The 57671-nt window shown below is 56.7% G+C and carries 51 protein-coding genes (1 of these 51 running past the window's edge); 27 read left to right on the forward strand and 24 right to left on the reverse strand.

Features of this window, described 5'->3' with window-relative positions; genetic code table 11:
• The first annotated feature begins 967 nt into the window (after window positions 1–967).
• A complete protein-coding gene (gene erm, locus AC1EJZ_RS06425; RefSeq protein WP_016456425.1) occupies window positions 968–1822 on the forward strand; it encodes a 23S ribosomal RNA methyltransferase Erm in 855 nt (284 codons plus the stop codon).
• A gap of 70 nt (window positions 1823–1892) precedes the next feature.
• Here erm and AC1EJZ_RS06430 read toward each other — a convergent pair whose 3' ends face one another.
• Window positions 1893–2363 (reverse strand): type IIL restriction-modification enzyme MmeI, encoded by a 471-nt coding sequence (locus AC1EJZ_RS06430; RefSeq protein ID WP_425304311.1) that lies wholly within the window; start codon window positions 2361–2363, stop codon window positions 1893–1895.
• A gap of 371 nt (window positions 2364–2734) precedes the next feature.
• Between AC1EJZ_RS06430 and AC1EJZ_RS06435 the strand changes: the two genes are divergently transcribed.
• Both AC1EJZ_RS06435 and AC1EJZ_RS06440 read left to right on the forward strand, forming a co-directional pair.
• On the forward strand, window positions 2735–3709 hold the full coding sequence (locus tag AC1EJZ_RS06435; protein ID WP_034662607.1) for an NAD-dependent epimerase/dehydratase family protein: 975 nt from the start codon (window positions 2735–2737) through the stop codon (window positions 3707–3709).
• A gap of 297 nt (window positions 3710–4006) precedes the next feature.
• Window positions 4007–4702, forward strand: a complete 696-nt coding sequence (locus tag AC1EJZ_RS06440; protein ID WP_058237072.1) for an adenylate/guanylate cyclase domain-containing protein — start codon at window positions 4007–4009, stop codon at window positions 4700–4702.
• A gap of 9 nt (window positions 4703–4711) precedes the next feature.
• Here AC1EJZ_RS06440 and AC1EJZ_RS06445 read toward each other — a convergent pair whose 3' ends face one another.
• The 5 genes from AC1EJZ_RS06445 to AC1EJZ_RS06465 all read right to left on the reverse strand — a co-directional run bounded on the left by AC1EJZ_RS06445 (window position 4712) and on the right by AC1EJZ_RS06465 (window position 7205).
• Window positions 4712–5443 carry an adenylate/guanylate cyclase domain-containing protein gene (locus AC1EJZ_RS06445; protein WP_058237071.1) on the reverse strand — a complete coding sequence of 244 codons (732 nt, stop codon included), beginning with the start codon at window positions 5441–5443 and terminating at the stop codon, window positions 4712–4714.
• A gap of 7 nt (window positions 5444–5450) precedes the next feature.
• Entirely contained in the window at window positions 5451–6047 is a 597-nt protein-coding gene (locus tag AC1EJZ_RS06450) for a Pycsar system effector family protein (protein ID WP_480294295.1), read from the reverse strand.
• 215 nt (window positions 6048–6262) lie between these two features.
• On the reverse strand, window positions 6263–6613 hold the full coding sequence (locus tag AC1EJZ_RS06455) for a VOC family protein (protein WP_480294296.1): 351 nt from the start codon (window positions 6611–6613) through the stop codon (window positions 6263–6265).
• 101 nt (window positions 6614–6714) lie between these two features.
• Window positions 6715–6957: a hypothetical protein gene (locus AC1EJZ_RS06460; RefSeq protein WP_480294298.1), complete on the reverse strand. Its 243-nt coding sequence runs from the start codon at window positions 6955–6957 to the stop codon at window positions 6715–6717.
• Window positions 6958–6959: 2 nt separating this feature from the next.
• A complete protein-coding gene (locus AC1EJZ_RS06465; protein WP_269965593.1) occupies window positions 6960–7205 on the reverse strand; it encodes a ribbon-helix-helix domain-containing protein in 246 nt (81 codons plus the stop codon).
• 272 nt (window positions 7206–7477) lie between these two features.
• Between AC1EJZ_RS06465 and AC1EJZ_RS06470 the strand changes: the two genes are divergently transcribed.
• The gene (locus AC1EJZ_RS06470; RefSeq protein ID WP_480294300.1) at window positions 7478–7792 is read left to right on the forward strand and encodes a hypothetical protein; all 315 of its coding nucleotides are present in this window, start codon (window positions 7478–7480) and stop codon (window positions 7790–7792) included.
• An 87-nt stretch (window positions 7793–7879) separates the two neighbouring features.
• Here the strand turns inward: AC1EJZ_RS06470 and AC1EJZ_RS06475 are convergent, their stop codons facing one another.
• Both AC1EJZ_RS06475 and merA read right to left on the reverse strand, forming a co-directional pair.
• Complete coding sequence (locus tag AC1EJZ_RS06475) at window positions 7880–8239, reverse strand: hypothetical protein (protein WP_480294302.1); 360 nt, start codon at window positions 8237–8239, stop codon at window positions 7880–7882.
• Window positions 8227–9648, reverse strand: a complete 1422-nt coding sequence (merA, locus tag AC1EJZ_RS06480) for a mercury(II) reductase (protein ID WP_480294304.1) — start codon at window positions 9646–9648, stop codon at window positions 8227–8229. Before merA ends, AC1EJZ_RS06475 begins: the two co-directional genes overlap by 13 nt.
• Before the next feature lie 98 nt (window positions 9649–9746).
• On the opposite strand from merA, the gene AC1EJZ_RS06485 reads away from it, so the two are divergent.
• Window positions 9747–10136, forward strand: coding sequence for a heavy metal-responsive transcriptional regulator (locus tag AC1EJZ_RS06485; protein WP_005290994.1), 390 nt, complete (start codon window positions 9747–9749; stop codon window positions 10134–10136).
• A 43-nt stretch (window positions 10137–10179) separates the two neighbouring features.
• On the opposite strand, the gene AC1EJZ_RS06490 is transcribed toward AC1EJZ_RS06485, so the two are convergent.
• On the reverse strand, window positions 10180–10308 hold the full coding sequence (locus AC1EJZ_RS06490; RefSeq protein ID WP_005293248.1) for a monooxygenase: 129 nt from the start codon (window positions 10306–10308) through the stop codon (window positions 10180–10182).
• Window positions 10309–10652: 344 nt separating this feature from the next.
• Between AC1EJZ_RS06490 and AC1EJZ_RS06495 the strand changes: the two genes are divergently transcribed.
• Complete coding sequence (locus AC1EJZ_RS06495) at window positions 10653–11558, forward strand: DUF3825 domain-containing protein (RefSeq protein WP_480294307.1); 906 nt, start codon at window positions 10653–10655, stop codon at window positions 11556–11558.
• Between the two features lie 163 nt (window positions 11559–11721).
• On the opposite strand, the gene AC1EJZ_RS06500 is transcribed toward AC1EJZ_RS06495, so the two are convergent.
• Window positions 11722–12636, reverse strand: a complete 915-nt coding sequence (locus AC1EJZ_RS06500) for a D-hexose-6-phosphate mutarotase (protein ID WP_058237068.1) — start codon at window positions 12634–12636, stop codon at window positions 11722–11724.
• A gap of 348 nt (window positions 12637–12984) precedes the next feature.
• Between AC1EJZ_RS06500 and AC1EJZ_RS06505 the strand changes: the two genes are divergently transcribed.
• Both AC1EJZ_RS06505 and typA read left to right on the forward strand, forming a co-directional pair.
• Complete coding sequence (locus AC1EJZ_RS06505; RefSeq protein ID WP_480294308.1) at window positions 12985–14550, forward strand: hypothetical protein; 1566 nt, start codon at window positions 12985–12987, stop codon at window positions 14548–14550.
• Window positions 14551–14889: 339 nt separating this feature from the next.
• Complete coding sequence (gene typA / locus AC1EJZ_RS06510; protein WP_480294309.1) at window positions 14890–16809, forward strand: translational GTPase TypA; 1920 nt, start codon at window positions 14890–14892, stop codon at window positions 16807–16809.
• A gap of 79 nt (window positions 16810–16888) precedes the next feature.
• Here typA and AC1EJZ_RS06515 read toward each other — a convergent pair whose 3' ends face one another.
• Window positions 16889–17074, reverse strand: a complete 186-nt coding sequence (locus AC1EJZ_RS06515) for a putative acetyltransferase (protein ID WP_058237840.1) — start codon at window positions 17072–17074, stop codon at window positions 16889–16891.
• Between the two features lie 306 nt (window positions 17075–17380).
• Between AC1EJZ_RS06515 and fdxA the strand changes: the two genes are divergently transcribed.
• The 3 genes from fdxA (at window position 17381) to AC1EJZ_RS06530 (ending at window position 20483) form a co-directional block, all read left to right on the forward strand.
• Complete coding sequence (gene fdxA / locus AC1EJZ_RS06520; protein WP_070726287.1) at window positions 17381–17719, forward strand: ferredoxin; 339 nt, start codon at window positions 17381–17383, stop codon at window positions 17717–17719.
• A 90-nt stretch (window positions 17720–17809) separates the two neighbouring features.
• On the forward strand, window positions 17810–18988 hold the full coding sequence (gene dapC, locus AC1EJZ_RS06525) for a succinyldiaminopimelate transaminase (protein ID WP_480294311.1): 1179 nt from the start codon (window positions 17810–17812) through the stop codon (window positions 18986–18988).
• A gap of 136 nt (window positions 18989–19124) precedes the next feature.
• The gene (locus tag AC1EJZ_RS06530) at window positions 19125–20483 is read left to right on the forward strand and encodes a citrate synthase (protein WP_480294312.1); all 1359 of its coding nucleotides are present in this window, start codon (window positions 19125–19127) and stop codon (window positions 20481–20483) included.
• A 612-nt stretch (window positions 20484–21095) separates the two neighbouring features.
• On the opposite strand, the gene dapD is transcribed toward AC1EJZ_RS06530, so the two are convergent.
• A complete protein-coding gene (gene dapD / locus AC1EJZ_RS06535) occupies window positions 21096–22118 on the reverse strand; it encodes a 2,3,4,5-tetrahydropyridine-2,6-dicarboxylate N-succinyltransferase (RefSeq protein WP_257525482.1) in 1023 nt (340 codons plus the stop codon).
• A 199-nt stretch (window positions 22119–22317) separates the two neighbouring features.
• Window positions 22318–23151: a Maf family protein gene (locus AC1EJZ_RS06540; RefSeq protein WP_480294313.1), complete on the reverse strand. Its 834-nt coding sequence runs from the start codon at window positions 23149–23151 to the stop codon at window positions 22318–22320.
• 268 nt (window positions 23152–23419) lie between these two features.
• Here AC1EJZ_RS06540 and AC1EJZ_RS06545 point away from each other — a divergent pair, with 268 nt between their 5' ends.
• The 6 genes from AC1EJZ_RS06545 (at window position 23420) to galE (ending at window position 30462) form a co-directional block, all read left to right on the forward strand.
• Window positions 23420–24676, forward strand: a complete 1257-nt coding sequence (locus AC1EJZ_RS06545) for an adenylate/guanylate cyclase domain-containing protein (RefSeq protein ID WP_480294315.1) — start codon at window positions 23420–23422, stop codon at window positions 24674–24676.
• Window positions 24677–24911: 235 nt separating this feature from the next.
• Window positions 24912–25592: a response regulator transcription factor gene (locus AC1EJZ_RS06550; RefSeq protein WP_058237062.1), complete on the forward strand. Its 681-nt coding sequence runs from the start codon at window positions 24912–24914 to the stop codon at window positions 25590–25592.
• A gap of 223 nt (window positions 25593–25815) precedes the next feature.
• Entirely contained in the window at window positions 25816–27141 is a 1326-nt protein-coding gene (locus tag AC1EJZ_RS06555) for a HAMP domain-containing sensor histidine kinase (RefSeq protein ID WP_480294317.1), read from the forward strand.
• A 196-nt stretch (window positions 27142–27337) separates the two neighbouring features.
• Window positions 27338–28537, forward strand: a complete 1200-nt coding sequence (locus tag AC1EJZ_RS06560) for a 5-(carboxyamino)imidazole ribonucleotide synthase (protein WP_074026257.1) — start codon at window positions 27338–27340, stop codon at window positions 28535–28537.
• 186 nt (window positions 28538–28723) lie between these two features.
• Complete coding sequence (gene purE, locus AC1EJZ_RS06565; RefSeq protein ID WP_058237060.1) at window positions 28724–29305, forward strand: 5-(carboxyamino)imidazole ribonucleotide mutase; 582 nt, start codon at window positions 28724–28726, stop codon at window positions 29303–29305.
• Window positions 29306–29466: 161 nt separating this feature from the next.
• Window positions 29467–30462: a UDP-glucose 4-epimerase GalE gene (gene galE / locus AC1EJZ_RS06570; RefSeq protein WP_092648732.1), complete on the forward strand. Its 996-nt coding sequence runs from the start codon at window positions 29467–29469 to the stop codon at window positions 30460–30462.
• Window positions 30463–30648: 186 nt separating this feature from the next.
• Here galE and AC1EJZ_RS06575 read toward each other — a convergent pair whose 3' ends face one another.
• From AC1EJZ_RS06575 to AC1EJZ_RS06590, 4 genes are all read right to left on the reverse strand, one after another.
• The gene (locus AC1EJZ_RS06575; protein WP_480294318.1) at window positions 30649–32271 is read right to left on the reverse strand and encodes an LCP family protein; all 1623 of its coding nucleotides are present in this window, start codon (window positions 32269–32271) and stop codon (window positions 30649–30651) included.
• Window positions 32272–32533: 262 nt separating this feature from the next.
• Window positions 32534–33718 carry an LCP family protein gene (locus AC1EJZ_RS06580; RefSeq protein ID WP_480294319.1) on the reverse strand — a complete coding sequence of 395 codons (1185 nt, stop codon included), beginning with the start codon at window positions 33716–33718 and terminating at the stop codon, window positions 32534–32536.
• 288 nt (window positions 33719–34006) lie between these two features.
• On the reverse strand, window positions 34007–34498 hold the full coding sequence (locus AC1EJZ_RS06585; protein WP_257525480.1) for a DUF2304 domain-containing protein: 492 nt from the start codon (window positions 34496–34498) through the stop codon (window positions 34007–34009).
• A 5-nt stretch (window positions 34499–34503) separates the two neighbouring features.
• Window positions 34504–35178 carry a glycosyltransferase family 2 protein gene (locus tag AC1EJZ_RS06590; protein WP_058237057.1) on the reverse strand — a complete coding sequence of 225 codons (675 nt, stop codon included), beginning with the start codon at window positions 35176–35178 and terminating at the stop codon, window positions 34504–34506.
• Between the two features lie 124 nt (window positions 35179–35302).
• Between AC1EJZ_RS06590 and AC1EJZ_RS06595 the strand changes: the two genes are divergently transcribed.
• The 3 genes from AC1EJZ_RS06595 to AC1EJZ_RS06605 are packed head-to-tail and all read left to right on the forward strand — an operon-like array spanning window position 35303 to window position 38123.
• Complete coding sequence (locus AC1EJZ_RS06595; RefSeq protein WP_480294321.1) at window positions 35303–35965, forward strand: acyltransferase; 663 nt, start codon at window positions 35303–35305, stop codon at window positions 35963–35965.
• Window positions 35965–37086, forward strand: a complete 1122-nt coding sequence (locus AC1EJZ_RS06600; protein WP_058237055.1) for a DegT/DnrJ/EryC1/StrS family aminotransferase — start codon at window positions 35965–35967, stop codon at window positions 37084–37086. The genes AC1EJZ_RS06595 and AC1EJZ_RS06600 overlap by 1 nt, the downstream gene beginning before the upstream one ends.
• Window positions 37087–37091: 5 nt before the next feature.
• Window positions 37092–38123, forward strand: a complete 1032-nt coding sequence (locus tag AC1EJZ_RS06605; protein ID WP_058237054.1) for a Gfo/Idh/MocA family protein — start codon at window positions 37092–37094, stop codon at window positions 38121–38123.
• 83 nt (window positions 38124–38206) lie between these two features.
• Here the strand turns inward: AC1EJZ_RS06605 and AC1EJZ_RS06610 are convergent, their stop codons facing one another.
• Window positions 38207–40408, reverse strand: coding sequence for an acyltransferase family protein (locus AC1EJZ_RS06610; protein WP_480294322.1), 2202 nt, complete (start codon window positions 40406–40408; stop codon window positions 38207–38209).
• Between the two features lie 132 nt (window positions 40409–40540).
• Between AC1EJZ_RS06610 and AC1EJZ_RS06615 the strand changes: the two genes are divergently transcribed.
• Together AC1EJZ_RS06615 and AC1EJZ_RS06620 are read left to right on the forward strand one after the other, a co-directional pair.
• Complete coding sequence (locus AC1EJZ_RS06615) at window positions 40541–43096, forward strand: FG-GAP-like repeat-containing protein (protein ID WP_480294323.1); 2556 nt, start codon at window positions 40541–40543, stop codon at window positions 43094–43096.
• A 140-nt stretch (window positions 43097–43236) separates the two neighbouring features.
• The gene (locus AC1EJZ_RS06620; RefSeq protein ID WP_480294325.1) at window positions 43237–44478 is read left to right on the forward strand and encodes a hypothetical protein; all 1242 of its coding nucleotides are present in this window, start codon (window positions 43237–43239) and stop codon (window positions 44476–44478) included.
• Window positions 44479–44522: 44 nt separating this feature from the next.
• Here the strand turns inward: AC1EJZ_RS06620 and AC1EJZ_RS06625 are convergent, their stop codons facing one another.
• Both AC1EJZ_RS06625 and AC1EJZ_RS06630 read right to left on the reverse strand, forming a co-directional pair.
• Window positions 44523–45608 carry an acyltransferase family protein gene (locus AC1EJZ_RS06625; RefSeq protein WP_480294326.1) on the reverse strand — a complete coding sequence of 362 codons (1086 nt, stop codon included), beginning with the start codon at window positions 45606–45608 and terminating at the stop codon, window positions 44523–44525.
• A 36-nt stretch (window positions 45609–45644) separates the two neighbouring features.
• Window positions 45645–47165 (reverse strand): asparagine synthase-related protein, encoded by a 1521-nt coding sequence (locus AC1EJZ_RS06630; protein WP_480294327.1) that lies wholly within the window; start codon window positions 47163–47165, stop codon window positions 45645–45647.
• 254 nt (window positions 47166–47419) lie between these two features.
• Between AC1EJZ_RS06630 and AC1EJZ_RS06635 the strand changes: the two genes are divergently transcribed.
• Window positions 47420–48892, forward strand: coding sequence for a hypothetical protein (locus tag AC1EJZ_RS06635; protein ID WP_480294328.1), 1473 nt, complete (start codon window positions 47420–47422; stop codon window positions 48890–48892).
• Between the two features lie 161 nt (window positions 48893–49053).
• Complete coding sequence (locus tag AC1EJZ_RS06640) at window positions 49054–50271, forward strand: lipopolysaccharide biosynthesis protein (RefSeq protein ID WP_480294329.1); 1218 nt, start codon at window positions 49054–49056, stop codon at window positions 50269–50271.
• 2 nt (window positions 50272–50273) lie between these two features.
• On the opposite strand, the gene AC1EJZ_RS06645 is transcribed toward AC1EJZ_RS06640, so the two are convergent.
• Window positions 50274–51407, reverse strand: a complete 1134-nt coding sequence (locus tag AC1EJZ_RS06645; protein ID WP_480294330.1) for a glycosyltransferase — start codon at window positions 51405–51407, stop codon at window positions 50274–50276.
• A gap of 165 nt (window positions 51408–51572) precedes the next feature.
• On the opposite strand from AC1EJZ_RS06645, the gene AC1EJZ_RS06650 reads away from it, so the two are divergent.
• Together AC1EJZ_RS06650 and AC1EJZ_RS06655 are read left to right on the forward strand one after the other, a co-directional pair.
• The gene (locus tag AC1EJZ_RS06650; RefSeq protein WP_480294331.1) at window positions 51573–52667 is read left to right on the forward strand and encodes a glycosyltransferase family protein; all 1095 of its coding nucleotides are present in this window, start codon (window positions 51573–51575) and stop codon (window positions 52665–52667) included.
• Window positions 52664–53923: a hypothetical protein gene (locus AC1EJZ_RS06655; protein ID WP_480294332.1), complete on the forward strand. Its 1260-nt coding sequence runs from the start codon at window positions 52664–52666 to the stop codon at window positions 53921–53923. Before AC1EJZ_RS06650 ends, AC1EJZ_RS06655 begins: the two co-directional genes overlap by 4 nt.
• A 25-nt stretch (window positions 53924–53948) precedes the next feature.
• Here the strand turns inward: AC1EJZ_RS06655 and AC1EJZ_RS06660 are convergent, their stop codons facing one another.
• Genes AC1EJZ_RS06660 through wecB form a run of 3 tightly spaced genes read right to left on the reverse strand, consistent with a single transcriptional unit; the run spans window position 53949 to window position 57403 of the window.
• Window positions 53949–55097: a glycosyltransferase gene (locus AC1EJZ_RS06660; RefSeq protein WP_480294333.1), complete on the reverse strand. Its 1149-nt coding sequence runs from the start codon at window positions 55095–55097 to the stop codon at window positions 53949–53951.
• Window positions 55098–55154: 57 nt separating this feature from the next.
• Complete coding sequence (locus tag AC1EJZ_RS06665; RefSeq protein WP_480294335.1) at window positions 55155–56309, reverse strand: glycosyltransferase family 4 protein; 1155 nt, start codon at window positions 56307–56309, stop codon at window positions 55155–55157.
• The gene (wecB, locus tag AC1EJZ_RS06670; RefSeq protein ID WP_480294336.1) at window positions 56306–57403 is read right to left on the reverse strand and encodes a non-hydrolyzing UDP-N-acetylglucosamine 2-epimerase; all 1098 of its coding nucleotides are present in this window, start codon (window positions 57401–57403) and stop codon (window positions 56306–56308) included. Before wecB ends, AC1EJZ_RS06665 begins: the two co-directional genes overlap by 4 nt.
• 98 nt (window positions 57404–57501) lie before the next feature.
• Here wecB and AC1EJZ_RS06675 point away from each other — a divergent pair, with 98 nt between their 5' ends.
• On the forward strand, window positions 57502–57671 hold the start of the coding sequence (locus AC1EJZ_RS06675) for a nucleotide sugar dehydrogenase (RefSeq protein WP_058237042.1). It continues 1120 nt past the right edge of the window; 170 of the gene's 1290 nt are visible here — the first part of the coding sequence; the start codon lies at window positions 57502–57504; its stop codon lies off the right edge, out of view.

Raw genomic sequence — 57671 nt, forward strand, 5'->3', positions numbered from 1 at the left:
TCGTAGTTTTGACCTCGTTTCGTAATTTGCCGATCAAAATACGAAAAAATTACGAAACGCTCTACCTGCGGTTTCGTGATTTCCGCAAACGAAAAGAACAAAACTACGAAACACGCGATAACGCTGTGACCTGCATAGACACGTCACATTTCGGCGGTGTTTCGTAATTTTGCGGTATTTCGACCCAAACCTTTTAAGAGAGAGACACAGACACGCATTGCAGGCACATGTCTACGACACAGAGCGTCCTCGTTGAGGGCACGCTGCAGGGGTTGCAGCTATGTGACACGGGACACAATCGCAATCAAGGTGTCTCTTCTTATTTAGATTTTCTTCAAAAAGTGGAAAAATTACGAAACGAAAACCATTTACGCTGCTCAACGTATGTTTTTGTGTTTCGTAGTTTTGTTCCTTTCGTTTACGAGATTACGAAATGACCCGCAAATACCTACCGTGACCTGCGGTGATGTGTTTCGTATTTTTCTGCGTAATTTCACGTCGCCCGAAGCAGACACCCTGCCGTGTGCTTGCTGCAGGGCTGCGGCCGTCCCTCCATGTGGAGCGTCAGTGTCGATGCTGTAACTTAAACGTACATACATTTGTGGCGCTCTCGTTACGTGTCTGTGCATTGCCGAGCTCTTTACTGTTGTGTGTGGGCGCGCAGCCGTAGTGTCCGTGCCACTCCGAGTAGGGCGCGTCGTACCCCAAACCCATGTTCAATTAAATTCCAATCCAGAGAGGTCTTGCACTGTTGCGGTGCGGTTGTCTTCTTTCTCACCGTATTGGACCCTGCGAAATTAATTGGATACGATAGGCCCATGTTGATTTCAGGTTCCGTTTTCATGCGGCCGCTCACCAGCCGCTAAGGCGGTTTTCTCCCTCCCGCAGGTTAGAAACCGCTCCGGTCCTTTAGCCGGGCGGCCATTTGCCATGCCCGGCTCCGTTTCAACTCCACGGAGCACACCTGATGTCTACATACGGATACGGCCGTCACGAACATGGCCAAAATTTTCTCACAGACCACAAGATCATCAACTCCATCGTCGATCTTGTAAAACAAACCTCCGGCCCCATCATTGAGATCGGGCCAGGAAGCGGTGCCCTCACTCACCCGATATCCCACTTGGGGAGGGCAATAACGGCAGTTGAGGTAGACGCAAAACTAGCTGCCAAACTCACAAAAAAGACCGCCTCGGCGTCGGTCGAAGTGGTCCATGATGATTTCCTCAACTTCCCGTTACCCGCCACTCCCTGCGTCATTGTGGGAAACATTCCCTTTCACCTCACCACTGCCATTCTTCGAAAGTTGTTGCATGCGCCGGCATGGACTGCCGCTGTACTCCTCATGCAGTGGGAAGTCGCTCGCCGCCGGGCCGGGGTAGGTGCAAGCACGATGATGACAGCTCAGTGGTCCCCATGGTTCACGTTTCACCTTGGTTCCCGAGTACCAAGGTCTGCTTTCCGGCCACAGCCAAACGTTGACGGGGGGATCTTAGTGATCCGCCGGGTGGGTGACCCGAAGATCCCGATAGAGCAACGCAAAGCCTTTCAGGCGATGGTGCACACCGTTTTCACCGCCCGGGGACGCGGGATAGGGGAAATTCTCCGAAGGGCAGGGTTGTTTTCATCACGTTCAGAGACACAATCATGGTTGCGCTCGCGAGGAATCGACCCCGCAACCCTACCTCCCAGATTGCACACCAGCGACTGGATCGATCTCTTCCAGGTGACTGGTTCCTCTTCACCGCGCCATCGGCCCATTTCACAATCGGGAAGTAGTCAACGCCCTCCTCAACGGAAAAATCGAGGCCGGCGGCGGTAATCCCCCCACCACCAAAACCGAAATCCACCAGTAGTAGTGAACGACCCATGTTCGTCTACCGTGAGCCGCGTTATGGCAGTGACGTGTTCTCGTCGGGCACAGTCATAGTTCCCGGCGTTGCCAGCGACAGGGTTCTACACCCAGCAGCGGGACCGATCAAAATCACCCGCACGGGGAACGACCCTGCTGGTGGTTTCGATTTTGATGAAAGCGAGGAGACATAGCCCCTCGCCAACTCCCCGTAGCTGGCGAACAGTAGCTCCTGGCGCTGGCGCTCGTTGGTGAGTTTGCGTGCCACATCGAAAGCCTTATCGACTTCCCGGTCCAAGTTGTTGTGAGCCTTGAGCAGAATTGGGTCCATCGATAACGGGTTGTAGTGCTCCGCGAGTGACCGCTGGGGGTGCCGCTCGCGTGCCCGCAGCACCAACTGTCCAGCGTCGATGATTCGCTGCTGCGCCTTCTCATCTAGTTCACACAGAGCTGGTCCGCAGTTGTAGCTCCCGATGTACTCCGAAAAACGGAAAAAATAAATAGTGGGGATACATCAACCTTCCACTTTCCATTCTTCCGGCTCAGAGTATTGAGGGGTCTGGGACCGGGTCCGTAAACCCTTTATGTTTTTCGCGCACAGCGGTTTTTAGCGACGCACCCTATAGGTTTTCCGCAGAACCTATATGTGTTTCTGTGCACCCCCATATGTTGTCTGTTTCTAGCGGTATTTCGTTGTACTTTGCGCATCGAATAGTTATTTATCGACGACACTCCGTCGAGTTTAAGTTCAATGTGTAGGTTAGCCGAATAAGAAGCTCTGGCAGATGGTGGGGCAATCCTGCTCTGACATCTTAATCTAGCTTGGGTGCGCTGGGATTAGGACTGGTCACGTGTGAGAAGTTTTCGTGTACAACTAGTGACATGAACTTTTTATTGCTCGGTGGTACCGGTTTCCTTGGAGGACACATTGCGGCTGCAGCAGTCGACCGAGGCCATCAAGTTACTTGCCTTGCACGAGGTAACGGGAAGGCTCCCAACGGAGCTGAGTTTGTGAGTGCGGACCGTGACCGTGACGGTGCGTACGATGAGGTTGCGGGGAAAACTTGGGATACCATTGTGGATCTGACGAGTCAGCCGAAGCATGCGCGGGATGCGGCGGCGAAACTCCAGGCCAAGCATCGTATATTTGTGTCTTCGAGCAGCGTATATGAGGATCAGGGAAGTATTTCTTCCGAGTCTGATTCCGTAGTCACTCCGCTTGAAATTGACTACATGGAGGACATGGGGCAGTACCCAGCCGCAAAGTCTGCTTGCGAAACGATTTATCGCAGCACAAATCGGTCGGTAATGGTAGTTCGACCCGGTCTGATCGCTGGCTACGGCGACGAAACAGGGCGCAGTGGTTACTATCCGTGGCGCTTCGCGCATCCCACGGGTGAGAACGTGATCGTCCCAGACCCGGCGTTTCCCGTCGCTATGATTGATGTGAAAGACCTTGCAGGCTGGATAGTTGAGTCTGCAGAAGTTGGGACTTTCGGAACCTTTAATGCTACGGGGTTTGCTACTTCCTTGTCCGATGTGTTCAAGATTTCGCGTGAGTTAACCGCATCGGAGGCTACGGAGCGACCTTGCTCTGATGAACTGCTTCTCGCTAATGATGTAACCCCGTGGATGGGCCCAAAATCGTTGCCGTTGTGGGTACCAGGTGAACAGTTTCGCAACATCGCGCTACTCGATTGCACCGCAGCCTACGAAGCGGGCCTGCAGATTCGCCCGTTGAAAGAGACATTGGCGGATGCGCTGCGATTTGAAGAAGAACAGCAGGGTGAAAGACTCGCTGGGCTCAGCGATGAAGAGGAAGTCGTGCTTCGCCAGCGGTTAGAAGGTGGCATTTAGTTTCGGCAGGAACAGTTTTAGTTGCAGTCGGGACCGTACTGAGTTGGTTTTCGTTCCGCGACTGACTGTGAGAATGAGTCCGAATCTGACTCGAGGGGAACTTCGGCGATGCTAGCTCTTCATGACGGGGAGCGATGTAGCGTTCTTTCGCCTCTCCGTGGAGTTCCGTTTCGTCATATAACCTCTGGCGTATGTGAAGGGTCGCGAGCAGACCTATCGCAGCAACCCTTTTGACACCGCGCAATGGCTAAGCTGAATGAGCAAACAGTTAGAGTGAGCGTGGGGAGGAGCCTCGGCATGAGTCTGAAAGATGAACTGGAGGAGTACGTCCAGAAGACCGTCGACGAGCAGTGGGAACGTCGCGCAGGCCAGAAGGTGCCCGACGCCGATGACCTTCCGCTGAAGAATCTTGCTGTCGAGCTCGACGCAACTGTCCTCTACGCGGATCTTGCGTCGTCGACGAAGATGGTCAAGGGGTACAAGGACTGGTTCGCTGCGGAGGTCTACAAGAGCTATCTCTACTGTGCAGCAAAGATCATTCGAGCGCGGGGTGGTATCGTCACGGCCTTCGATGGGGACCGCGTCATGGGTGTGTTCATCGGGGACTCGAAGAACACCGCCGCCGCGAAGTGTGGGCTCCAGATCAATTGGGCTTCGAAGAATATCGTGGCAGCGAAGATCGCTGAGAAGTACCCGAAGAGCACCTTCGTGCTAGAGCAGCGAGTCGGCATCGATACCTCGAAGCTTTTCGTCGCCCGAACAGGCATCCGAGGCAGCAATGACTTAGTGTGGGTTGGGAACGCAGCAAACAAAGCGGCGAAGCTGGCCACGCTCGATCCTCGCTATCCGACCTACATCACTGCCGATGTCTACAGCAGTCTGAATGAGACCTTGAAGCTAGGGGGTAACCCGAAGCGGAACATGTGGACTGACCTGGGGACCTCCGACATGGGCTATCGGATCTACGGGTCGGGGTTCTGGTGGCCGGTCTGACGGGGGATGTCAACTGAGGGAGCTGATCCACTCTTCCATCTGCGGGATGATGGGATTTCCCTGGTACACGGTTCCGATGCCGGACGTCCACTGCGGCCGGAGTAGGCCTTGATTGTGATCGTTCAAGTTCGAGTAGAAGACATCCCCGACGACAACCGGGCTCGATCCCCAACCGCGCCCCGCCAGGTGCGCTAGGTGGGCTGCCCTGTTGACGACGTCGCCCATGTACACGACGTCGTTGATCGTGCTGCTGCTGTACCCTGCCTTGATCATGAGGACCCTCCCGTATTCCACGCCTATGCCGATGCGGAGCTGGGTGATCCCTGCCTTCTCGTAGTGGTGGTTGAGGAGCTCCAAGAGGGTATTGGCCTGCGCTGCGGTAGCGAACACATCGTCGATGTGGTTGACCTGCGTCGTCTTGTAGGAGGCCCACACGCAGTCGCCGACGATATTCACCTCGCGCACATAGGGGTCCGAATTCAGGACTGCGACCATTTCCGAGATAAACGACCGGTAGATCTTCGCAAGAACGGGCCTCTTGTGCTTCGACGTCAGGCCGGACGAGTCTCGGATGTCAATAAAGATCGCCGAGCACATGCCGTAGAAGCCGTTGGAGAACGTGAGCTTGTTTCGGTCAGGAAGCCCGTCTACCTCCTCATACGCTCCTGCCGGCTGGTCCAAGATCGCTTGGATCCGGGCCGAGCTGGCCCTCCAGTCATACGGTCTGTAGTTTCCGTCCATTTGCGTCCTAACTGTTCGTGATGCCGACAACGAGGGCCAGGACTGCGATAGCGGCTCCTGCAGCGAGAGCACACCGGATGGCCCACTTTGCGGCGGATGCTTTTACCGTGGCAATCCGAGCATTGACATGTATCTGGTCAGCGAGATCTTTCGTCAGCTCAGCAGGGTCAGAGGTCAGTACATGGAGCACTTCGCTGTACTCATGTCTCTTGCCCCTGAAATTTCGATCGATGCTTCCAAAAAACAGCCTGTTGATCGCGTCCTGATCTGCATCCTTATCCTTGACTCTCGGTGTCAGTGTCCATCCGCACCAAGCGCCGGTAATAAAAAGAAACAAGCAGGCCATCCCAACGAGAGTGTCGAACAGTGCAGTCCGGGAAGTAAAGTCCTTTGCGAGGTTGTACGTCATTGTTGCCATCACCCCGGTGAAGGCAAGTGTCACGCTGGCCTTCGCATCTGAGTGGCGAATCCACTCGTTCACCAAAGCGAGAGTCTTCCATGCGTGATCTGGGTTAGGCTCGGGTGAGCTGACGCGCGTGGTCGCGTCGTGCGGATGGCCCTCGGTGGTCCGTCGTCCACCGCGCCGAGACGGCATTCGAAACATAGCTCTAGAGTACTAAGATTTACATAGATACTTCAGGAACGTCCGTTACACGCGAGTCTCAAATGGGGACCACGAGCTGGCAGTCACGGGTAGAGCTTGAAGACGGTTTACGCTCCTGCCCCGGTGCTGCCGGGGCGACTGCGGCGGACGCACCACCTACCGATCCAGAGGTTACCCTGTTCTGAAACGTGGTGGAGTTCAAGTTCAATGTGTAGCTAGGCTTCGGGGTTGCCCACGCAGAACTCGTTGCCTTCCGGATCCTGCATGACGGTCCATACCAATCCCGGCGCCTCGTGGGTACCGAGTTCGGTTGCGCCTAGCCCCTTCAGCCGTTCCACCAGGGCTTCGCGGTCAGCCCCGTAGCCGTCGATATGCATGCGGTTCTTCCCGGGTGTGGGATCCTGTACACGCTGAAATCCCAGCGCCGGAGTGGAATCAACCATGACGAAGTCCCCGTAATCTGCGGCGATTTCGCAGCCAGTTGCGGCGGACCAGAACTCGGCGAGCTTTGAGGGATCGTGGCAGTCGAAGGTGATCTGCCGGATCGTGAGATTGACATTACTCATGGCCCCCATTGTGAGGATGGGATCCGACAAGTGCAATGCCCTGGCGAGCGCATGATTGCTGCATCCGCGAAGATCACCGGGTTTTTTGAAGCTATTCGTGACTAGTCGAGCAGGCTGTGATATTGCTTGCGCGCCTTCATCGAGTGGATGATCGTTTCGGTGCCGTCGTCCCAGATGAGAATGACGAGCTCGAGCAGTCTCATTGAGCCGTCGAACCCCAAGCGTAATTCCCGTTGAGGGTGCTCTTCGTCGAGTGGGGCCTTAAAAACACAACCTGATGTCGCGGCAGTAACTGAGTCCTCAGGCTTGATGCCGTGTTTCGTGGCGCTACGGCGTACGTCCATGTCTAGATGGCGTTCTTTAAAGCTTCGCGGATTGCCTGAGACCGTGACCATCCGTTGGCAGCTGCATACTTATCGAGGCTCGAGATCTCACGAGGGGAGAGTCGAATAGAGATAACCTTCGCAGCATCTTCACCACGAGGTTTCCTGCCTCGACGACGAAGAGTCTCCACGTCGTAGCCGTTCTCAGCTTCGGCTACCCATGCGTCGATTTGCTCTTCGCTGACTGGTTGCCCGTTGATAGTTTTCATGGCCGTAATCGTAATACGGAAATGGTTCTATCGGCTAGGGTGAGGTTACTTCCGTTCGACACTTTGTCGAGTTCAAATTTAACGTGTAGTGCTTAACCTCTGCGATGAACTCTTTGATCCCGGGACGTGATGAGGACTGGGGCTATTGTGCTCCCCCGAACGCTACGGCCCGGGGACACGAGGCTGTGTCGCAGGTGCAAGCGAGAGGACCAGGAGCGAAACACAGACCGCTGAGTCGACGCAGTCACGGTAAAGACGGAGCCGTCTAGGCGGTGCTCGAGGTTGCGCGAGATACGGTGACGCTGGGCGTCGGTAAGCGATGCGCATTCGGCGACATCGATGGAAAGCTGGACTTTGCCGTCCGTCGTGTTGACGCCCTGGCCGCCTGGAGTCGACGATTTCGCGAAACGCTCCGCGAGATCGGCGGCGATGACCGCACCGTCGGGGATCCCCGGGCCGGGTGCTATGGTCAGGTCGTTCATGCCGCCCAGCCTAGGTGCCCACAACCCTTTCTCGTCTCGGCGGAAGCGGAGACCGCGTCGCGACGGCCGGGATCCAGCCTCAGTATTATCCTCGTCACCGGTTGATTCGAACGCTTTTTGCTCCTCCTTCTCCCGTCGGGCTTCGATTTCAGCGGCCTCCGCAGGTGGCAGTGATCGCTGGATCCGCTCGAATTACCGGTTCCGATCAGCGGTCGAAAGATTTTCGCAGCAGCCGGACCTGCGGCGCCGGTGCCGCCGCCGTAGCCTGACGAGCATCCCCGCCATGACGGCCATCACGACGGCGGTCCCGGCACCGATGATCCAGGGATTACCGAGGAGCCCACCGACGCCTGCAAGTGCTCCGCCCGCCGCGATGAACGGCAGGCCGCAGCAGAGCAGCGACGGAAGCGCGCAGCATGCCAGCAAGAGCAGCCCGGTCACTGCAGCGACGACGGGACCGGCGCGCCATTCGTCGCGGTCCTGATCGGCGCTCATCGTCTGCTTCAGGATGAGATCTCCCCGATTGCCTGTGTTGCCGTTCATGCGCAGCACGACAGCAGCGACGGGTCGGTGGTGAAGGCCTTCGCGGCGATCCGGATGCCCTCGGCCATGGTCAGGTAGGGGGCCCAGGCGTTGGCGACCTCGGCGACGGTCCTGCCGAGCACGTGGACGCCTGCGGCGGCGAGCTCCCCGGCGTCCTTGGCGACGGCGGTCAGGCCGAGGATCTCGTTCGTCTCGGCTTTCACGACGATCTTGATGAACCCGCGGGTGTCGCGGTTCACCAAGGCGCGGGGCACGTGGTGCAGGGGCAGGACGCGGCAGTCGCAGCGGATCCCCGCGGCGAGGACGTCCTTCTCGGTCATCCCGACCGCGCCGATCGCGGGCCCGGTGAACGTCACCCGCGGCAGGCGGGCGTAGTCGACGGACCGGTCGGCGTCGGCGAACGCGTTCTCGGCGACGAGGGTGCCGTGGTGGGCGGCGACGTAGACGAACTCGGGGTGCCCGGTCACGTCGCCCGCGGCCCAGACCCGCGGGTTCGAGGACTGCAGCCGGTCGGAGACGACCACCTCACCGGAGTCTCCGGTATTCACCCCGACCGCATCGAGGTTCAGGCCATCGGTGACGGGACGGCGTCCGAGGGCGACCAGGACCTGGTCGGCGCGGAACTCCTGCGAGCCGCTGGACAAGGCGGCGGTCACGACGGCCTCGCCTCCCGTGCCGCGGGAGACCCGGGTGGGCACTGCGCGGCTGACGACGCGGATGCCCCCGTCGGCGAACACCTCCTGGAGCGCCTTCGACACCTCCGGCTCCTCCTTCGAGGCGAGCCGGGACCGCACGAGCAGCGTGACCTGCGAGCCGAGGCGGGCGAACAGCTGCGCCTGCTCCAGGGCGACGTAGCCGCCGCCGAGCACCAGCAGCGACTCGGGGACCTCCGTCAGCTCCATCGCCGTGGTCGAGGTCAGGTATCCGGTCTCCTTCAGGCCGTCGATCGGCGGTGCCCACGGGCGAGAACCAGTCGCGACCAGGTAGTGGTGGGCCTCGATGGTCTCGACGCTTCCGTCGGATCCGGCAACATCGAGAACCGGCGCATCAGGGGTGCCCACGAACGAGGCGTCGCCGCGGAGGACCTGCCAGCCGTAGGAGTCGGCGACGTCGGCGTACTTCTCGCCGCGCAGCGACTCCACCAACGCTTGCTTCCCAGCGATCAGCGCGGGCATGTCGACGGGATCCGCCGTCGTCGCGATCCCGGGGAACCGGGTTGCGGCGTCGACCGCGACGTGCCGCGCGCCGGCCGCGGCAATGAGCGCCTTCGACGGGACGCAGCCCGTGTTCACGCAGGTGCCGCCGAGCGTCCCGCGCTCGATCATCACCACCGACTTCCCGAGCGTGCTGGCGCGGATCGCAGCGGCGAACGCGCCGCCTCCCGATCCGATGATGGCGAGATCGTACTTCGTAGGCATCGCTACTCCTGTCAACTCTTGGCTTTCTGCTCTGTCTCAGCCATACTGGACCTTCCAGTGCAGGGGAAGGTCAAGCGCGGCCACGGAGGGAGACAGCAATGTGGATCGGAGAACTCGCCGAGAGGGCGGGCACTACCGCGAAGACCCTTCGCTTCTACGAGGAACAGGGCCTTCTGCCCCCGACCGAGCGCACGCCGTCCGGATACCGCGACTACGCGCCCGAGACGGTCGCTCGGATCGACTTCATCCACCGCGGCCAGGCCGCGGGTCTCACTCTCGCCCAGATCCGCCAGATCCTCGACATCCGCGACGGCGGCCATGCACCCTGCGAGCACGTGCGCGACCTGCTTGACGTGCGCCTCGCTGAGATCGAGCAGCAGATCGCGCAGCTCTCCGTGCTGCGCGACACTATCGCGGACCTTAGCCAGGACGCCGCGCACCCGGATCCTGAAACGTGCAGCACCGATCAAGTGTGTAGGTACTTGTAGACGGCGGGAGTCAATGACTCAAACGCTACAACCCCGATATGCGCTAGCGCATGTCGATGCCGCCGGTGCCCACCTCGATGATTTTGGTGGTGGCCGCGATAGCACACAGCAGCGGCATCGGGGCGGAGGCCTGCAGCGCGAAGTGGTGGACTCGGAAGGACGCGTTGTTCACGCCGATTTCGTCCGCAGCCTGGGTGATCTCCAGACGAGTCTTGGCGATCTTTTCCGCAGATGGCCCGCACTAGCTGCCGAAGGCGTAATGCCCGAAGCTTAAGAAGCCGAACGCTTTCATTGGATAACACTCCTTTTGATGGTGTTAACGAGAGGGGGTAACTTTGCAACGACATACCGTCGAATTCCGGTTCAACGTGTGAATAGAGTGGTCTCTGCGCACGTCGGATTCTCACCGAGAGAGAGGCGTGGCAATCGCCAGCTTGGGCGCGAGCCAGCCGCACAGTTGGGTGCGAGCGCGCGTCGGCACAGGCGCTGAGTAAGAGATCAGGAGTGACGCACTATATGCGAGGACAGGAAAACCTCGAACCTGCTGAGGAGGCTTACGTGACGAATGGAAATCCGGATCGGCTCCGTGAGTTTGCTTTCTTCCCGTTTCGTGTGAAATATGAGCGCGGCGCTGCGCCTCGTTACAGTCCGCTCTTGGCGTGGAACCAGACACTGAACGAGCTTGCCGCGCTTGCCGAGGACGAAGACTGGGGCGAGGCGACCCGGTCACTCGACCATCCGATCCTCAACAACTATGTCAACTACACGTACAAGCGCCTCGTCACCGAAGACAAGATCGATGTGAGCGCTGATGGGCAATACGCTGCATTTAATACTGGACTGCTGACTGCACTTTCAGAGGAGCTCTTTGCGCTTTTTGAGAGGAACCACTTCCGCAACGATGACGCGCAAGATTGGTTTTTCAAGGGATGGGTTACCGAGTCCAACAGAGATCTTCTGGCTAATTTTGACCCCTTGCCGCAGATGGCACAGTACGTGAGAACAGCTGGCGACCTCGTATACGACTGCAGCTGCGAACTCAAATTGGCTTACAGTCACATCCTGGGCGATAACATTGACCGCTTTCCACTGGATTTGCAGGCGAACCCGGTCCGCGCGCGACAGGCGCTTGATTCTGCGGTGAACTGGGCGCTGCGCAAGACTCGCCGCAACTATAAAGTGGTCGTGCCTCAGTGGTATCCGGCCGCGCCTGAAGATACGGCACAGTTCCTGATGCCGTTGGATCTTGACAGTGATGGTCGAGCAGATCTGGCGCTGGTAGTGTCCAAGGCTAATGAGCGCATATACCGCGGACACACCGTGTTGACATTGGAGATGGCGTACTCGAATGCCCGCCTCGTCGCTCGTCCTGACTCCGAGTGGCTTCTACCCAGCGCGGGAGAACCTGACGAGGTCGAATGAGGCGGTGGGGCAGCGCTGTTCAGTGGGGCTCAGCGGCGGTATTGGGGAGTGAGGATCTAGGGCACTTCGGAGAGTGAGGTTTAGGTGACACTGGTGAGCAAGGATCTGGTGCGACCTCGCGAGTGAGGCGCTGTGCCATAGCTCCTCGGTGAGGGATCGCTGCTCACTCCATCGAGTCAACGTAAATCGAGACAGTCATGGTGTGAGACTGGTCGGGTTCGAGTTCGATCGCTTCGTCTGCAACGTTGCCGGACTCGACACAAACAAACTCTTGCCATGCGCGCGATTCAAGATCATCAAATTGGCCAACCGTGTCTGACCAGGGGTTCCACACGATCGTGTTGGCCGAGCCGGACTTTTCAATCGAGACGATCCGCCGGAAACGGGGATCGCGGATCTGCACGTTCGCATCAGAGTGATAGATCCGGTCCGTGTACCGTACGAACGTCACCTCACCAATTTGCTTGCGCGAGTGGTCGCGTGCAAGCGACTTGTCGTCGTAGAAAGCGCCGTCGAGGCCCTCAATCGTGACGTCTTTGATGTCGCCAACCGCCACATAGGTGTGGAAAGCTTCCTGAAAGGTAAACGGTCGAGTGTCTGTGTTCGTCACAGTCAACCTCATCATCAGGGAATCGGCTACGTCGATCGAAAGGTTCGCCTCGAAACTGAAAGGAAAATAGCCGTCGGCGCCTGGCTGGACTGGCTGGTCCGACTGGCTGGAATTCTGTGAAGGAGAATGAGCCAGGGCGAATTCGGCATACGTGGAGTCGCTTTCCCCGCGCGCAATGTCCTTGTCGGCAGGATCTGGGCTGATCTGAGTCCACATAGCGGTGCGCGCGAAACCGTGTTTGGGAGCTTCAGGATCACTCAGATGAGCTCCGAACCACGGCAAACATATTGGGACCCCTCCTCGTGGCGTACGGACACCATCGTGTGCTGCCAGCGGAGACATCCAGATCACGGGTGTATCAGAGTCAACCGTCCACTCGAGCACCTGAGCGCCGAACGGGGAGATCGACGCCCGCGAGGATGAACCTTCCAGGTTAAGGGGAGTGGGAAGTGCTGATGAATCCGTCATGGTTTAAGAGTAGAGCGAAACAGGCTTTCATGGGCGCATTCGCCATGCGGGCTGCACAAGAAGGAATAACATCATTCGGGCTGTGCGCCATTCGGTGGGGCATTGGCGAGGGAGGCTGATGCGCTGTTGTCTTCACCGTGAACTACAGGAGCCCGAAGCGGTGCGAGGGAGGGGGCGGAGTTGGTGAATCAGTAATTCTGGGGAGGTGCCGCGTGCGTGGATGAGCAGTATCCACAGGCATGTGGCTGGCTATGGTCTTATCCACACTACTTTCACCCGTGGGGGCCACGTCCACAACTCGGTGACGGCCACTGCCAGGTGGCCGCGTCGTACTGCACAGTGGCTGCCATGACCACTAGGAAGGGCGTAAACAGCGAGCCAGAACTCCGTCGCAATGGCACAGTCACGATCCCCACGGAGTCGAAAGAGGCGCGTGGCGATACCCACGGCGAGAACTCGGGCTCATCTGCTACGAGGCCCATTCGCGAGGGGATCCGAACCTTGACGCACTGCGAGCGCTTTGCTGCCTCGCGTGGTTCACCAGTTTTGCGTTTCCGCTCGCGCACCCTCGAGCAGTGGCAGACAGACCTTAAAGAACTCGGCGGAGTGACGCAGCCTCCCTCGGTCATGTGTGCCGATCGTGAAATGGTTGGCTCGCGCGTCGTGACATCGACATATGAACTGCGGCGGGCTGGAGTGGAAACCTCACAAATTGAGAGCGCGTGCCGCTCTGGACACATTGTTCACCTGGCGCGCGGATGGTATGTATCGCGCCGGCTATTCGACGGCGAAATGATGCATGCGGTCGCGGCGATTTTGCCTGATGATGCTGTTTTTGCCGGTGAAACCGCCGCTTTAATGTATGGGGTTAGTGTGCGGGATAGCCATGAGGCTGATGACGCCTTTCGGATCTGTGTGCTTCGCCCGGCCGGCAGTCGCGCAGTACGCCGACCTGGTGTTGCATGCAGAGTTATGGAAGTTGATGAATGCGAAATCGTGAGCATGGAGGGCATGCGCGTCACGAGCGCTTTGCGCACAGTGTGCGATGTTGCGATGGGGGCGACGATTGACCTCGCGACAGCGTGGATTGAAGGCTTTTTGCGCCAGGGACTCGTAACAGTGGACGAGCTGGTAGAGGCCGCGCAGGCGAGGGCTGGCAGGCGAGGTGTACGGATTTTACGTGCTGCGATTAACAATGCCGACATCAGATCCGAATCAGTTCAGGAAACTGCCCTTCGTCTGCGTTTACGTGAAGCAGGCCTTCCCCGTCCAATTCTTCAAATCCCTGTGCGTGTCAGCGCCACACAGCAAGGCCGAATCGCGAAAAGTAGGAGCATGAGTGAGGCGCGGGACTCGGTGACGGACAGCGAAGAGTCCCTCGTTTGCCCGCAGAACAGCACCAACTTGCGTGGAGGGCATGTCAGCGATAAAGGCTCGTTCCGAATCGATCTGGGATGGTGCCTGCCTGCACAAGATGGTGGGCGCTCGAAGCTGCAAATATGCAGCCTCGGACGGTCGAGGGCGGACTCGACAGGGGTGCGGAGCGAGGGCGCGCACCATGTGCCCGGAGGGGCTACTGGTGAGATCTCAAGCGGGTTAAAAAACGCAGCGGTGAAGATAGGTGTCGAATATTTTGGCGAGGAGTTCCATCCGGAAACTGGTCCACAAGCCGAACATGACCGCTGGCGGATCCAGGTTCTTGAAGAGGCTGGGTGGACTATCCTCGTGGTTCGTCGTAAAGATCTTCGCGGCGAGACGCCGTATCTCGAAAGAAGGATTGCCCAGCTGTTAGGCCATTCGGCTTCCATTCCCATGCGGCGCTCGTGGAAGAAGGCGCTTTTTGATCGGCGTCGAAATGCGTGGACGCGGGACGAGTCGGTGAGCCATAGCTGGCAAGTGGCGGCGGTGTGCTGACCCTAGACCGAGAGGCGGCCGAAACGTCGCGATGCTGACCAAGCCGCTTCGACCTTAGGGGATGAGAACAAGTACACGATGAGACGTCGTGATCGATAAGAGCCGCAGTTCCAGGATGAAACGGAACACATTGCGTGTCGTAAAGTGTTCGATTTCGCATGCTCGTCTCTATCGGAGACGCCGATGAGTGATTAATCTGGTATTTCGTGTGCACAGCTGCGTGAAGAGGAATCGACCCCTACACTCAACTGGCAACCCCAGACGTTTATTGCCGAGTGGTCGCTTGCACGGGTCCACTCGGCGCATTTTCTTCGATCGTCGCCATAAAGGAGGCAGGCAATGCCTGTGCGTCAGGACATTCGTAACGTCGCTATCGTCGCCCACGTGGATCACGGGAAGACCACGCTTGTCGACGCAATGCTCTGGCAATCAGGAGCCTTCTCCGAACATGATTCGGTGGAAAAGACCGGCGAACGCGTCATGGACTCGGGTGATCTTGAGCGTGAAAAAGGCATCACGATCCTCGCCAAGAACACCGCTGTGCACTACCGCGGGCCCGCTGCGCAAAAACTCGGTCTGACCGAAGGCGTGACCATCAACGTCATCGACACCCCAGGTCACGCCGACTTTGGCGGCGAGGTTGAACGCGGGCTGTCCATGGTCGACGGCGTCGTCCTCCTCGTCGATGCCTCTGAAGGTCCGCTGCCGCAAACACGCTTCGTCCTGCGCAAAGCCCTCGAAGCTCAACTGCGGGTCGTCATTGTTGTCAACAAAGTAGACCGCCCCGATTCGCGCATTGAAGAGGTCGTCTCGGAAACCACTGACCTTCTGTTGTCCTTGGCTGAAGACCTCATGAACGAAGGCGTGGAAGCGGATGTTGATGCATTGCTGGACGTGCCCGTGATTTACGCATCAGCTAAAGCAGGCGTCTCCTCATTGACGAATCCCGGCGACGGCAAGCTTCCGGAAGAAGACCTCGAGCCACTCTTTGAAACCGTCTTGCAACGTATTCCCGGTCCCAGTTACGACGAGGGGGCTCCTCTACAAGCCCATGTCACCAACCTCGATGCCTCTCCTTTCCTAGGGCGTCTGGCGTTGCTGCGCATGCACAACGGCACCCTGAAAAAGGGACAGAACGTCGGGCTCGCCCGTCATGACGGCACCATCAAGTCTGTTCGCGTCACGGAGCTACTACGCACAGAAGGTTTGGAGCGCGTGCCTGCTGAAGAGGCTGGCCCCGGCGAGATCGTTGCAATTGCCGGCGTCGACGATATTACGATCGGTGAGTCGCTGGTCGACCTCGACGATCCTCGTCCACTTCCCTTGATCAAGGTGGATGACCCCGCGATTTCCATGACCGTGGGAATCAACACCTCGCCGCTGGCTGGGCGTGTCAAGGGTGCGAAAGTGACTGCTCGCCAGGTTAAGGACCGTCTCGATCGTGAACTGGTGGGTAACGTGTCGTTGCGGGTTTTGCCGACTTCTCGACCCGATGCGTGGGAAGTTCAGGGACGAGGCGAGCTTGCGCTCGCAATCCTCGTCGAACAGATGAGGCGTGAAGGGTTTGAGCTTACTGTCGGTAAACCACAGGTTGTGACCAAGGAAATTGACGGTAAAGTTCACGAGCCGATGGAGCAGATGACCATCGACATTCCTGAGGAGTATCTGGGCGCGGTGACCCAGCTGATGGCTCAGCGTAAAGGCCGCATGAACTCGATGGCTAATCACGGGAGTGGTTGGATCCGCCTCCAGTTCACGATCCCTGCCCGCGGGCTGATTGGCTTCCGTGCGCGTTTCTTGACTGAAACTCGTGGAACGGGAATCGCCTCGTCAATTTCGGAGGGATACGCTCCGTGGCAGGGGACGATTGAGCAGCGGCTGACCGGCTCCTTGGTTGCTGACCGTGCAGGGCAGGCAACGCCTTACGCGATGACCAACCTGCAGGAGCGCGCATCGTTCATTATTGAGCCGGGGTCAGAGGTTTATGAAGGTCAGGTTGTAGGGGAGAATCCCCGTAACGAGGATATGGACGTCAATATCACGCGTGAGAAGAAGCAGACGAATACGCGTTCGGCCACCGCTGATGTGTATGAAACGTTGACTCCGTCGCGAAAACTGACGCTGGAAGAGTCGCTTGAGTTCGCGTCTAATGATGAATGCGTTGAGGTCACGCCTGAGGCGATTCGTATTCGTAAGGTCGTGTTGGATTCGCAGGAGCGTTTTAAGATCGCAGCGCGTCAACGTCGTAAAGATAAGTAGTCTAGGTTTTTTCGCCGAGTAGACGCGTGCAAGCGACCACTCGGCGAAATTTCAGGGATGGTTGCCTTTTCGTGCCCTGCTACCAGCGCGCAGGAGGGACGACTTTTCCGGTCACCATCGTGTCCGCTTCGACACGAACGATTCCCCGCCGCGCCTCGATAGTAACGTGGTCGGGCGCAACTTCCAGTAAAGTCCCCAGAGCATCGCGAAAGCCTTCGCCTTCGCGATACCTCACCACGACCCGAGTGCCAACTGCCCATCTCATCCAAGGAAGCTCAGGCGGTTGTTTAGGAAAGCCGTGTTGAGCCCTATTGGCAGGTTGTGACGTGTTTTCTGAGTACATGAGCTTTCTTTGATTGATTGGGCGCCACTGCGACTAAGTGGCGTCTTTACAGGAGAAATCGCTGAGAGTCCACGCGCAAATGGTGGTCGCAGCCTGAATGCTGTCGCATATGAGTGATAATAGTGGCACTAATATAGTCAACGCGTCGAGCTGTGCGATGAGCCGGCAGTCCCGTGGGATATGTGATGGCCTCGAGTGCACGTCGCGTTGAGAAGAGGGAGGGATCTCATGACGTATGTCATCGCGCAACCTTGCGTGGACGTCAAAGACCGTGCTTGCGTGGATGAATGCCCTGTGGACTGCATTTACGAGGGGAAACGATCGCTGTACATTCATCCTGATGAATGTGTTGATTGCGGGGCATGCGAACCTGTGTGCCCGACCGAGGCCATTTTTTACGAGGATGACCTTCCGGAAGAATGGTCGGATTATTACCGCGCGAATGTCGACTTCTTCAAAGATCTCGGCTCGCCAGGCGGCGCGCAGCGTGTCGGAGCACAAGAATTCGACGATGAGATGATTCAGGGTCTTCCGCCTCAAAACGAGGAGTACCTGTCCCAAAACTGAGGCAGACCCATCAGTGCATCGCTGTGATGACTATATTGGCGAGTGGTCGCGTGCAAGCGACCACTCGCCACTTATTTGCTGGAGACTTGTATGAATGCTCTGCTCTGTCCCTTGAATTTGCCTGACTTTCCCTGGGACAGTCTGGAACCGGCGCGCGCACGCGCCGCGGAGCATCCCGGTGGCGTGTGTGACCTTTCGATCGGCACACCGGTCGACCCCACACCCACGATCATCCAGGACGCCCTCGCCAATTCCACTAGTGCTGCTGGATATCCTCGGGTTGAAGGCACGCTGGAACTCCAGGAGGCAATGGCTCTGTGGGCATCGAAGCGAGGTATGGTTCCTCTCCAATCCCCACGGGAGGCAACTGCACAATCGGCGGCCGTCATTCCGACGATCGGGTCGAAGGAAGCGGTCGCATGGCTGCCGTTCGAACTGGGGTTGACTAGCGATGACACCATCCTTGTGCCGGAAGTTTCCTACCCTACATATGACATCAGCGCCCGCCTCATCCGTGCGCGATGCATCCGCGTGGATCCAGAGCGCGTCGACACGTGGCCTGACGCATCCCTCGTCTGGGTGAACTCGCCGTCGAACCCCACTGGGCACGTCCTCACTCGCGAGAAGTCGCATGCAAGCGTCCAATGGGCGAGAGAGAAGGGTGCGATAGTGGTCTCGGATGAGTGCTACGCCGCCTTGCCTTGGCAGGCTCCTTTTACTTCCGAGGGTGTCCCATCCTTGCTTGATCGCGACATTTGCGACGGTGACCCAACCGGAATCATAGTCCTGTACTCCCTGTCGAAACAGTCCAACATGGCTGGCTACAGAGCCGCACTGATGGCAGGGGATCGCGACCTGATCTCTCGAGTTCTCACCGTGCGACGCCACACCGGAATGATCCTCCCCGCGCCCATACAGCACGCGATGGCTGTCGCACTCACGGACACCGACCACGTTGAGCACCAGCGCGCCCTGTATGGAGCTCGCCGCACCATTTTGAAGCGTGCCCTTGAGGACGCGGGGCTGTGCGTCGACCCGCACTCGGCAGCAGGTCTCTACTTATGGGTGAGCGATCCGAGTGGACGCATGAACGGCTGGGACCTTGTCGGCTGGTTTGCCGAGCGTGGAATGATCGTGGCACCAGGCGACTTCTACGGAGAACGCTCAACCAACTTCGTACGAGTCTCCCTGACCGCAACCGACGAACGCATCCAAACTGCGGCCCGCCGCCTCATTTCTGACGGGTTTGCGAGCGCGAATAGTCGCTAAGATCCAATGCGAGGAGGATGGGGCTGCGCTACTGGATGTGAGATCCCTGCGCGAGCTGACCTCGGGGGTATTAAAGTAGGACTATAAGCCCATGCGTCGATGTAGTCGCGCCTGTTTGAGGAGGTAGTACATACCGATGAGCACTGAAGCTTCCGATCAGTCAACGAAAGCAGCCCCGTCCTCGTCAAAGCCACATGACGCCGAAGCTAAACCGGACGGCTGCCTGACTATTAGTGACAAGACGCTGCCGCTTGAACGCGTCCATGCGACCGCCGGCTCTGATGGCGTACGCATCACGAAAATGCTTTCAGACACTGACGTTGTGACGTTGGACCCCGGCTTCGTCAACACCGGATCGTGCGAGTCTGCCATCACGTTTATTGACGGCGCGAAAGGAATCCTGCGTTATCGTGGATACCCCATTGAACAGCTCGCGAAGCATTCCTCCTTCCTCGAGGTTGCCTACCTGCTGATTTATGGTGAACTTCCCGACGCGCAGACACTTGAGCTGTTCATCCGTCGTATCCAGCGTCACCGCCTGCTTCACGAGAATTTCAAGGCGTTCTTTACAGCATTCCCGCACCGCGGGCACCCGATGGCGATCCTCCAGGCAGGTGTCGCCGGTTTCGCCACCTATTACGAGGACACGCTGGATCCGCGCGACCCCGAGCAACTCAACGTGGCGCTCGTATTGCTGCTGGCGAAGCTTCCCACCATGATCAGCTACATCGCGAAGCGAGCCGCCGGCCTGCCACTGCTGTACCCAGATGCTCAACGTTCCTACACCGAGGATTTCATCCGCATGACGTTCGGCATGCCGTACCAGTCCTATGACATTGATCCGGCGCTGGTGCATGCTCTCGACACATTGTTCATTTTGCACGCCGATCATGAGCAGAACTGCTCGGCGTCCACCGTCCGCCTCGTCGGCTCCTCGCAAGCCAACCTGTATGCATCAGTGGCAGCGGGAATTGGCGCGCTGGCAGGTCCGCTTCACGGCGGTGCCAACGAAGCCGTGCTGAAGATGCTCAACCAGATCATCGAATCGGGCGAATCAGTTCAGTCCTACGTTGAGAAGGTTAAAAACAAGGAAGAGGGCGTGCGCTTGATGGGCTTCGGCCATCGTGTGTACAAGAATTACGATCCGAGGGCGGCCATCGTAAAAGAAACGGCTCACGATGTGCTGTCTCGTCTGGGCAAACGCGATGAGATGCTGGATGTCGCGATGGAGCTCGAGGATATTGCCTTGAATGACGATTACTTCAAGGAACGCAAGTTGTACCCCAATGTTGACTTCTACACTGGCCTGATTTACTCGGCGATGGGCTTCCCAACCAAGATGTTCACACCGCTGTTCGCACTGGGGCGTCTTCCCGGCTGGATTGCGCAGTACAAGGAGATGACGGAGGACCCGGCAACGAAGATCGGTCGGCCCCGTCAGGTCTACATTGGTGAGGTTGAACGCGACTACGTGCCGTTACGCCAGCGTAGCTAGTCCGCGCAGTTTTTGTTTTTTCGCGAGTGGTCGCTTGCACGCGACCACTCGCGAGATCTTGTTGAGGGCTGGGGGACTTCTCCTTCCGCGTTTCGGTCTGTGTGGCCTAGTTGCGGGCGACTGGACGCGAGGACTGTGGATAAAACTGTGGACTGTGTGGAACCAGTCGGCGCAGTCCCGGAAATCGTTGGAAAGACGCCAATTTGACAATTAAGTTTGGGTGCGCTACAGGGTGTGACCTTACTGAAAAGGTGCAGTAATCCACAGAAAATATGAGAAAAATGACGAAATTGTGGATAGCGTGAGCCACCCTCGTGCAGTATCAACCACGGGCATAAGCAGCGCCCAGCACCCCTGCAATAGCCAGGCACCTAGAAGCTGGCTGGCCCACTAGGAAATGACTGATCTCGGAGGTCCTATTTGCTGGGAGCGAGGAACATGACGTTACCCCGCTATCTCCACGTGACGCTCAAATGCGATGCGGCTTCCGGCTTATTAGCACCCGGACGTGCCGCCACGCGTCGCTGCACCCAGCATCACGATCACGTCACGAGGAGGCTGACCTCCATTCAAAGACCTAACGGTGGGGGAGAGCTCAAGTATGCGGCTCGGCTAGTCGTCCTCGTGGTTTTCACGATGATGCTGCTGCGGGTCATTCCACTCGATTGAGCGGCCTCCGCGCGCGTGGGCTTCAACTCTGCCGGACACGGAGCGCTTGAAGAGAACATTCGAGGCTCCGGCAAGTTCACGAGCCTCCACTGTTCGCGGTTCTGCGAAAAGACCGTTCGCGCCCGGAATGACGCCGCCTCCAGGCATGAGCGCCACCTGGGTATCGGCTGTCAGGAACAGTCCGGCTTCGATCACGCAGTCATCACCCAGCGGAATGCCCAAGCCGGAGTTTGCGCCCAGCAGACAGCGTTTGCCCAGGCGGACCTGGTCGTCGCCGCTACCGCTCAGAGCGCCAATGGTCGAAGCTCCGCCGCCTACGTCGGATCCATCACCGATGACAACGCCGCGCGAGATACGGCCTTCGATCAGGCTGCGGCCCAGCGTGCCCGCATTGAAGTTCACGAACGCGGCATGCATGACTGTTGTGCCCTTCGACAGGTAGGCACCCAGGCGAACTTTCGCACCGTCAGCGATCCTGACTCCATCTGGCACGACGTAGTTCACCATCGGGGGGAACTTATCCACGCCGGTTACGGTGACAGGACGGCCGAGGTGTTGGCGCAGGCGAAGGCGAGTTCCTTCGAAGTCATCGATCGGACACGGGCCTGCCGACGTCCACACAACTGAAGGGAGGCGCGAGAAAATGCCGTCGAGGTTGATCGTGTTGGGCTTGACGAGCCGGTGGGACAAAAGATGCAGGCGAAGGTAGGCATCGGCGGTGGATTGAGGGCGATCCTCTAGGTCGGCGGTGCATGTGACAACCTGTGTGTGCACTCCGCGAGCCTCATCGCGTCGTTCCAGTTCGGAGAGCATATCGAAGAGCTCGGCGTCTGGGGCCGAGTTAGAACGTTCGCCCAAATGGGGGTGCGGGTACCACACGTCCAGTGTGTGACCATCGTCGGCAACTGTTGCCAGCCCAATTCCCCATGCGTTCATATTGTGGGTCTCAGTTGTGTCCTCAGTCATGGTCTCAGTTTACGGTGCTTGGCATTTCCCGGAAGGACTTTGGCGAGGGGGAGGGCTGCAGGCGGCTCGCAGGTGGGTGCGATAGTCGACGAGGCATGTGCCGAGTGGTCGCTTGCAAGCGACCACTCGGCACACAAGAGGATTGAAACGCGATCAGGTTTTCCCATATTGTGAGATCGTCGAATGGTTTGAATGGGTGTCAGTGCCCGTTGGGCCTGTTGTGCTGATCCCATAAGTCGGGCCAGAATACGTCCAGCTCAGCCAGCATCGACCGAAGGAGCGGCAACGAGATACCAACAACGGAGTGGGGATCCCCCTCGACGCCCCGGACGAATGCCCCTCCAAGACCATCGATCGTGAATGAGCCCGCCACCTCAAGCGGCTCACCCGAGTCAACGTACGCTTTGATTTCTTCGTCGGTCATTGAGCCGAAATATACGGTTGTGGAAGCTGAACGCCCGGCCGTTCGCGCAACTTGATAGGCCACGTCCGTCGACTTGGGCGTGTTAGCGGCGGGTTCGGGGGCACGGGACGGCTTCACGCCAGCAAGGGGAGAGGCACTCTCTTCGTCAATCGAATTGTGGCTTTGCGCTGTTAGGAGGGCGACGTAGTGCCCTGTCCACAACGTGCCGCTGCGTCCTTGCATCGACCTGATGCGTTCGATGGCAGTCAGGCGGTTATGCGGCTTTCCATACATGACGCCATCCAGTTCGAACATGGAGTCGCAGCCCACGACGATAAGGTCTTCGTGTGTGCGATCTTCGGCACGAACCTCGTCGACGGCCGTATTGTCGAGGGAAACGCAGGCCAGCCTGTCTGCCACCGCGAGGCATTTTGCCTGAGCCAAAGCGAGAACTTGGTCGGCAGGCGATGGGTCTTCGTGTGCAGGGTCACTTGACGAAGAGAAGGCTTCTTTGAGCCGTCGGAGAACTTCGTTCTCATCAACATCTGACACCATGACAATCGGTGTGATTCCTGCTGATAGGAGCGTCGCGCGGCGCGCCGGCGAACGGGAAGCCAAAACTAGATGCATACCGCCTAGTGTGTCACTTCGACGAGTGGTCGCGTGCACGCGACCACTCGCGGATAACGGGGAACGTGACGATCGACACATAAGGCGCTATGCTATGGAAGGTTGCATTCATGCAGGTGGCATGCCAATCGCGGAAAATTTCCGCGTTGGGGCGATACGAACGCTACTTTCACAAGTGTGTCAGGCGAAGAGATAACGCTACGGCTTACGCTGCGCGATGCAGAATACTGGTGCAGAAGGATGCGAGTACGGAAGGGAGGAATGGTGCGTGACTGGACAGTGCGAAGCTGACATTAACGACAGGAACAATGATCAGCGAGACGGTCACAGTGATGCTTCGTCGAGCAGAACTTCTGAGCACCCGCCCTCACGTCCGGCCAGTTCAGTTGTGCCCTCAGAAGACGATCAACCGTCCGCGCAGCCGGGCTCGCCATCTTCTATGCATCACGAGCAGTCGCTTGCACGCGACCACTCGGCGCAAGCGGGGGAAGAACGGGGAAGCGTGCAGGCGGGAGTGAGCCGCGGGGCGGGAGCCACGATACGCGAGTACGAGGAACAATTGCTAGGCGAAATCCCGCATCTGACCGTTGAAGACCTTGCCAACGCGGTTGGCGGAACCGTTGACGACGTGAATGATTTCTGGACGACGATGGGCTTCCCGGACGCCGACCCCGAATCGCCGCTCTTCACCCACCGTGACCAGGAAATTTACGCCAAGTGGACTCAGCTCGTCGCCGATGGAAGTGTCGACCGATCCACCGCACAGTCTTTGCTCCGAGCCCACTCCCACATCACCGACCGCCTGGCGTTGTGGCAGGTGGAAGCGTTCGTGGAAGATTCTGTCCGCCGCCTGAGGCTTGATGATACAGCGGCCCGCCTCGTCACACTCGACCAGATGCGCCAGTACGTCGACCTGCTGGGCGAGACCCTCGTCTACTCCTGGCAGCGACAGCTGCACTCGCTCCTGGATCGAGTCGACCATGAAGTCTCGCAGCGCGGGCACGAATCAGCCAAGCGTCGATTCCCGCTGAACCGATCCCTCGGTTTTGTCGACATGGTCTCATACACGGCCTCCTCGACCATCCTAGGCGGCAAGCTAGTTGGCCTGATCCAACGTTTTGAGGACGCGAGCCGAATCGCTGTGACTCAAGCAGGCGGCAGAGTCGTCAAGATGATTGGTGACGCCGTGTTCTTCATTGCTGACGATTTGCCCACCGGACTGAATGTGGTGACCTCCTTGATTGAGCGCCTTAACGCCGATGATGACATTTTGCCGGTTCGCGCCTCCTTCGTACGGGGTGACGTGTTCTCCCGTTCAGGTGATGTATTTGGACCGCCGGTGAACCTCGCGTCTCGTCTGGTGGATATCGCGCCGGTCGGGCGAATCCTGACTGACCCGACTACCGCCGCGGCAGTTTCCGCAGGTAAAGGCGGCAAAGGCTATGCGATCGAAACCTTCCCCAGCACAGAACTTCGCGGCTTCGGCCTCGTCTCTCCGTACCTGCTCTCGCGTCAATACGAATAACGGTGGTGGACGAGGGGAGAGCGCCGCGTCAGTTACAGCGTCTGTTTTAAGCTGCGCGCATAAAATTCCATCTCGTTGCCTTCGCCTCCGGCCTGCTCAAAACACCTGCCACGTGAGACAACGGTGTGACCTCGCTCGCTCAAAGGCCGCGTTCTCCTCGTTAAAGAACGGTGCAAATTGAGATGAAAAAGGTCAAGTAATGTGAAAGAGCGCTCCTAGGATGTACCATTAAGCCGTGACTACAGTACTGCTCGTCGAAGACGATCCCGCGATTTCCGAGCCTCTGGCTCGCGCCCTTGGGCGTGAAGGCTATGAGGTCCGAGCTCATGGCACTGGTAAAGGCGCTCTCAATGAGATTGACGGCGCCGATCTAGTTGTCCTCGATTTGGGCTTGCCTGACATTGACGGCCTTGAGGTTGCGCGTGAAATCCGCTCGCAAGGCCGCACCACACCTATCCTGATTCTGACCGCTCGCACTGACGAGGTAGACATGGTCGTAGGCCTGGATGCCGGTGCCGATGACTATGTGACCAAGCCGTTCCGCCTGGCTGAGCTCCTGGCTCGTGTGCGCGCTTTGTTGCGCCGCTCGGTCGGTGACGTGTCAGAGGATGAGATCAGCGCTCAGGACGTGACAATCGATGTCTCTGCACACAGGGCGTTCGTCGGATCGCGTGAACTGCATCTGACTGCCAAAGAATTCGAGCTGCTGCGAGTGCTGGTACGTGAAGCCGGCAACGTGGTCGAGCGTGAAGCGCTGATGCGTGAAGTGTGGGGGTCTGACCCATCAGGGTCGACCAAGACGCTGGATATGCACGTGTCGTGGCTGCGCCGCAAGCTCGGAGACGATGCCGGGTCGCCGCGCTATATCACAACCGTGCGTGGAATGGGTTTCCGTTTCGAAAAGAACGGTCACTAGGCCGCTCCTGCTCGAAGCCTTGCTGCGCTCCCCTTGCTGCGCTGAGTTTGGAATTGGCGTGGCCTACTGGTGGATGCTCATCCTAGCAGTGAGCCAACGCTGACGCCTGTTAGTCCCTGCCGGCGCATGCACGTGCTCGCAGTCAGCCAGTGTCGACACGTTGCGGTGCAACCGGTCAGCGCTTGCACAAAACGATGGGCTGACGCCAAGATTGGAGGGAACGATGAGACGCCGAGCAGCAAAAATGATCCTGGCTGCCGTAGCAGTCGTTGTCCTGCTGATGGGTATTCCGGGTGCGACGATCGGCTCCATCATGGCGTGGCAAAGTGAGCAAAATGCTCTGGACGCGCGCGTCGAATCCCTCATGCGGGCATCTGACCGCCGCATTTCGGAGGGCACGCAGATTTCTGAGCATCTGGTTGAAGCCTGGGCGAAACCGCTGGTCGTGGAAGAGGCTGATGCGTGGACACGTGCGAAGGCGCGCGGGCAGGAGGAAATCGTGGTGGGTGAGACCATCTCGGGCCCTAAACTCAGGTCGTCGGAATCATCTTCGCTGGGGACGATCGTGACGATGGAAACTTCCGCGATGCCCGCGATACGTCGCGTTATCGGTGTGATTGTCCTGTTCATCGGTGGTGCAGCACTATCGATGCTAGTTGGCTGGGCTTTGGCGAAGCGGCTGTCACGCCGACTGTCCGCTCCGCTGATTTATCTGGCTGCTCAGGCCGAGCAAATTGGCGCCGGTATGGTGCGTGCGCGAGTGAAGCCATCCGGCATTGAGGAAATTGACTTGGTCCAGGATGAACTGGCCAGAACAGCAGAGCGCATGGCGGGGCGCTTGGCGGCAGAACGCCGTTTTTCCGCTGATGCTTCTCACCAGCTGCGCACGCCTCTGACGGCTCTGTCGATGCGGCTCGAGGAGATCGAGATGATCGCTGAGCAAGACGAAGTGCGTGAAGAAGCATCCAGCTGTCTTGAACAGGTCGAGCGCTTGACGACCGTGGTGACGGACCTGCTCGACACGTCCAAACGCACCAGCGGGCACACGGAGGCTATCCATGTGGTGGAAATATTCAACACGGCTCGCGAAGAGTGGGAGAGTGCTTTCACGCAGGCCGGTCGGACTTTGACTTTCACCGATGAATCGGGTGCTTCGGTGCTGGCCGATGCAGCGAAGCTCGGGCAGGTGCTGGCAACACTGATCGAAAACTCCTTGCGTTACGGTGCCGGCGAAACGCGAGTGGTTTCCCGCAAGTCACCCACGAAGCGCGGTGTGATGATCGATGTGAGTGACGAGGGCGAGGGTGTCTCTGAGGAACTGGCTCCCGAGATTTTTGACTACGGCGTATCCGGTCACGGGTCCAGTGGAATTGGGCTGGGATTAGCGCACGACCTGACCGAAGCGATGGGCGGGCGACTGGAACTGACGCAGGCAGCGCCACCGGTATTCACCGTGTCACTCGCGGCCATTCCCGCATCGATTGACCCCGACCGAGTCATGCCGCAGGGACCCCTGGTATCAATGGGAAGGCGCTCGCGGCGCTTCTGATTTTTATTGTGTGTGCCGAGTGGTCGCGTGCAAGCGACCACTCGGCACACACAACCCTAGTGCGCTGGGATGTGACGAAGCCGCGGGTGAGCGGTAGATTCTATGTGTGAGCTCATCAAATACTGCGCAGTCACCAGTCGAAGAATCCGCAAACACGGCAGCAGCCGTCGACAACCTCGAAGCGCCAAATGGTCACGTGGCGTCTCATACCACCGGGGCACCTAGCGGTGCGCCAGCGCCTTCTGCACCTCGCCCTGTCATCGCTGTGATTGGTGGTGGTCAGCTGGCGCGCATGATGCAGGAAAGTGCCATTGCACTGGGAATCGACCTACATGCGCTGGTTGAAGCTGAGGATGGTGCAACGGGCTCAGTTGTTGTGCATTCAGTGGTGGGGGACCCCTCGGACATCGATGCTGTGCGCACGATCATCAGCGGCGCGGATGTGCTGACGTTCGAGCATGAACACGTTCCGCAGGACATCCTCAGGCAAGTAGGATCCGACATTGCAATCAATCCACCTGCATCGGCTTTGCTGTACGCGCAGGACAAGCTCGCTATGCGTGAACGCCTCACTGACGCCGGGATTCCGTGCCCCCGTTGGGCGAAGGTCACCACACCCGAGGAACTGGCAGCATTTGGCGACGCGGTTGGATGGCCGGTCATCGTGAAGACACCGGTTGGCGGCTATGATGGTCATGGCGTGCGGGTTGTCGGCGATGCTCATGGTGTTGACGATTGGTTCGACCGTGGAGCGCCGCTCCTTGCTGAAGAAAAGGTGTCATTCACGGTGGAGCTGGCCGCCCTCGTCGCCCGAAATCCATCCGGTCAGGTGCGCTCATGGCCAGTTGCTCAGACGATCCAACACAACGGAGTCTGCTCCATTGTGCGGGTGCCTGCACCAGGTATTTCTGCCGAGCTTGCCCGGCAGGCGGAAGATCTTGGGGAGCGTATTGCAGTTGAGCTGGGAGTCACCGGTGTTTTGGCTGTCGAACTCTTTGTTGCTGATGGGGTTGACGGTGCGCGCGTGTTGGTGAACGAGCTTGCCATGCGACCGCACAATTCGGGTCACTGGACGATCGACGGGTCTGTGACCAGTCAGTTTGAACAGCATCTTCGCGCTGTGCTCGACCTGCCGTTGGGGAGCACGCGAATGACGGCGCCTGCCACGGTCATGGTGAACCTACTGGGGTCGAATCGACACGATCCCAGCGAGGGCCTGTCTCAGGCTTTGGCATCGAGTCCGGAAGCAAAGATCCATCTGTACGGCAAGTCGGTGCGACCCGGCCGGAAGCTCGGACATGTCAACGTATCTGCGACTACGGTGGAAGAAGCTCAGGCCGCAGCTCAGGCGGCGGTCGATGCGCTGTTCGGCGAGCCGGAGGAGGAGGACGGCTAGGCCCGTCACACTGGTCGGCATTGACGAGGGCGACGCTCTGCGGCGTGGCACGTTGAGATTAAGACAGGGGTCTGCCTGATGATGAGGTGGCGGCGCGCTGTGAGTGCGCAAAGCACCAATGAACAACACGAGAGGACACGGAGCACCATGAACCTACAACCATCAGAGGAATCCACGAGTGGTCGCATGCAAGCGACCACTCGGCGCGGCGAGGGTGGCGACGCGTTTCCTATCGTGACCCCAACCGGTCAGAATCCACTGGTCGGGGTGGTCATGGGGTCGGATTCAGATTGGCCGACGATGAAACCTGCCGTTGATGCCCTTGCAGAGTTTGGCATCGCCTGTGAGGTCGGTGTCGTTTCTGCGCACCGCATGCCTGAAGACATGGTGAATTACGGCAGGTCAGCGTCCGAACGAGGTCTGCGTGTCGTCATCGCAGGTGCCGGTGGTGCAGCGCATCTGCCTGGCATGCTCGCAGCGCTCACCGAACTGCCCGTCATCGGTGTTCCGGTACCACTGAAACACTTGGATGGTGTGGACTCCATGCTGTCGATTGTGCAGATGCCTGCTGGCGTCCCGGTCGCCACGGTGTCAATCGGCGGTGCACGAAACGCTGGATTGTTGGCGGTACGTATCCTCAGCGTCGGTACCGACGAGGCTGCTGCCGATCTTCGCGCCCACATGCGAGCTTTCCAGCAGGATCTGCGCGCAGTTGCCATGAACAAAGGAACACGCCTGCGCGATGAACTGGGTGGCCAGAAGCACTAACACCTTTCACTACCGTTGTCGATCCACCAACCAGTACCTGCATCTATCTGGCCCAGCGTTCGGACCGATGCGCGCCGCCCTTCGAATCACACTGAGAGTTCGTCGGACGGTCACGCACCACGCGCGTGACCTGGCATGCATATCCGTAATACAGTAGTGGCATGAGTATTCTTGTATGTGGCGGCGCCGGCTACATCGGCGCACATGTAGTACGGCTTCTCCAGCAGCGCGGTGAACGCGTCATCGTCGTCGACGACTTGTCGTATGGAACGGCTGACCGTATCGGCGACGCGAAACTCATCAAAATCGATTGCGCATCCGATGAAGCTCGCGGCGTTCTGACCAACGCCATGGTCGATGAGGACGTGGACGCAGTAATCCACTTCGCCGCCCGCAAGCAGGTTGGCGAATCGGTGGAGCGCCCCGCCTGGTACTACCAACAGAACATCGGTGGCCTGGCCAACATGCTTCTGGCGATGCAGGATGCAGGCGTCACCCGCATGATCTTTTCCTCCTCTGCCGCGGTGTATGGCATGCCGCCCGTCGAGGTTGTCCCCGAAAACATCGACAAGAAACCAATCAACCCATACGGCGAGACCAAGCTCATCGCCGAGTGGATGATGGCGGACTGTGAACGCGCATGGGACCTGAACTGGATCGGCCTGCGCTACTTCAACGTGGCGGGTGCGGGGTGGAACGACCTGGAAGACCCCGCGACCCTCAACCTGATTCCAATGGTGCTGGATCGCATTTCCAAGGGCGAGTCCGCCAAGATCTTCGGCACAGATTACCCCACGCCGGATGGCACCTGCATCCGCGACTACATCCACGTGCGCGACCTGGCTCAGGCACACATCGCTGCACTTGATGCTCTTGAAGATGGAAAGCCGGAACATCGCGTGTTCAACGTTGGCACTGGGAAAGGCACATCCGTTCGCGAGATCATAGACGGTTTGCGCGAAGTGTCGGGCTGGGATTTCCCGGTCGAGGAGCTGGATCGCCGCGCCGGCGACCCGCCTCAGCTCATCGGCGATTCGTCCCGTATCCGCAAGGACCTGAACTGGACGCCCGAACTGGATGTCCATGACATCCTCAGCTCCGCCTGGGAAGCGTGGCAGGCCGGCCCTCGTCACTTTGAGGTTCCCGCCAGCAAGTAGGAGCCGGCGGACCTTACAGGCTCACGGGTCGCCCTCGTCATTGGTGTTTTCGACAGTGACGAGGGCGGCTTTGTCATGTCGCCGCCAAGGATAGGGGAGCGTGCGCACGCGGTGGCGCTCGTTTAGTCTGCAGGTGGCGCGCACCATTGAGTGTCGGCCGACTACAAGGTGGACCGCACTAGCGACCTACCCGTCAAGCTGGTTGAGGTCCTCTGGCGTGATCTGGCCGCGTGCGACTTTGGCGAAGAACTCGGGCGCAGTTGTATCGCGCAGCAAAACGGCTGAGCCAGATCCGATTTCAAAGCCCATGGATTCGATGGGCGGTGCACCCATGAGTTGGGCGTCACTGGCTGACTTGAATGCCCACACCAATCGGGCAAGGTCGGTTGAATATGCGGACTTGTCGGCGGTGAGTGAACTCGCTCCGGCGCGTTCAACTCTCAGGGTGGCTATCGGGTTGAGCAGGACACTGGGGGACAGGGCCGTCCCGATGGTCTTGGTGATGACCTGGCGTTGGCGCTCGGCTCTGCCGATGTCACCGAGCGGATCTGAATAACGCATGCGTGAAAATGCCAACGCGGTGCGACCATCGGCGTCGTGGCATCCGGCCTGCCAGTTCAGCTCGGACAGCTCGTCATTCACGTCCATGTCGAGGCACAAATTGATGCCCCCCAGCGCGTCAACGATTGTTCCCACGCCGCCCATTCCGATTTCGACGTAGTGATCCACGGTGAGTCCGGTAAGCGATTCGACCGTTGCGACCAGCTGGTTGGGACCTCCCAGGGAGTAGGCTGCGTTGAGCTTGATGTCGCCGTAGTCCGGATCCGACACGTACGTGTCGCGAGGCAGTGAAATTGCGGTGGCCTGACTGTTGGGCGCGACGTTGATCAGCAGAATCGAGTCGGCTCGAGCGCCCTCGGTACCGTCAGCGACGGCTCCATCGGCCCGGGAATCTGAACCGACGAGCAGGTATGTGGTGCCAGGAGTGTCCGCGTTCGTGGTGAGTGCGTCAACTCGCCCGAGGTGCTGGTTCGCATCCCAGACGAGGAATGCCGGCCATCCGATGATGAGCACCAGAATGATGACGAGGACGAGTGGCCAGCGCCTGTGACGCCGGCGTCGCGGGCGTGCGCGGTCGCGCGCGGATGAGCTGGAGGGCTCTGAGGAGCCATATGGGCCGGACGAGCCGTACTGTTGCGCTGGATGCGAACGCTCAGGAATCGTCCATTGGCGTGGCGGATGAAAAGCCTGCTGGCGCGGCGTCGCGGGCGTCCCGTCATCGTTGGTGCCAGAGAGCGCAGCGCGTTGAGATTGAAGCTGACGCACCTGGTCGGCCGGCAGGAACGAGGGTGGCTGGTGCCGCTGATTGCGCGGCGTGGTGTGTGATGGCATGCGCCTAGTTGGCTCCACCGGCTGATTGTGAGCGGAGGATTGCTGTGAGGAATGGGTGCCGGAGCTGTGTGAGGACGCACGGCCCAGGTGGACAGGGCCGCCACGATCTGCACGCGAATGTGAATCAGCGTGAGTAGCGCTGCTTCCTCCGGACTGTTGGACGCGAGAAGAGCTGGATGATGGGTCAGGAGTACCCCGGCGAGCATACGGATCACGGAAGGAACGGCGCTGAGGTGTGGCCGCGGGGTTCGGATCTGCGGGAGCATCGGATGTTGTGCGCAGGTGGCTCGCTGCACTGCGGCCTGGCGAGCGCTGCGCATCTGGCGTGCGGCGATGCTCGGAGATTTTGTGCGCATCATTGGCGCGAGGGCGAGACCGACCCGGGTCAGGTGCAAATGACGGGGGATGGTCTGTCACGTCGAATATTCCTTACTCGTTGAGTTCTTCGGCAGTGCGTCGCATGCAATCGAGAATGCAAAGCATCATAGAAGCGAGAGACTTCGCGGCACGCCAATGGGTACCGGTGTCTAATTTACGTTGTATTGGGCTCAAGGTGCTCGTATGCCTGATCGGTGTCTCAAATCCTGTCGCTCAGTATGGTGCCGAGTGGTCGCTTGCACGCGACCACTCGGCACAACAAAAAAGACGAGGACGCGTGCGAAACGTATCGGCTCGACGTTTAGTGGCCGGTCGGAGGACAACTTGGGGTGCTCTCAGCTGACTCATCTGAGAGATCCTCTGACAGCGGGTCAGGGCCCGGCGCCTCGTTGGTTGCATTACCGCCGTCAATCTCGGTGTTATCAGAGTCGTCGAATGCCCCGGAGCTGTCATCACTGGACTGTCCATCGCCCTCAGGGTAGGGGACTGTGCGCATCACGCCGTTGCCATCGCGGTACTCGCTGCCAGGTGGGTACGGCTCATCGTTGGCAAGAGCGTTCCACACCTCGGTGGCGTCGGGCTCAACTGCGACGACTCTGTTGGGGTCGTAGTCATCTGGCGTGTTCGGCATCATGAGAAATTGGATGTTTTCACGGCTGATACTTGCCAGTGACATGAGCAGTCCCGCGTCATCAGTGATGTCGGCGAATTCACTGGACATCTTGAGCGCCGCCAGAGTCTGCTTGAGGAACGACAGCAATGCCGGCATGTCGGTGATGAAGTTCTTGGACAGTAGTGTGTTGAATATGACACCCACGAGTGCTTGCTGTCGGCTGATCCTCTCAATGTCGGACCCGTCAGAATCCTCCACTCCGTAGCGCACGCGCGCATAATCAAGAGCTCGCCGCCCATCGAGGTGCTGACAGCCCGGATCAAAGTAGATATCCGACTTGTAGTCCTCAATGTGTGAAGGAACGTCAAACCAGACTCCGCCGAGCGCGTCCACCATATGCGCAAAACCAGCGAAATCGACGACTACGAACCCGTCCAGCTCAAGTCCTGTCAATAACTCGACAGTCGCTTTCGTGCATGCGATCCCGCCGGCGATGTCATCTTTGCCTGCCCCGTCAGCAAAGGCAGAGTTGAACTGGCCATAGTGTTCGTAGGTCTCGTAGCCTTCGGCTGACTGGCATGAGGGGATCGTCGTCATCAGGTCGCGCGGAATCGACACCACCTGTACCCTCGAGCGATCCTGCGAGATGTGCACGATCATCGTGGTATCTGAGCGAATGGTGTCGATCTCGTCGGGATCGCCATACGCGTAGTCTGCGTTGTTACGCGAATCAATGCCGGAAACCAGAATGTTCAGTGCTTTGCCGGCGAAAGGATCCCCTGGTGGTTTCTCTTCGTCGGTCGTGCCACCCTTGTCGAAATCGCTGATATCGATGATGTTTTCGGAGAGTTGGTCACGAAAATCTTTAATCACAAAGAAGCCTGTACAGCCTGCTAACAATACAAGCGAGACCAGCACGCCGAGGACAGCGCGAATCGCGCTGAAGTATCGAACTTCAGTGGCGCTATGTTGCATTGCGCGAAACGCAAGGAATCGTTTGGCTGTACTCATTAAGTGTGATTGTACCGGAGAATCGTTATCCAAACGTTATTGAGACTGCAAGGTTTGTCGTGTCGTTCCCCATGCGTATGCGGCCCCTGGCGTGCTAGCGTACGCAGCCCGAGGTCAAAGCGCCGTCGTTGCCCAGATTGACCGCCGATGCTACTTGTCGTCAGCGTCATTGTCGAGGGGGGCGCCGGCATCTTTCGTTTCATCGCCATCTGGCACAGGTTCCGTTGAATCCTTGGCATCGGCAGGGAAAACGCTGTCAGAGGTTGTCCCAGAATATGCATCGTCATCACGATAGTGAGGAAGCGGCGGGTGTGTTGACAGCGCGATAGCGCGAGCTAACTGAGTTAAACGTTTTTCCGTATCGGCATCGCGCCGATACGTCGTGGCAACTTGCATGAAGAAAGCCAAAACCAACGCGTAGAGCAGGAGGTTGATGCCTCGCTCCACGCCCAGCCAGGCGGCCAGACGGTTCAGCAGACCGGGAAAGAGCACCGCGAATGCTGCAAAGACGATCATCAGCAGCATGCCGAGGCGTTTGAGCGCCAGTTGGTTCGGATTGCGTATGGGACGCATGACGAACCATGCCAGCAGTAGCAGCCCCGCCAGCAGGAGTAGCTTGATAAGCCAGTAATTTGTCAACATGTCGCTCACCCCATCAGCAATTCGACGAGGATATTAATGGAGTTCAGCAGTGACTGTCCCTTGGAGCGCGAGTAGTCGGTGTAAATGATCGTGACCGGAAATTCCAGCCACTTCATCTTTGAACGCGCCAGTTGGGCAACGATTTGAGAAGCATGTGCCATACGGTTTTGCGTCAAATGCACGTGTTCGACAGCGTCGCGGCGCAGTAATCGCAGACCGTTGTGCGCATCGGTCAGTTTCATTCCGGTGCGCACGCGAGTCACCAGCGCTGCCGTTTTCAGCACCACACGCTTGAAACTGGAAATATCGACGTGACCTTCAAGGAAGCGGGAGCCGAAGATAATCGGCGTGTCGGTATCGATTGAGGTGCGGCGCATTGCCACTGCGTCTTCGACGCGGTGTTGTCCATCGGCATCAAAGGTGACGGCGTAGGTGCCGTCGGTGCGGGTGAGGAAGTATTCGAATCCAGTTTGTAGCGCCGCGCCCTGACCGAGGTTAATGGGATGCGTCACCACGTGTGCCCCGGCTAGACGCGCCTGTCTGGCGGAATCATCTTTTGACCCGTCGTCCACGCACACAATGTTCGGGAACGTGCGCCGCGCCTGCTGGATCACCTGTCCGACAACTGTGGCCTCGTTATATAAAGGCACAATCAGCCACGTGTCCTCATATCGCTCCATGCTGGCATTATTCCACACCGGTGCGCACGCTCTGCCTGCGCATTGCCGAAGTGTGCGGGTGGTGCCTGTGATCTTGGGCTGTGAGTGCGTATGATTAAGTGGCTACAGTACGTCAGGAGGGTATATGCCCAGAATTGTTGATACTGCCGATGTTGCATCGAGCGCGTCCATTGGCGAAGGCTCCAGCATCTGGCATCTCGCCCAGGTACGCGAAGATGCTCACATCGGTGAAAACTGCATCGTTGGCCGTGGTGCCTATATTGGCGAGGGCGTTCACATGGGGAACAACTGCAAAGTGCAGAACTACGCCCTTGTCTATGAGCCCGCATCCCTTGCCGATGGTGTCTTTATCGGTCCGGCAGCAGTCCTGACCAACGATCACTTCCCCAGGGCCGTCAACCCGGATGGAACCATCAAATCTGCATCTGACTGGGAGCCGGTTGGCGTCACCATCAAGGAAGGCGCCGCAATTGGCGCTCGCAGCGTGTGCGTGGCGCCCGTGACGATCGGCGCATGGGCCACAGTCGCTGCCGGAGCAGTCGTCACGAAGAACGTCCCTGATTTCGCCCTTGTTGCCGGCGTGCCAGCCAGGCGCATTGGGTGGGTCGGCCGCTCGGGCGCACGCCTTGAACCAGTGGATCGACATGACATTGACGAGGGCGCTCGCAGCGCTCTCGAACCGGTGAACGAGGGGCAGACACTGTACCGCTGCCCTTTGACTGGTGACCTGTACTACGAAGAACAATCAAGTGATGGACAGACAACGTTGAAAGAGGTTTCTCACTAATGGAACGTGCATTTATCCCGCCTGCAAAGCCACTGATCGGTGACGACGAGCGTCAGGCTGTTGACGATGTGCTCGCAACCGGAATGGTTGTTCAGGGCCCTCAGGTCAAGGCTTTCGAAGAAGAATTCTCTGAGCAGGTTGTCGCAGGCGTGAACTGCGTGGCCGTCAACTCCGGCACATCAGCTCAGCACGTCGCCACGCTGGCCTCACAGCTGCCGGAAGGCTCTGAAGTCATCGTTCCGTCGTTCACCTTCGCTGCCACCGGCAACTCTGTTGCCATCGCCGGAGCCAACCCTGTGTTCGCTGATATTGACGTCAACACGTTCACCCTCGATCCGGCCAGCGTTGAAGCTGCAATCACTGACAAGACCGTAGCCATCGAGGTCGTGCACCTGTACGGCCTGCCGGCCAACATGCCAGCCATCCTTGAGATCGCCAAGAAGCACAATCTGCTGGTCTTCGAAGACTGCGCTCAGGCACACGCCGCGTCGATCAACGGCAAGCCGGTGGGTACGTTCGGCAGTTGGGGATCCTTCTCCTTCTACCCGACGAAGAACATGACGTCCCTTGAGGGCGGCATGGTCACCACCGCTGACGATGAGCTTGCTCGCCGCTGCCGCCTGATCCGTAACCAGGGCATGGAAAAGCAGTACGCCAATGAGTTGGTCGGTCTGAACAACCGTATGACTGATGTGGCTGCTGCTGTTGGTCGCACACAGCTGAAGAAACTCGCAGGCTGGACGAAGACCCGCAAGGAGAACGCTGCAAAGCTCAGCGAGGGTCTCGCCTCTGTGAACGGAGTGGTCACCCCGACCGTGCCGGAAGGCTACTCACACGTCTACCACCAGTACACAATCCGTCTGGAAGGCGCGACCGGCGAGGAACGTGATGCATTCCGCGACGCACTGAAAGACCAATGGCAGGTCGGCTCCGGCGTGTACTACCCGATCCCGAATCACCGCCTGCAGTCCCTGGCACCCTACGCTGAGGGTCTTGAACTGCCGAACACGGAAAAGGCTGCCCGCGAGGTTGTCTCCCTGCCGGTTCACCCCTCCCTGTCGGCTGAAGACCTGGATCGCATCGTTGAGGCCGTGTCCGCATGCGCCAAGGCTGGAGCGTGAGTCGCATGACATCATCAGCACCTGAGCGGCATCGCATCGAAAAAGGACAGCCTATTCGCGTGGGTGTCCTCGGCATCGGTTCGATGGGACGTCACCACGTGCGCAATGCACGCTCAACCGAAGGGTTCGAACTGGTCGGCATTGCCGATCCCAGCGGTGACCGCTTCGGCGTAGCCGGCGACATGCCAGTTCTTCCAGACGTTGATGCTCTGATCGAAACCGGGATTGACGCCGCCATTGTCGCTGTCCCCACCATTTTCCACGAGGAAGCGGCTCTCAAACTGGCTGAAGCTGAGGTTCACACACTGGTTGAAAAACCGCTTGCCGCAAGTGTCGAGGCCGGGCAGCGTCTGGCTGACGCGTTCAACGCAGCAGGACTTGTCGGCGCTGTTGGCTACGTGGAGCGTTGCAACCCGGCGATCATGGAGATGCGTCGCCGCGTTCAGGACGGCCAGCTCGGTCAGGTCTACCAGATCGTCACGCGTCGCCAGTCCCCATTCCCTGCACGCATTTCTGACGTGGGTGTTGTCAAGGATCTGGCCACTCACGACGTGGATCTGGCCGCATGGGTCGCCGGCTCCACCTATGCCGAACTATTCGCACAGACCGCGTACCGGTCGGGGCGTGAACACGAGGACATGGTCACGGTGTCGGGTCGTTTCGCCAACGGAGTGCTGGTCAACCACCTGGTCAACTGGCTCACCCCGTACAAGGACCGCACCACGATCGTCACAGGCGAACATGGCGCGCTGGTCGCCAACACCGTGATGGGGGATCTGACCTTCTTCGAAAACGGCCAGATGCCTGTCCAGTGGGATCAGATCGCCGCATTCCGCGGAGTGTCCGAAGGCACCATGACGCGATACGCCTTGACCAAGCGTGAGCCGATCGCCGTGGAGCAGGAGCACTTCCGCGACGCCATCTGGGGCGTTGGCGATGAGCACGTCACGATGAATGACGGCCTTGCTGCGCTGCGCGTGGTCGAAGCAATCCTGAAGTCCGCTTCATCCAATGAGGTTGTGCACTTCGACAACTGAATACTGACGCACTTATCAGGTCACCACTTAACTTGGTGACCGCCGGACGCCCTCGTTCATTCCATGTGGATTGGCGAGGGCGTTCATGCGCCCAGAATCTCACCAACTTTCCTGCTGAATGCGGGAGCCATTGTCTTCGCATAGTCGAGCGTGACGTGAGTGTCGTCAAGGTAGACGGAAATGTTTCCGATGAAGGTCGGGCGCACCTGATCGAAACAGAAAGCCTGATCCGTCATGTCAATCTGCGTGAAGTCAAGGCTGGAGCTGAGCTGGTCGCTCGGATCAGCGTCAGGGAAATACGCAGCGCGCTCCAACAGGCATCCGCCGTACGTCCCGTCGGTTGGATTGGAATCAGAGCAGTCAAACAGGTTCTGCTCTGAGCGCAGATTGTCGCGCACACCGATCACCGGGATGCCACGCTCATTCAGGTAGGTGACGAGGTCTTCCAGACCGCTGACCAGGCTTTCATCAGGGGAATCAGGAGAAGCGGCCGTACTGACCAGCATCACCGCATCGAAGTCGTGCATGTCCATGTAGTCCAGCAGATTCTGGTTGCGTTCCTGACAGGTCCCCTCGTAGCTGTCCGGCATTCCCCACGAGCACCCGCCCTGCAGGACGGCAGTCGCATTCCATTGTGCCGCGTCCAGGAACATGCTGACCTGCGCTAGAATCATCTGTTCAGCGTGAGAATCTCCGGCAATCAGAATGTGGCCTTCGGAGTGCTGGTCATCTGCCGCATAGGTTCGGCACGACCCGTCGTCAGTGTTGAACAGGCGCTGTCCATCCGCGTCACACGGATTGGAATACGAGGCCCACTGCTTGTCCAGGGCAAACGGGCTGGGCAGCGGATCCTCGTCAAAAACAACCGGCTGCATGTTGCCGTCAGTGGTCGCATCGCTGTCAGATGCGGAGTATGTGCTCTCACTGTTCGTGTCGAAAATCGTGGCACCGGGGTGAGTTTCGGAGACCACATTATTCTGCAGATCCGTGAGGTTCATCAGGTCGTCCTGAGCTTTGACATGCAGAGTCCAGTACGTGGCGGCCAGAGGCACAGCTCCAGCCAGAACGCTTGCCAACGCCACGATCGCCTTGTTGCGGGTACGTGCATTGACCCAGCGACCCTTACGCGCCGGATCATCGACCGCATGGGTCAGAACTATTGCAACAACGATGGACACTGCGATGGCAAGCAGTCCCTCGACCACCGTGAGTCGGTGCTGGCCGAAGGCAGCCAGGGTGAGCGTGAAAATGGGCCAGTGAACCAGATATACGGCGTAGGAAATGTCACCCAGATTCGGCAGCGGCCGCGTGGACAGAAATGCTGCGGCTGAGCGAGGCGATTTGCTGGGGAAGAGAAGGATTGTGGAAACCGCGAGCATGGGGACTGCGGCCATGGGACCTGGATAGGTGCCGATGCTCACCAGGCTGTAGATCAGCAGGACGACCAGACCCACCCATGACATCAGGCGGCCCCAGGGGCGCAGGTGACGGAGCCATGGCGCTGCGGCTGCGATTGCTGAGCCGAGGGAGAACTCCCAGATTCGTGCACGTGTATCGAAATAAATGCTCGTGTCATCTGGGGCCGCTGTCAGGAGCCACGTCAGTGACGCAACGGTCAGCAGCGTGAATGTAGCGCAGACGACAGGGCGAATCAGGTGCCGCTTCCTGCGTGCCAGCAGAACACACAACGTCATGAGGAATGGCCAGAGCAGGAACACCTGGCCCTGCATTGACATGGACCACAGGTGCTGCAGGGGGCTGGCAAGCCCAGAGTCATTGGCGTAGTAGTCGGCGGCAACCGACACCAGGCGCCAGTTCTGCCAGTAGTTCACTGACGCGAATCCCTGGATGGCCTGTTCGATCCACCGTGAGCGCGGAAGAATGATGAAGGAGGCAATAACGGTGGCGAAGACAGTGACAACGAGGGGCGGAAGAAGCCGCTTGAATGTGTTGGCCCAGCGCTCCAGGAAAAACGGCATGCGTCCGGCTTCTGAACGACGCACGAATGAGGATGTCATCAGATAAGCGGAAATCATGATGAATGCGTCAACACCGATGGGGGAGCCGATGCGCCATGCGTGGTAGAGAAGCACCTGCACCATGCAGATCGCCCGCAGACCCTGGATATCGAAGCGACGGGGAGACGCTTTGATGGGCTGCGCGGCTACATGAGGAGGCGTTGAAGGGCCTTGTGGGCGCTCGCGGCTCAATGCCGAACGCGGGTGTGCTTCAACATTGACAATTATCGAAGCTATCACGGGGTAGATCAGAAAGCGTATCGTCATGCGGCTTGGAAAGGGCGAAAGTGATGTGACATTTGGCTGTCCTTTATGTGGGGGACTTGCCCTGAGTGACCTGAAGAACCGCCAATATGTGCATATTAGAATGCTATGAGCACGTTGATGATATGAGGTGGAATGATAAAAATCGCTCGTTATTTCAGTGCCGCTGTTTTCCTTTCTCTTGCGGCTGCGAGTATGCCCGTCGCCGCTCTCGCAACGGATAGCGACTACTTGGAAGACGACCAGACGGCAGGAAGCCAAGGAACATCGACCGAAGAAGACAGGTCGACATCTTCTTCTGAGGATCCAGCACATACTGGTGCGGTAGAAGGCGCTCCTGAGGAGGCTGGGAATATTGGCCAAGCTGATGAGTGGAAAGATCCTGAAGGCAGCGGGCTTGAAGAAGAGACCAGTGCTCGCGAAGAAGATTCCTCTCAACCGCAAGATCCACCTGACGACTTTTCGCCCCAGACTTCTGTGAGATCACATGACGGCGGCATCGTGTCCGTCCAGTCAACAGAAGTCATCGGCAACGGCTGGACTGTCGGGGACATATACAACGCCGGGAATTTTGACGCCAGCGGAAGCGGCGACCTGTTTCTTGTCACGGGTGACGGAACGCTGTGGCTGTATCCGCGTTCCTCTCCCACAACCTTTCAACCACGTCAACGTGTCGGCCAAGGATGGGCAACACTGCCGCATGTGATGGCTGGCATCGACTTTGATGGTGATGGCCACACAGATGTGCTGGGCGTTCACCCCAATGGGGCGCTTGTTTTGTACCCGGGGTCGGGATCAGGATCTTTCAAGGCATCCAGACAGGTTGGACAGGGTTGGGCTATTTTTGATCGGTTGATTGCGATTCAGCGTGGTCCAGGTGGCAATGCAGCAGTTCTCGCTTTCAGAGATAACCAGATGAGCGTATACGGAACAGATGGTAAAGGAACGTGGAAAGCGCCTCGTCCCGGGAGTTTCCCGAATCATCATTGCGCGCCATTCCCGGCGAGCGATCTTTTCGACACGGGTCATTCATCGATTATTTGCCTGTCATCAGATGGTGACGTTAATATGCATGCGACGACCGATGGACTGGCTTATTCGTCGTACGCTTCGTTGAAAACCTCTTTCGAGGCACCTGTTTTCGCCCAGTCCAACGGTTATGCGGGCGGTGGTGAGGGGAGTATCGATATTGCCGATGCTCGCGGCCTTCTTTATTCTGTGAAGGTTGCAGGCTTGAGTGGATCAAGTGATTCGGAGCCGTCGCATCCAGCACCTGAATCTCCTGGACCTGACGACGTGTGGTACGACATTAGCTTGTCGACCCACGAAATGATCGGAGTGGGCTGGCCGCAGTCAAGGGTGTATTCGATGGGCGATTTTGATGGGAATGGCCATGCAGATTTCGCTTTGGTTAATTCGAATGGTCAGCTGACTTTCTATCCCATGAACTCATCTACTCGCTTTGGCAGTCCGCGCGTTATTGGTCAGGGGTGGAATGCAGTTCGAGACATTTACACAGGAATTGACTTTAATGGGGACAATCGCAGCGATATATTAGCCCGCATGCCAGATGGAAGGCTGCGACTGTATCCTGGCGATGCACGCGGTGGATTCCTTGCGCCGTACTACGTTGGTCAGGGGTGGGGCAGCTTCGCGAAAGTTTGGTTGCTACGCAATGGGCCGAATCACCACCCGGCTATCTACGCATTGGACTCTGATCAAAGTCTCATGCTCTATTCGACAAATGGCCAAGGAACGTTCCTGCCGCCACGCAACCTCGGAAAAGTCGATGACCTGCTCTCTCATGCTTTTTCTGCAGATGACTGGAATAGCTCGGGTCGTTCAGATCTCATCTCCCGTGATGACAATGGTCACCTGTACGTTCTTCAGCAGAGCCAGAGCGGGCGCTTCGAACCACCACGACTCATAGGGTGGGGATGGCAGAGTATGTCGCCACTTCTTGTTGGAAATACCTCGCATTCATCCAAGGAGCTTGTTGCTGTGGACACGCGAGGGATCCTGCACCTGTACTCTTTCACCTACAGAGGAACTAACCGCTCCTTCAGGAGTATTCCCTTACCGAAACCGACGTATGCTCATCGGGTACAGGAAACCGATCAGTGGCTCACGCATCCCATTTCGTGGCAGGGACAACCTGACGGATCAACGTGCGGGCCGACGTCGATGTACATGGTTCTCAATTACCTGGGTTACCAGCAATCTCGCTATGCGACGCACAGCTTATCGATTTGGAATCTCGCATCTTCAAGCTACGCGGCAGTAGGAAGTGGTGCCTCAGGTGGAACATCGTGGGAACACCACCGGTTATCTGTCGGCCTGAACCGATGGATGGGAACTCAGTCCTACCGACAGACAACATTCCCCAGTGGGTGGGATTTCAGAAGCAAGGTTCTCGACAGTTTTCAGACAGGGCGCCCGGTTCTGGTGGACACGATTGAGAGTTATGGAGGCCCCCACTATAACGGTCACACTGGGACCAGTTCGCACATCATTGTTGCGTATCGCTACCACAAATCAAATGCGACAGTGGGGTTTGTTGATCCGGGAGGGCCTGGATCTGCCATTACCGGATATAGCGCGCAGCGTTACTTTGATTACTTTGACGCTAACCGTTTTGCGGAGAATTTCCTCGGCAATTATGGCGTCGGCGGCCATGGAATGGTGTATTGATGCGCCGTACCCGTCTGCAGTTTGTAGCTGGAGCACTAACGTGTGCTGCGATGTCGGGGCTGTGCGCATGTACAAGTTCCTTTACGGGGAGTATCCAGAGCGACCATGGCCAATCGGGCGCGCCTGAGGAGAATACCGGTGTGGCTCAGCAAAGCGAGCCGCAATCCCTGCCCGCAGCAGGAGGTCTGCGGGATCCCAGCACGTGTGACCGACAGGCGCGTGAACCCGCTGATATTTCTCGTGCAGTGCTGGCTGTCTTAGGCGAACCGATCTCGACGGAATCTGTCATTATTGATACGACCTCGCAAGCAATCGCCCTCTTCCGAAGCACGACTGTCGGGTCGACTATTGACAGCGGATCTCCACTGCAAATGATCGGCATGGGCGAAAGGGGCGAAGTTCTGGCGGTTGCGCAGGAACTGCCGCGTGCTGAACATTCCAGTCCGACTCATGTAGGAATCATTGAAGGCAAGAAGTTTTATCCATTTGTGTCGACGAAACTGCTGCCGGAGCAACCGCCTACCGCGCTCACGCCGGCTCCTCTTGCAGGGACAATCGCACGTGGCCACGCGATATGGACCGAACAGCTTTTCGACGGGACGCCGTCCAACGCGTGGTCCATGGCGTGGCGTGTGATGGGAGCGCCGCTGACGGGTCAGAAGATGGCGACCGAATTGCTCTCATCATGGGCGCTGACTGGTCAGAGCAGTCTTCCCGTCGCCTCCGGATGGGTTCCACCTGCTTTCGATGGCACATATGCGTATGTACCAGCTGTGCTCCCGGCCGATGGACAGGACAATGCATATGAGGAACAAATCCTCCAGGTCGCGTTGAACAATCCTGGAACTGTCGTCTCGGGCGAACAGGGGCGTTTGCCCGCTGCCATTGGTACAGACGTGGGATGGATTCGTGACACGACCGGGAACGGACCAGAGTCAGAATCTGACGTATTCACCCTTCACTGGGCGAAGCCGAGCCGACACGATATTGAAATTCAGACAGGTGACTTTTTCAAAGTACAGTGGCTTGCGGGCGACGAACACTTTATTGTGATAGTTTTCCAGGATCAATGCTCCGCGCGTTCTTGGCTGGGGCGCTTCGATCGTGAAAAGGATGCTTTCACGGGGTGGGTCTATCAAAAGTCCGATGGAATTGCGTTATCGTTGAACGATTCAGTCGCAGTATGGGGCAATGGGTCAGGAAATGTCGGCTCTGAAATGTATCGATGGGACCTGATGACCGATAGTATTACCGCCCTGGGCGCTAACGAGGGATTTTCTGTTCCCTTCAGCGGAGGCCATTTGATGACAGCGATTCCTTCATTTGGAAAAGAATCGGGCGCGCCGCTAGTCCAATGGGCTCTTGAAAAGCCCATTGACTGAATGGTCGGTTGCTGAAAGCACTTCCGTTTTCAAACGGCCTCGGCTCAGAATGCCTTAGGTGAAAGGTGAGAATCGCCCCACCTACGAAGCCTCCTTTCCAGAGGTTTTTCGATCAATAAGTGGAGTCCGCCGGCCGCAGCAAGCGCGATGATGAATACGACGCACCACACAGGGATAGTCCACACTCCCCACGGAATGAGTCCAGTGAAGCTCTTGAAGGAATAGAGGACAGTAGCGTGGACGAGGTAAAAAGCATACGACCATTCACCGCCTGTCACGAGGAACCGGTGCCTCAGGGGCGAATAGCGCCCCTCGATGTCCGCCGATGCGCAGATGGCAATCATCAAGGCGTAGATGAGTGCCAGGATGACGGGTGTGAAAGTCCTTAAGAAGCTGATGAAAGGGCTTGATTGGTCATGATATCGAGAATTCAGGAGCCAGTAAAAGGCGATGACGCCAGCAATCATGATGTAGACAGACCACGGGGGAAGCTGAAAGCGTACACCAGCGCGCAATAGGTGCGCGAGCGCCATTCCGAGAAAGAACTCCCAGACTCTCTCCAGCGGAGGGGAAATGACGAGTTCTGACGCACGAAGCAGGCACATGACAATACCTACTCCAATGGCGCACGTGAGGAGGGCGAAAGCAGTTTTCTTTTTCATTGTCGTGCGCGAATTCACTAAAGGGTGAAGGAAATAGAAAAACGCTTCACACGAAAGAGTCCAAGCCGCGGGATTTCCTGAAAACAGTACCGCAGGTTGGGTGGAAAATCCCTGGAGCAAGATGATTGACAGTGCAATGACTGGAAGTGAGAACTGCTTGACCCAGGACTGATCATCAGGCGGTGTGGAAAAAGAATAGAAAACGAAAAGACAGGGTATCAATGCCACGAGATGGGCCGGCCATATCCTGGCGAATCTTCTCCACCAGAATTGTCGAATGCCCGTTGACGGCGCGGCTGACCAAGTGAGGACGAAACCGGAAAGAACGAAGAAAAATGAAACACCCGTATATCCCACGTTCAGGAGCGACTGATGCCGAAGGGGTGCCAGATTCGCCATATGGTATGCGAAGACGCCAAATGCTGCCCACCATCGTAAGCCGGTCAGGGAATCAAGGCGTTTATGCATCGGCAATTCCTTATGACTAAGAATAGGAAGCGAGATCTATTGGTCGGCTGGCGGAAGTAGATTCTCATGCCCACACCACCCTTTTTCCACGAATTCCTTTGCCCATAGCCCGACTTGCTTTTTCCCGCACAGATATGCGCGGAGCTGCTGTAGGCGTGAAAAACTTGAATAAGCTTCGAAAGCCATAGGATGGTTCATCATAATGCGGACTGAACGATACTTGGCAATAAAGTTGTCGGCACGCGTAGCTTTTGCTACGGCTTGTAGGGGACGCTTTATGGCGGGTGTCAGTCGGATGGGTGCCTGATGAAATAGCCGTGCGTCACGGCCGGTTGCTTCCTGATAAAGATGGGAGGTAAATCTTGAATACCATTCGCGGGTAAGAGTCAGGTGCGATCCGCCCTTTAGCCATAGCATCCAAAATTCATGGTCCAGCATCGGCAGTGCCCACGAATAGCCAAAGAACTCGTACGTCGACATTGAATTATTGATATATTTAGCCTGTCTTTCCCTGAGGTTGAACCATTCGATAAGCTCTTGTGTCGCTCGGGGATTATTTCTGGAACCAATTTCTAAAGCTGCTCGTTGAAGTTCTGCTTGCCAAACCGGATCGCGGCCAATGGCATGATAGCAGCCTTGAAGATTAGCGTGGTGTTTAGTTATTGCGGCCAAGATCTCTTTGTACGAATGCCCTTTTTCGCAAAGATTTTCGTCGTGCATATTGCCGACAATCGTATGGCCAGGCAGGAAAACAGCATCGTCCTCGACGAGCTTGTTTTCTTTAATAACACTAAGTGGATACCAATCTTGAATGTGTGGGAGTGATGTTCCTTTCCAGGTTTTTCTGAGAAAGTGCTCGAAATCAGATCCTGTCACAGCTTTGTGGACTTTTGAAGTATCAAGGGGGACCACAAACCAGTCAATTCCTAATTCATTTGCAACCAGATGCGAGATGTTGACTTCATCGCTGTCATCTTTTCCGTACGTAAATGCGATCACATTTTCGACATGTTTCAACCGTAGGTAGGATGCGAGAAGCCGTGAGTCGAGCCCTCCGGATAGAGGAATGACAAGTTGCCTTTCCCCGACGACGTCGAGGAGGCGCCCTATGCTGCTATCGAGCGCATGCTTGAATAAGTCACTAAATTCTTCAGCATCGGTAACACTGTCTGGAGAGAAGGCATATCGCGTGTAAAGGCGAGACTCTTTCTCCCCATCTTTCTTAAGGATGACGTAGTGGGCGGCCTCAGTTGAACAAATGCTTTCTGCGAGAGTGTAAGGGCCGATACAAAAGCCTGTACTCTCAAATATCCGAGCCTGTTGGTCATTCCGCTCGAGTGATTTCAATGTGCGAGTAGCCTCGAAGTCGTCGGTAACTAACCACGTTCCGTTAACAAATGCATAGGCAAGCGGATGGGAACGAATCCGGTCACTGGCTATAATCGGGTTTTCCTCTCGCTCATCGACGATGGTCCAGTGGCCAGGAAGTTTCGCCAAAATGTCTTCATTTACGCCACTGGATAACATCTGCATGATGAGCTGCGTATCGCTGGACATTGACCAGACGTGGAGCCTGCCTGAAGAGTCTGTGACCCACCGGGGGGATGTCAGTTTGAGATCGAAAAACTTCATTAAACGCTCCCTTCGACGAGCGAATGTGGAAGAGCAGGAATCGCAGTCAACATCATACAGAAGAGAACCACAAGTACTGCTTCAGTTCTGTGTGACGGGACCTAAACTGGTTAGACAATATAGAGTATTGTCTTGCTAGACTCGCGGACTTGCCAGTGAGATATGCAGGAGGACAGTTCATGCTGGAGATACCAGGCGACGCAGTTTTTGCTTATTCAATTACCCAGGAGCCTGATGAAGCTTTTGCCCAGTCGGAAGAGCTCGCTGGTTCTCTATTTCTCAATACAACCGAGAAGACTGAGAGCAGAGAATTCACAAATGCGGAAGGGTCCTCACAGGCTGTTGTTATTGGTTTTTGTGTTGATGCGCATGGTGAGCGATCCCGTGACGAAATACCGCAGATGATTCTAGAGGCTGCAGCCGAGTCGGGAATCAAGTACGCATATGAGCTGTGTAACCGTCTCGCAGGCAAATACGTCGTCTACTTAAGTGTTGATGGCGTAGAGGTAGTCTGGGGGGACGCGACATGCAGTATGTCCGTCTTCTATACTCACGAGGATCCTGTGGTGGCCTGTGGTGTGTCAGAGAATCTGGTAGGTGCTTATGTGAGCAACCGTTCGGATTCTCAGATGGTCAAGATTACAACGAATGCTCCTGATGGTCAGCCCCTTCCGAACAATGTGACCAGCTTTGACCATGTCAGAATTCTTCTCCCGAATCATATACTTTATGTTCGTCAACAATATGCCGAACGTGTGTGGAGGACCCCGGGTCTGGTCAGACGGACAGCTCTCGATGAGGTCGTAGTGAAAACGCTTCTTCTTATGAAGAATATATATCGAGAATATAATAAGTATTATGACTTGCTGTGTCCGTTAACTGCTGGATATGACAGTAGGATTAATTTTGCCTTTATGAAGGAACTGGGTGATAACCCGGCAACATTCACCTTCCGGCATCCTTCATTCACGGATGAAACGCCGGATTTGAAGATTTCTCATGTGATATCTGAATATTATGGCGTGCCGCACTCTATAGTCATGGACTCCCGTATGGAGGAATCTGAAAAGAGCCATTATAAAAGAATTGTCGGTAGAGATGCAACTGATTATTCGCTTAATCTAGCGCTTACCATTAGAAAAACATTCGGTAATAGAGCGATTCTCAACGGGAATATAATCGACCAAATAGGTAAAAGTGTTACGGGTAATAACGTTCCCGATAGACTCGCTTCGCCATCCTTTGTTCGTTCCCGTATTTACAATAGCGGCAAACCAGCCTTGCAGATACTCGGACTCTATCTTAGGGACGTGAGGCAAAATTGTGGAAATGATGTGTTTGATGTTTTAGCCTGGGAACAGGACTGCTGTAGATGGGCTACTCAAAGTGATATTACCTATGGCATGTGTGGTGTGAACATGCTTACACTGTCAAACTGTCGAGAACTTATCTTGGAATGGATCAAGGTCCCGCGAAAACAACGCGTCCGCAAGGAGCTCCATAAATCGCTCTTCCAGCAGCTAGACCCGAAGCTTCTTTCTTTCGGCTTCACACCCGAGTCTAATATCAAGAGAATAGTGAGGCTCAATTGGCCAATATTCTATCTCAGTTGTTATGGGTACGGTTGGTACGTTTCAAGACACTCACGTTAGAAGAACTTAGGACGGTGAAATGCCGGTGAAGACGAGAGAATCTTCTATCTGAGGAGGTGAAAGAATTGCGGGGGATCTGGCATCGACTACATGAAAAGCTGCTGCGCGAGAAGAATCGTAGTCCAGTGGTATCTGCGATCTTGACTCTGATGACGGGAACCATGATCTCCCAGATCGTCATTTTTATATTTCAAATTTTTATCAATCGAATTTATACTGACTACGAAAAAGGGCTTTTCGGAATATATGGAACCATTACCTCCTTCGTTATCGCCGTAGCAGCGTTGAGATTTGATGTTACCCAGATGTTGCCCAAATCAGATACTGTTGCTCGTGTTTTGAAAAAGATTGCAACTCGTTCGATAGTGGTCTCCTCTTTTTTGACTTCACTATTTTGTATTATATTTTCGAAGTTTCTTGAAGATAGGTATCATCAATCCCAGGAATTATCGAAATGGCTAATGATTTCCGGTTTGACTGTCTTCTTGGTGGCAGAGATAACGAATATTCAGTACTGGTTGACGCGAAAAGAGAGATTCGGAGCTCTTGCTTCCAACCAGGTTCTTCAGTCGACAAGTATTGTCTTCTTTCAACTTATAATGGGACTGTTGTGGAAGGGAGGTCTGGTCGGTCTTATAACGGGAACGATCATGGGTCAGTTGGTCGGGTTTGTCGCAATAAAGATCCGCACTCCAGAGCTCCGTGGACCCATACCGGATAATGCGCCTTCGATGCTTTCGCTAATGAGGCGCTATAGAAAGATGCCCTTGTTAAACGGTCCAAACGTACTTGTAGACTCGGCTCGCAATATGGGGATTAATTTGTTGATTGGTTCAGTGGCCGTCGCCGCTCTTGGCCAATTTCAACTAGCGTGGGCCATTATGCAAGTTCCCGTTGGACTTATAGCAGGCTCAGTTTCGCAGGTATTTCTCAAGAAGCTTGCAGTTGTTGAGCATGGGAAGATGTCAGGTCTTGTACGTTTTACTTTGATTCGAGCAGCGTTTGCTGCAATTGGGCCATTTGCTTTGCTATTCGTTCTGGCACCATGGCTATTTCCATTCGTTTTTGGCGCCCAGTGGGATCAGGCTGGCTATTTTGCTCAAGCACTTACACCATGGCTGTATATGACGGTCCTGACTTCTCCCATATCGAACATATTTGTCGTTACCGAAAATCAACGTCGAATGCTGATTTTTGCTGTTTTGTACTGTGTTGTTCCTTTATTGTGGTTGTGGTTCTCGCCGCTGACTTTGCTCCCGACCGTATTTGCTCTTGGCGGGCTTATGGCACTAATGCTGGGTGTGATGCTGTTGCTAGCGTGGAAATGCGCCGTGGATTTTGACAGGAAGCTGCCTGCTTCTGAATCTTCTATCTCGTAGGTCTAAGACATATGCCTGCGGAAGCAGTCGAGACTGTCACGGTAGAATTTGCCTGATGAAGTGGCAAACGTCGTTTCGCTGAATCGCTCGCGTGCCCGTTTGCGGATTCGTTCTGGCTCAAAAATGCGTGGATTGCCGTAGAGGGCATCACAGGCGACAAACTGCATTGCTTGTGCAAGCTCGCTTTCATCGTCTATCGAAACGGTTACACCTTCCGAAGGCCCTATCATGTATTGTCCTCCCCACGTTCGGGTTCCGATGCAGGGCAGGCCTACCATCTGCGCCTCTGCGAACACTGCGCCGGCTGATTCGACAGCGCTCGCAAGCACAAACGCATGTGTGTGTGACAGCAGATTGAAGATTTCATTTCTGGGCCGAGAGCCGAGGAAGTCAACCGCATCCGCGACGCCGAGATCTGTGCAATACGCTTTGAGGCGAGCTATTTCTCCTGATACTCCTCCTCCTATTACTACAAGCCGTGTATGCGGAATGGTGTTGCGTAGCCGGGCGAAAGCTCGGATAGTGAGTTTTGGACGTTTGTTGTCGCCAAGATGTGAGACGTGGCTGAAAATAAAATCACTTCCGGAGACATAGGAAGGTATGGAAACGCTCTGGGCGTCATTAGGAACAGGCAAAGTGATGACTGTCCAAGGAGATGTGGAATAATACGATTCAAGCTTTTTTGCAAAGAGTGGAGACACGGTGGCGCGTCCCTGGGCTGCTCTGACAAGGCGCATAATTTCGCGGGTACGCGGTGAGCTATGTGCTCGTTTTATTGACGAAGGTCGGTGCTCGGTGAGGCAATAAGGAATACACCAACGTCTTGACGCAGCAGCAGCGAGATAAATTCCTGGGTAAACTGAATGGGCGTGCGCGATTGCTGGTCTACCGCAATGGGCCTCATACAGTTGAAAAGCCTTTTTCGCTTGAAGTGCAATCACGGAGAATTCACCGGGCAGCTTTTCTGAGGGGATATTTCTGACGGAACCGCGGACAACGCCAATCCCCTCCTCGATAGTGAAATTGAGTGGCTCGGCCGCTTTCCAGGGTTGCTGGGACGTGAGTGCGATGATACCAACTGTGAAGCCGGCTTTTTTCAGCATCTGGGCCTGTTCGCGGAAGAAAGTTCCATTCAAAGGAGAACTGGCACTCGGATACCACGATGGGAGAAGGAGCACATGAGGTGAAAACGATAACGAGCTGACTGAGGACCCTGTCATCTTTTGAGCATAGAGGATTTCGAGCTATCCTGGCGCCCTGTAGGATAGTGTCATCCAATTCCTGATGATGCGAGGCTCAAAGTGCATTCCACACCGACGATGATTTTTCATGCGCCCTATCCGATGGAGCAAAATCCTACTGCAGCCTCTCGTTTGCGTCCACTGCGGATGCGGCGCGCTTTCGCAGAAATCGGTTACCACGTGATTGATATGTCAGGGACGACGCCTGAAAGGCGCAGGAAGCTGGCTGCGTTAAGACGGGAGCTTCAGCAGGGGATGAAGCCGGAGTTTCTCTACAGCGAGAACTCCACGCAACCCAATGTATTCGCTACGAGCGTGAAGTCAGGATTTGCGCCGATGCTTGATAATGCGATCTTGAGTCTTGTGCGCAGGCACGGCATCCCATCGGGTGTTTTCTACCGCGATATCTACTGGAAATTTGCACATGCCCCAGCAAAAACTGTCATTGGCAAGCTGTCGCCTTTTTTTCACCGACTCGATATGCGTGGATACCTCCGCAATAATGTGCATTTTTTCCTGCCCTCTGAAGGCATGGCAACCTATCTCAACCTGCCGAACGACGCAACGTTTTCTGCTCTTCCACCCGCAGGGGATAGTGGACGCACAATGCCGCTTCCAACAGGTCCGCTGAGATTGTTTTATGTCGGTGGGCTCGGCGGGCATTATCGTCTTGATGCGCTCTTCGCAGCCCTTAAACAAGAACCAAGTATTGAACTGGAGCTAGTGACGAGGCCTGAACAATGGAAGGCAGCCCTTGCTCAGGACTCTTCATTGGGCAGCGACCAGATTCATGTGCATCACTTGAATTCAAGTGAACTTGATCCGCTGTATGCGGATACTCACATCGGCATTCTTGCTGTTGAGCCGAGTGACTACCGGAAGTTTGCTGCGCCGGCGAAACTGTTCGAGTATATTTCGCGAGGGCGACCAGTTCTCGTGACAGCTGGAACCGAGGCCGCACGGATCGTCAACAAACTGGATGCAGGCTGGCAGGTCAATTACGGAATTGCTGATATTGCCCAGATCTTGACTTTCTTGAAAGCTCACCCTGAGGACGTTAAGCAGAAAGCGAGGAATGCTCGCATAGCGGCTCAGACTAATACGTGGAGAGACCGTGCTCGCTCTGTTGCCGAAGTCTTGACAGAAAGCAAGTGACAAAGATGAATCAATCATTTCGTGCCCGCCTGCTTGATTTTCTCCACGACGCCGCATTTTCCCTACCTGCGCCTGTGGCTGATACTGTCATGAAGCTTGCAGGGCCGGGTAGCCCCCTATATCCGGTAATTCGCAGAGCTCAAGGATACAAGCCCTACCCGCTTCCATCCCCGCTTGCGATTCCCGACGCGCCTATTCGAGTACTGATTGCGCCCGTAAACTTTGCGGAACAGGCGTGGCAGTGGGCACATGCTCTAGAACGTTCTTATCCGAACATAAATGCACAAAATGTGATGGTCGACTTTCCTGGAGCGTTACCATTCCGATCCGATCGAGTTATTCCCTACGGCGTTTTCACGCTCTCAAAGGATTGGGCACGCAAGTATTTCGAACAGGTCTCACAGTTTACGCATGTGCTGGTCGAGGCGGAGGAGCCTCTTTTCGGGCCACTATTTAACTTCAGCGTTGAAAAAGAAGTGCGAGCTTTACAGTCGCGGGGAGTTTCTGTCGCCGTGTTGTCCCATGGTTCTGATACGCGAAATCCTCGCGCGCATGCGCGGCGAATCCACTTCTCTCCTTTCGATGAAAACGACCCTAAGACGCAACTACTCCAACGACGTTCAGATCGTAACCGGCAGCTGATCGAGCGTTTAGGAGTACCAGTTTTCGTTTCGACGCCAGATCTGCTTGACGATGTTCCGCAGGCTCATTGGTGCCCACTCGCGATTAACCCTGACGAGTGGGGATCAAAGAGTAGCGGAATGGGAGACAAAACGTCGAGCGAAAGACGAAGCCTCCTGCAGGTAGCACATATTCCAAGTCGCTCTTGGTTGAAGGGCTCTGAACAAATAGTTCCCGTGCTCGAGCGCCTTGATGCGAAAGGAATCGTGGAGAGTAGATTTCTCGAATCAGTGCCTCGGAATGAGATGCCCGTAGCCTTGGGAAATGCAGATCTTCTGGTTGAACAAATCACGATGGGTATTTATGGAACAACGTCGCTCGAAGCGATCGGAGCGGGATGCATTCCGATAGCGCATATTGATACCCGCTTTCGCACATATATCGAGAAAACTACCGGAATCAAATGCCCCATTGTCGAGGCGCAAGCGGACACGTTGGAAGAAACCATTGCAACTCTTGCTCGCGATAAGCACAGGCGTGAATCAATCCTCGAAGAAAATAAGCGCTATCTTGCGCTTGTCCACGATGGTGAACTGAGCGCGCGTGCGCTATATGAAAATTGGATATCCGCCTAAAGCTTTTCCTTCGGGACTCCGATAGCTAGGAGCCCAATAGTTCTTCCATAATAGTCCGAGCAACCGCAGCTTCATTCTCAAAGCTCAAGGCATGTGAAGCTTTGTGGCTAGCCTGTTTGAATGCTTGTATCTGCTGTGAATCAAGTGAATGCAAAGACTCTACGATTTGCGGAATATCGAAGCCGCCAGATAACACTCCTAAACCGTATTTATTGACTACGTCCGTCATTTCTACAGAAGGGCCGACGGCCAAGGCAAGCCGCGCCTGAATGAAGTCGAAGAATTTGTTTGGCAAAGCTAGGCGGGCATTCGTTGTAATCGGTTTGATCCAGTAGACACCAACATCGAACTGGTTCAAGACAAAAGGCAAATCAGAAGGGGAAACAGGGTCATGAAAGGTAATTCGATCGCATCCACTGGCTTTGGCTTGTAGTTCCCGTAAATACTTACCTTTATCATTCGCCGGCACCAAATACAGGTCAAGCGTGAAATTATCACCGGCTTCAATCACGGCGTCAATTGCAGTGTCCAGCGCGCGGCCTGCAACAGCGCCGCCTGAATGAACCAGTCTGATAGGACCGGAGTCGTTAACCGGGCTAGGGGAAAGATCGACCCATGGCGCCGCATTCCTCATAAGACGAGGCCGGATACCATAGTGCTGCTCGTACAACGAGGCAATTCTCCCCCCGACAGTTGTCGCTGCGCTCACCTGTGGAAGCCATGTGCGGCAGATGTGATCAATCCAGGGAGCGACGAGCAGGCGCCACGAGAGAATCTGAGTGCGTTCCTCCGGTGCCCATTCATGCAAGTCTGCCCACACCGGCGCGCCGTGAGCCGCTGTCAGTGCGGCAGGCAGTGCCCGTGCATCGTTGGCCACGACAACATCAAATGAATGTCCTTCCAGAAGACGCAACGCTTCCTTCGTGGCCGGAGCATCCAGGTCGACCGAAGAGTGACGGTGAAGCGCAAGCTTGGCGACACCGGATGGTGTCTGAGGCAAAGAGGCAGCAGATTGAGGAACCTCAAGGTGCTCGGTTGAATACGGGGTTGTCGGCCCGTATCCAACGGTTGTGACGTCGCCGAATTCCTGAAGTACGCTCAGCTGGCGAAGTACGCGTGCGTCGCGTGCAAGAGGAGAAAACGAAAGACACAAAATACGTGGCTTCTGACTCATGTGCTCGCTTCTTTCTGCCTTTGACAAGGCATGGTGCTCTGTCTAAATACCGTGAACCTAAAAGGCTTGCGCAACGACCTGTGCCGCGCGCCTGGATGTCGCTGGCAGCGAACGATGCGAGACGACCCACTGGCGCAGCCTCTCGCGCTCGCCTGCCTCGCGGTGCATTGCCATATTTCCTGCCTGAATCATCGCGTCAGCTACTTCGTCCGGGCTGAAGCCTGCGGTACGCCCTAAACCGGAATTGCGAATGTCGTTGGCAGGAGGTCCCTGCCCGATATAGACAACGGGTGTTCCCTGAGCAAGGGAGACAAGGATCTTGGTGGGATACGCGTAGTCGTAACCGCCGGGGCGAATCGATGCGAGTGAAACATCGGCGCTGGCGTACCAGCGCTGAGCCTGATCAGGAGGAACAGGCTCATGGAAAACAATGTCCGTGGATGCTGCTCGACCCAGTTCAACCAGGTCATCCCATGCGTTTCCCTGTCCAAGAAAGACCAAAACAGCCTTTGGAAACACGGTTTTGACGCGCGGAAAAGCCCTGATAAAGGCGTCAGGAGACTGCAGCGATGAGGCGGTACCTGCGTAAAGGTAAACCGGGCCGCCAGCGTGAGGAAAACCGTCGGGCAGGGGAGTACGGTCAAGTAACTCCTGCGTTTGAACGCCGTTGGGCACTACGCTCACATTGGCTGCCCCCAGCTCCTGAGCGCGCTGAGCAACCCCCTCAGACACAGCGATAACATGTTCTGCACCTGTGAGAGCAAAACGCTCAATACTGCGCAGGACCCTGACAACCAGAGGCTTCATATGTTCGGCTTCGGCAGCGTCAGACAAAATGTCGCACGCGTAATAAACGTAGGGAATTCTCCGGAGACTGCATGCGATACGCGCGACGGACCCGGTCGTAGGAGGAGGCTCAACCACAACAGCATCGGGTCTGCGGCATGTCAGAAGACGGAAGAACAGGGGAATGTCAAAGGACATGTACTGCGCATAGCCACGCACGGCGCCAGCAGAATCCCGCAGAACAGGGAAGCGTTTGATCAGGACGCCTTCGTCACTTACCGAACCGCGAAGGGAACCAAAACGCGAGGTCAAGACGGTGACGTCGTGCCCATCCATCGCGAGCGCATGCGCAAGCCCGCGCAGACGAAGGGCGGCCGCCGCAGGCTCGGGGGCGAAGACCCGGGTGGCAAGAACGACGCGACTCACCTGACGCGCCCTGCCCAGTTCGACAGTACTTCTGCCACGCGCTCGGCAGCGTGGCCATCACCATATGGATGGGCATCAGCTTCAGCAGGTTTGGCCGGATAAGAACGTGAAGCGGCCGCTATCAAATCAGAGCCAGGCTCCACCAACTTGTTCCAGCCAAGATGTACGGTTTCCACCCACTCGGTCTGTGGGCGGACCGTCGTGCAGGGAACGCGCAGCAGGAACGCTTCCTTTTGCAGTCCTCCCGAATCAGTGATCACACCACGTGCATGAAGCGCTGAGGCAATGAGGTCTGGATATGCCAGCGGGGGATGAACGAGTAGGTTCCCGCGCCGATGATCATTCGACAACTCGATGCCATGCTCCTTGCACTTGGCAACAAGGCGGGGGTGGGCAAGCAGCACAACGGGATGATCCACGTGTCCTAGGGAATCGAGCACTGACAGCAGACGGTCGCGATCATTGGTGTTTTCTGCCCGGTGAATCGTGGCCAGCGAGTAGGATCCTTCAGCTAGCCCAAGCTCGTTCATGACAGGGGAGGGCAGATCTTTCACCTGGTCGCGGATCTGGAGCAGGACATCAGTCATCACGTCTCCGACAATGACGGTGCGCTCTTTCAAACCTTCATCGGCAAGGTGGCGGGCACCTTCATCAGTGGGCGTCAGCAACAGATCTGCGGCATGATCGGTCATGACGCGGTTAATTTCTTCGGGCATCGCGCGGTTGAAAGAGCGGAGCCCCGCCTCCAGATGTGCGACTGGAATATGGAGCTTCACAGCGCTCAAAGCCCCGGCTAACGTGGAATTTGTGTCTCCATACACAAGAACCCAGTCAGGATTATGGCCGGTAAACACATCGTCGAGGGCGGCCAGCATCTTCCCTGTCTGCACGCCTTGAGAAGCTGATCCCACGCCCAGGTGAACGTCAGGCGCGGGAATACCGAGGTCCTCGAAAAAAACGTCTGAAAGCATAGGGTCGTAGTGCTGCCCGGTGTGGACGATCACGTGATCGATCCCAGCTTTATCAAAAGCGTGGGCAATCGGCGCCAACTTGACGAATTGGGGACGTGCCCCGACAACTGAAACAACGCGCATGTGGGCACTTTATCAGTGGAGACGTTGAGATGCTGGGATGATCGTGTGGAAGCGGTTAGAATGTGTGCGTTATCGCTGACAGATGGAAAGAAGTTTTCATGCGTATTGCAGTTGTGGCTATGGGAAAGATCGGGCTGCCGCTCGCCGTCCAGTTTGCAAGCAAAGGGCACGACGTCATCGGCGTTGATGTCAATGACAAAACGGTTGCAACCGTCAACGAGGGACGCGAACCATTCCCGGGGGAGGCTCACCTGGCTGAAAAACTCGC

Source organism: Pauljensenia sp. C0170B5 (assembly GCF_056590195.1).

What these genes read in the sequence shown, in the direction of transcription:
- erm (WP_016456425.1), top strand. Translation starts at nt 968, where the DNA reads ATGTCTACATACGGATACGGCCGTCACGAACATGGCCAAAATTTTCTC.
- AC1EJZ_RS06435 (WP_034662607.1), top strand. Translation starts at nt 2,735, where the DNA reads ATGAACTTTTTATTGCTCGGTGGTACCGGTTTCCTTGGAGGACACATT.
- AC1EJZ_RS06440 (WP_058237072.1), top strand. Translation starts at nt 4,007, where the DNA reads ATGAGTCTGAAAGATGAACTGGAGGAGTACGTCCAGAAGACCGTCGAC.
- AC1EJZ_RS06445 (WP_058237071.1), bottom strand. Translation starts at nt 5,443, where the DNA reads ATGGACGGAAACTACAGACCGTATGACTGGAGGGCCAGCTCGGCCCGG.
- AC1EJZ_RS06450 (WP_480294295.1), bottom strand. Translation starts at nt 6,047, where the DNA reads ATGTTTCGAATGCCGTCTCGGCGCGGTGGACGACGGACCACCGAGGGC.
- AC1EJZ_RS06455 (WP_480294296.1), bottom strand. Translation starts at nt 6,613, where the DNA reads ATGAGTAATGTCAATCTCACGATCCGGCAGATCACCTTCGACTGCCAC.
- AC1EJZ_RS06460 (WP_480294298.1), bottom strand. Translation starts at nt 6,957, where the DNA reads ATGGACGTACGCCGTAGCGCCACGAAACACGGCATCAAGCCTGAGGAC.
- AC1EJZ_RS06465 (WP_269965593.1), bottom strand. Translation starts at nt 7,205, where the DNA reads ATGAAAACTATCAACGGGCAACCAGTCAGCGAAGAGCAAATCGACGCA.
- merA (WP_480294304.1), bottom strand. Translation starts at nt 9,648, where the DNA reads ATGCCTACGAAGTACGATCTCGCCATCATCGGATCGGGAGGCGGCGCG.
- AC1EJZ_RS06485 (WP_005290994.1), top strand. Translation starts at nt 9,747, where the DNA reads ATGTGGATCGGAGAACTCGCCGAGAGGGCGGGCACTACCGCGAAGACC.
- AC1EJZ_RS06495 (WP_480294307.1), top strand. Translation starts at nt 10,653, where the DNA reads ATGCGAGGACAGGAAAACCTCGAACCTGCTGAGGAGGCTTACGTGACG.
- AC1EJZ_RS06500 (WP_058237068.1), bottom strand. Translation starts at nt 12,636, where the DNA reads ATGACGGATTCATCAGCACTTCCCACTCCCCTTAACCTGGAAGGTTCA.
- AC1EJZ_RS06505 (WP_480294308.1), top strand. Translation starts at nt 12,985, where the DNA reads ATGACCACTAGGAAGGGCGTAAACAGCGAGCCAGAACTCCGTCGCAAT.
- typA (WP_480294309.1), top strand. Translation starts at nt 14,890, where the DNA reads ATGCCTGTGCGTCAGGACATTCGTAACGTCGCTATCGTCGCCCACGTG.
- AC1EJZ_RS06515 (WP_058237840.1), bottom strand. Translation starts at nt 17,074, where the DNA reads ATGAGATGGGCAGTTGGCACTCGGGTCGTGGTGAGGTATCGCGAAGGC.
- fdxA (WP_070726287.1), top strand. Translation starts at nt 17,381, where the DNA reads ATGACGTATGTCATCGCGCAACCTTGCGTGGACGTCAAAGACCGTGCT.
- dapC (WP_480294311.1), top strand. Translation starts at nt 17,810, where the DNA reads ATGAATGCTCTGCTCTGTCCCTTGAATTTGCCTGACTTTCCCTGGGAC.
- AC1EJZ_RS06530 (WP_480294312.1), top strand. Translation starts at nt 19,125, where the DNA reads ATGAGCACTGAAGCTTCCGATCAGTCAACGAAAGCAGCCCCGTCCTCG.
- dapD (WP_257525482.1), bottom strand. Translation starts at nt 22,118, where the DNA reads ATGACTGAGGACACAACTGAGACCCACAATATGAACGCATGGGGAATT.
- AC1EJZ_RS06540 (WP_480294313.1), bottom strand. Translation starts at nt 23,151, where the DNA reads ATGCATCTAGTTTTGGCTTCCCGTTCGCCGGCGCGCCGCGCGACGCTC.
- AC1EJZ_RS06555 (WP_480294317.1), top strand. Translation starts at nt 25,816, where the DNA reads ATGAGACGCCGAGCAGCAAAAATGATCCTGGCTGCCGTAGCAGTCGTT.
- purE (WP_058237060.1), top strand. Translation starts at nt 28,724, where the DNA reads ATGCAAGCGACCACTCGGCGCGGCGAGGGTGGCGACGCGTTTCCTATC.
- galE (WP_092648732.1), top strand. Translation starts at nt 29,467, where the DNA reads ATGAGTATTCTTGTATGTGGCGGCGCCGGCTACATCGGCGCACATGTA.
- AC1EJZ_RS06585 (WP_257525480.1), bottom strand. Translation starts at nt 34,498, where the DNA reads ATGTTGACAAATTACTGGCTTATCAAGCTACTCCTGCTGGCGGGGCTG.
- AC1EJZ_RS06590 (WP_058237057.1), bottom strand. Translation starts at nt 35,178, where the DNA reads ATGGAGCGATATGAGGACACGTGGCTGATTGTGCCTTTATATAACGAG.
- AC1EJZ_RS06595 (WP_480294321.1), top strand. Translation starts at nt 35,303, where the DNA reads ATGCCCAGAATTGTTGATACTGCCGATGTTGCATCGAGCGCGTCCATT.
- AC1EJZ_RS06600 (WP_058237055.1), top strand. Translation starts at nt 35,965, where the DNA reads ATGGAACGTGCATTTATCCCGCCTGCAAAGCCACTGATCGGTGACGAC.
- AC1EJZ_RS06605 (WP_058237054.1), top strand. Translation starts at nt 37,092, where the DNA reads ATGACATCATCAGCACCTGAGCGGCATCGCATCGAAAAAGGACAGCCT.
- AC1EJZ_RS06610 (WP_480294322.1), bottom strand. Translation starts at nt 40,408, where the DNA reads ATGACGATACGCTTTCTGATCTACCCCGTGATAGCTTCGATAATTGTC.
- AC1EJZ_RS06615 (WP_480294323.1), top strand. Translation starts at nt 40,541, where the DNA reads ATGATAAAAATCGCTCGTTATTTCAGTGCCGCTGTTTTCCTTTCTCTT.
- AC1EJZ_RS06625 (WP_480294326.1), bottom strand. Translation starts at nt 45,608, where the DNA reads ATGCATAAACGCCTTGATTCCCTGACCGGCTTACGATGGTGGGCAGCA.
- AC1EJZ_RS06630 (WP_480294327.1), bottom strand. Translation starts at nt 47,165, where the DNA reads ATGTCCAGCGATACGCAGCTCATCATGCAGATGTTATCCAGTGGCGTA.
- AC1EJZ_RS06635 (WP_480294328.1), top strand. Translation starts at nt 47,420, where the DNA reads ATGCTGGAGATACCAGGCGACGCAGTTTTTGCTTATTCAATTACCCAG.
- AC1EJZ_RS06640 (WP_480294329.1), top strand. Translation starts at nt 49,054, where the DNA reads ATGATCTCCCAGATCGTCATTTTTATATTTCAAATTTTTATCAATCGA.
- AC1EJZ_RS06660 (WP_480294333.1), bottom strand. Translation starts at nt 55,097, where the DNA reads ATGAGTCAGAAGCCACGTATTTTGTGTCTTTCGTTTTCTCCTCTTGCA.
- wecB (WP_480294336.1), bottom strand. Translation starts at nt 57,403, where the DNA reads ATGCGCGTTGTTTCAGTTGTCGGGGCACGTCCCCAATTCGTCAAGTTG.